The organism is Leptolyngbya sp. AN02str (assembly GCF_050565595.1).
In the GTDB taxonomy this organism is placed as follows: domain Bacteria; phylum Cyanobacteriota; class Cyanobacteriia; order Elainellales; family Elainellaceae; genus Kaiparowitsia.
This window is the reverse complement of record NZ_JBNXVR010000003.1, coordinates 172,128-229,798: the sequence shown is the minus strand read 5'-3', so window position 1 is coordinate 229,798 and position 57,671 is coordinate 172,128. Positions and strand designations below refer to the sequence as shown.

Annotated in this window: 54 protein-coding genes (2 of these 54 cut by a window edge); 27 read left to right on the top strand and 27 right to left on the bottom strand. The window is 51.7% G+C overall.

The window, feature by feature from the left end; all coding sequences use genetic code 11:
• A protein-coding gene (locus tag ACQ4M4_RS03970; RefSeq protein WP_430683168.1) for a nucleoside deaminase crosses the window boundary here: on the bottom strand, positions 1 to 54 show its 5' end (the start). Its footprint begins 420 nt before the window's first position; the window shows 54 of its 474 coding nt (coding positions 1-54); the start codon lies at positions 52 to 54; its stop codon lies off the left edge, out of view.
• Between the two features lie 289 nt (positions 55 to 343).
• Between ACQ4M4_RS03970 and ACQ4M4_RS03965 the strand changes: the two genes are divergently transcribed.
• Positions 344 to 1,177 carry a dienelactone hydrolase family protein gene (locus tag ACQ4M4_RS03965; protein ID WP_430683167.1) on the top strand — a complete coding sequence of 278 codons (834 nt, stop codon included), beginning with the start codon at positions 344 to 346 and terminating at the stop codon, positions 1,175 to 1,177.
• A gap of 359 nt (positions 1,178 to 1,536) precedes the next feature.
• Here the strand turns inward: ACQ4M4_RS03965 and ribD are convergent, their stop codons facing one another.
• The 4 genes from ribD to trpS all read right to left on the bottom strand — a co-directional run bounded on the left by ribD (position 1,537) and on the right by trpS (position 6,109).
• Positions 1,537 to 2,646, bottom strand: a complete 1,110-nt coding sequence (gene ribD / locus ACQ4M4_RS03960) for a bifunctional diaminohydroxyphosphoribosylaminopyrimidine deaminase/5-amino-6-(5-phosphoribosylamino)uracil reductase RibD (protein WP_430683166.1) — start codon at positions 2,644 to 2,646, stop codon at positions 1,537 to 1,539.
• Positions 2,647 to 2,717: 71 nt separating this feature from the next.
• Complete coding sequence (locus tag ACQ4M4_RS03955) at positions 2,718 to 3,701, bottom strand: M48 family metallopeptidase (RefSeq protein WP_430683165.1); 984 nt, start codon at positions 3,699 to 3,701, stop codon at positions 2,718 to 2,720.
• Between the two features lie 297 nt (positions 3,702 to 3,998).
• Positions 3,999 to 4,967 (bottom strand): methylenetetrahydrofolate reductase, encoded by a 969-nt coding sequence (locus tag ACQ4M4_RS03950; protein WP_430683164.1) that lies wholly within the window; start codon positions 4,965 to 4,967, stop codon positions 3,999 to 4,001.
• Between the two features lie 131 nt (positions 4,968 to 5,098).
• Positions 5,099 to 6,109, bottom strand: coding sequence for a tryptophan--tRNA ligase (trpS, locus tag ACQ4M4_RS03945; protein ID WP_430683163.1), 1,011 nt, complete (start codon positions 6,107 to 6,109; stop codon positions 5,099 to 5,101).
• 371 nt (positions 6,110 to 6,480) lie between these two features.
• Between trpS and ACQ4M4_RS03940 the strand changes: the two genes are divergently transcribed.
• Positions 6,481 to 6,783 (top strand): hypothetical protein, encoded by a 303-nt coding sequence (locus tag ACQ4M4_RS03940; protein WP_430683162.1) that lies wholly within the window; start codon positions 6,481 to 6,483, stop codon positions 6,781 to 6,783.
• Positions 6,784 to 6,968: 185 nt separating this feature from the next.
• Here the strand turns inward: ACQ4M4_RS03940 and ACQ4M4_RS03935 are convergent, their stop codons facing one another.
• A complete protein-coding gene (locus ACQ4M4_RS03935) occupies positions 6,969 to 7,229 on the bottom strand; it encodes a hypothetical protein (protein WP_430683161.1) in 261 nt (86 codons plus the stop codon).
• Positions 7,230 to 7,408: 179 nt separating this feature from the next.
• Between ACQ4M4_RS03935 and ACQ4M4_RS03930 the strand changes: the two genes are divergently transcribed.
• Entirely contained in the window at positions 7,409 to 8,161 is a 753-nt protein-coding gene (locus ACQ4M4_RS03930; protein WP_430683160.1) for a DUF429 domain-containing protein, read from the top strand.
• Between the two features lie 256 nt (positions 8,162 to 8,417).
• Here ACQ4M4_RS03930 and psb29 read toward each other — a convergent pair whose 3' ends face one another.
• Complete coding sequence (psb29, locus tag ACQ4M4_RS03925) at positions 8,418 to 9,131, bottom strand: photosystem II biogenesis protein Psp29 (RefSeq protein ID WP_430683159.1); 714 nt, start codon at positions 9,129 to 9,131, stop codon at positions 8,418 to 8,420.
• A 135-nt stretch (positions 9,132 to 9,266) separates the two neighbouring features.
• Positions 9,267 to 9,626, bottom strand: a complete 360-nt coding sequence (locus ACQ4M4_RS03920; RefSeq protein ID WP_430683158.1) for an STAS domain-containing protein — start codon at positions 9,624 to 9,626, stop codon at positions 9,267 to 9,269.
• A gap of 455 nt (positions 9,627 to 10,081) precedes the next feature.
• Between ACQ4M4_RS03920 and ACQ4M4_RS03915 the strand changes: the two genes are divergently transcribed.
• From ACQ4M4_RS03915 to ACQ4M4_RS03900, 4 genes are all read left to right on the top strand, one after another.
• Positions 10,082 to 10,603, top strand: a complete 522-nt coding sequence (locus ACQ4M4_RS03915; RefSeq protein ID WP_430683157.1) for a peptidase C15 — start codon at positions 10,082 to 10,084, stop codon at positions 10,601 to 10,603.
• Between the two features lie 191 nt (positions 10,604 to 10,794).
• Positions 10,795 to 12,234 carry a DUF3370 domain-containing protein gene (locus ACQ4M4_RS03910; RefSeq protein WP_430683156.1) on the top strand — a complete coding sequence of 480 codons (1,440 nt, stop codon included), beginning with the start codon at positions 10,795 to 10,797 and terminating at the stop codon, positions 12,232 to 12,234.
• Positions 12,235 to 13,663: 1,429 nt separating this feature from the next.
• Positions 13,664 to 14,143, top strand: coding sequence for a Dps family protein (locus ACQ4M4_RS03905; protein WP_430683155.1), 480 nt, complete (start codon positions 13,664 to 13,666; stop codon positions 14,141 to 14,143).
• Between the two features lie 718 nt (positions 14,144 to 14,861).
• Positions 14,862 to 17,321 carry an HAD-IC family P-type ATPase gene (locus ACQ4M4_RS03900; RefSeq protein WP_430683154.1) on the top strand — a complete coding sequence of 820 codons (2,460 nt, stop codon included), beginning with the start codon at positions 14,862 to 14,864 and terminating at the stop codon, positions 17,319 to 17,321.
• A gap of 92 nt (positions 17,322 to 17,413) precedes the next feature.
• Here ACQ4M4_RS03900 and ACQ4M4_RS03895 read toward each other — a convergent pair whose 3' ends face one another.
• The gene (locus ACQ4M4_RS03895) at positions 17,414 to 18,463 is read right to left on the bottom strand and encodes a mannose-1-phosphate guanylyltransferase (protein ID WP_430683153.1); all 1,050 of its coding nucleotides are present in this window, start codon (positions 18,461 to 18,463) and stop codon (positions 17,414 to 17,416) included.
• Between the two features lie 811 nt (positions 18,464 to 19,274).
• On the opposite strand from ACQ4M4_RS03895, the gene ACQ4M4_RS03890 reads away from it, so the two are divergent.
• From ACQ4M4_RS03890 to ACQ4M4_RS03875, 4 genes are all read left to right on the top strand, one after another.
• Complete coding sequence (locus tag ACQ4M4_RS03890; protein ID WP_430683152.1) at positions 19,275 to 20,564, top strand: LCP family protein; 1,290 nt, start codon at positions 19,275 to 19,277, stop codon at positions 20,562 to 20,564.
• A 124-nt stretch (positions 20,565 to 20,688) separates the two neighbouring features.
• A complete protein-coding gene (locus ACQ4M4_RS03885) occupies positions 20,689 to 21,210 on the top strand; it encodes a pentapeptide repeat-containing protein (protein ID WP_430683151.1) in 522 nt (173 codons plus the stop codon).
• Between the two features lie 131 nt (positions 21,211 to 21,341).
• Positions 21,342 to 21,569: a DNA-directed RNA polymerase subunit omega gene (locus ACQ4M4_RS03880; protein WP_430683150.1), complete on the top strand. Its 228-nt coding sequence runs from the start codon at positions 21,342 to 21,344 to the stop codon at positions 21,567 to 21,569.
• 38 nt (positions 21,570 to 21,607) lie between these two features.
• Positions 21,608 to 22,375: a hypothetical protein gene (locus ACQ4M4_RS03875; RefSeq protein WP_430683149.1), complete on the top strand. Its 768-nt coding sequence runs from the start codon at positions 21,608 to 21,610 to the stop codon at positions 22,373 to 22,375.
• Between the two features lie 464 nt (positions 22,376 to 22,839).
• On the opposite strand, the gene ACQ4M4_RS03870 is transcribed toward ACQ4M4_RS03875, so the two are convergent.
• From ACQ4M4_RS03870 to ACQ4M4_RS03830, 9 genes are all read right to left on the bottom strand, one after another.
• A complete protein-coding gene (locus ACQ4M4_RS03870) occupies positions 22,840 to 22,962 on the bottom strand; it encodes a photosystem II reaction center protein J (protein ID WP_430683148.1) in 123 nt (40 codons plus the stop codon).
• Between the two features lie 97 nt (positions 22,963 to 23,059).
• A complete protein-coding gene (locus ACQ4M4_RS03865) occupies positions 23,060 to 23,185 on the bottom strand; it encodes a photosystem II reaction center protein L (RefSeq protein WP_430683147.1) in 126 nt (41 codons plus the stop codon).
• Between the two features lie 9 nt (positions 23,186 to 23,194).
• Positions 23,195 to 23,329, bottom strand: a complete 135-nt coding sequence (psbF, locus tag ACQ4M4_RS03860; protein WP_430683146.1) for a cytochrome b559 subunit beta — start codon at positions 23,327 to 23,329, stop codon at positions 23,195 to 23,197.
• Between the two features lie 6 nt (positions 23,330 to 23,335).
• On the bottom strand, positions 23,336 to 23,581 hold the full coding sequence (gene psbE, locus ACQ4M4_RS03855) for a cytochrome b559 subunit alpha (protein WP_430683145.1): 246 nt from the start codon (positions 23,579 to 23,581) through the stop codon (positions 23,336 to 23,338).
• 125 nt (positions 23,582 to 23,706) lie between these two features.
• Positions 23,707 to 24,717 (bottom strand): photosynthesis system II assembly factor Ycf48, encoded by a 1,011-nt coding sequence (locus ACQ4M4_RS03850; protein ID WP_430683144.1) that lies wholly within the window; start codon positions 24,715 to 24,717, stop codon positions 23,707 to 23,709.
• An 83-nt stretch (positions 24,718 to 24,800) separates the two neighbouring features.
• A complete protein-coding gene (locus tag ACQ4M4_RS03845; RefSeq protein ID WP_430683143.1) occupies positions 24,801 to 25,136 on the bottom strand; it encodes a rubredoxin in 336 nt (111 codons plus the stop codon).
• A gap of 69 nt (positions 25,137 to 25,205) precedes the next feature.
• Entirely contained in the window at positions 25,206 to 25,688 is a 483-nt protein-coding gene (lspA, locus tag ACQ4M4_RS03840) for a signal peptidase II (protein WP_430683142.1), read from the bottom strand.
• Positions 25,689 to 25,767: 79 nt separating this feature from the next.
• Positions 25,768 to 26,499 (bottom strand): biotin transporter BioY, encoded by a 732-nt coding sequence (locus tag ACQ4M4_RS03835; protein WP_430683141.1) that lies wholly within the window; start codon positions 26,497 to 26,499, stop codon positions 25,768 to 25,770.
• 127 nt (positions 26,500 to 26,626) lie between these two features.
• Positions 26,627 to 27,583, bottom strand: coding sequence for a ribonuclease Z (locus ACQ4M4_RS03830; RefSeq protein WP_430683140.1), 957 nt, complete (start codon positions 27,581 to 27,583; stop codon positions 26,627 to 26,629).
• Between the two features lie 688 nt (positions 27,584 to 28,271).
• Here ACQ4M4_RS03830 and ACQ4M4_RS03825 point away from each other — a divergent pair.
• Positions 28,272 to 29,465: a SpoIID/LytB domain-containing protein gene (locus ACQ4M4_RS03825; RefSeq protein ID WP_430683139.1), complete on the top strand. Its 1,194-nt coding sequence runs from the start codon at positions 28,272 to 28,274 to the stop codon at positions 29,463 to 29,465.
• Positions 29,466 to 29,761: 296 nt separating this feature from the next.
• Here the strand turns inward: ACQ4M4_RS03825 and ACQ4M4_RS03820 are convergent, their stop codons facing one another.
• Complete coding sequence (locus tag ACQ4M4_RS03820) at positions 29,762 to 30,925, bottom strand: cysteine desulfurase family protein (protein ID WP_430683138.1); 1,164 nt, start codon at positions 30,923 to 30,925, stop codon at positions 29,762 to 29,764.
• 608 nt (positions 30,926 to 31,533) lie between these two features.
• Here ACQ4M4_RS03820 and ACQ4M4_RS03815 point away from each other — a divergent pair.
• Positions 31,534 to 34,650 carry a toll/interleukin-1 receptor domain-containing protein gene (locus ACQ4M4_RS03815; protein ID WP_430683137.1) on the top strand — a complete coding sequence of 1,039 codons (3,117 nt, stop codon included), beginning with the start codon at positions 31,534 to 31,536 and terminating at the stop codon, positions 34,648 to 34,650.
• A 204-nt stretch (positions 34,651 to 34,854) separates the two neighbouring features.
• Here ACQ4M4_RS03815 and ACQ4M4_RS03810 read toward each other — a convergent pair whose 3' ends face one another.
• The 3 genes from ACQ4M4_RS03810 to ACQ4M4_RS03800 all read right to left on the bottom strand — a co-directional run bounded on the left by ACQ4M4_RS03810 (position 34,855) and on the right by ACQ4M4_RS03800 (position 37,899).
• Positions 34,855 to 35,916: an LOG family protein gene (locus ACQ4M4_RS03810; RefSeq protein WP_430683136.1), complete on the bottom strand. Its 1,062-nt coding sequence runs from the start codon at positions 35,914 to 35,916 to the stop codon at positions 34,855 to 34,857.
• A gap of 110 nt (positions 35,917 to 36,026) precedes the next feature.
• A complete protein-coding gene (gene trxA, locus ACQ4M4_RS03805; protein ID WP_430683135.1) occupies positions 36,027 to 36,350 on the bottom strand; it encodes a thioredoxin in 324 nt (107 codons plus the stop codon).
• Between the two features lie 385 nt (positions 36,351 to 36,735).
• Positions 36,736 to 37,899, bottom strand: a complete 1,164-nt coding sequence (locus ACQ4M4_RS03800; protein ID WP_430683134.1) for a GuaB3 family IMP dehydrogenase-related protein — start codon at positions 37,897 to 37,899, stop codon at positions 36,736 to 36,738.
• A 701-nt stretch (positions 37,900 to 38,600) separates the two neighbouring features.
• Between ACQ4M4_RS03800 and apcA the strand changes: the two genes are divergently transcribed.
• The 4 genes from apcA (at position 38,601) to ACQ4M4_RS03780 (ending at position 41,879) form a co-directional block, all read left to right on the top strand.
• Positions 38,601 to 39,086 (top strand): allophycocyanin subunit alpha, encoded by a 486-nt coding sequence (apcA, locus tag ACQ4M4_RS03795; protein WP_430683133.1) that lies wholly within the window; start codon positions 38,601 to 38,603, stop codon positions 39,084 to 39,086.
• A gap of 67 nt (positions 39,087 to 39,153) precedes the next feature.
• On the top strand, positions 39,154 to 39,639 hold the full coding sequence (gene apcB / locus ACQ4M4_RS03790) for an allophycocyanin subunit beta (protein WP_430683132.1): 486 nt from the start codon (positions 39,154 to 39,156) through the stop codon (positions 39,637 to 39,639).
• A gap of 278 nt (positions 39,640 to 39,917) precedes the next feature.
• Positions 39,918 to 40,121 carry a phycobilisome linker polypeptide gene (locus ACQ4M4_RS03785; protein ID WP_430683131.1) on the top strand — a complete coding sequence of 68 codons (204 nt, stop codon included), beginning with the start codon at positions 39,918 to 39,920 and terminating at the stop codon, positions 40,119 to 40,121.
• A 447-nt stretch (positions 40,122 to 40,568) separates the two neighbouring features.
• A complete protein-coding gene (locus tag ACQ4M4_RS03780) occupies positions 40,569 to 41,879 on the top strand; it encodes an FtsW/RodA/SpoVE family cell cycle protein (protein ID WP_430683130.1) in 1,311 nt (436 codons plus the stop codon).
• Positions 41,880 to 41,964: 85 nt separating this feature from the next.
• On the opposite strand, the gene ACQ4M4_RS03775 is transcribed toward ACQ4M4_RS03780, so the two are convergent.
• Complete coding sequence (locus ACQ4M4_RS03775; RefSeq protein ID WP_430683129.1) at positions 41,965 to 42,774, bottom strand: DUF4230 domain-containing protein; 810 nt, start codon at positions 42,772 to 42,774, stop codon at positions 41,965 to 41,967.
• Between the two features lie 309 nt (positions 42,775 to 43,083).
• Here ACQ4M4_RS03775 and ACQ4M4_RS03770 point away from each other — a divergent pair, with 309 nt between their 5' ends.
• From ACQ4M4_RS03770 to ACQ4M4_RS03755, 4 genes are all read left to right on the top strand, one after another.
• Positions 43,084 to 43,425 carry an NAD(P)H-quinone oxidoreductase subunit M gene (locus ACQ4M4_RS03770; protein ID WP_430683128.1) on the top strand — a complete coding sequence of 114 codons (342 nt, stop codon included), beginning with the start codon at positions 43,084 to 43,086 and terminating at the stop codon, positions 43,423 to 43,425.
• A gap of 98 nt (positions 43,426 to 43,523) precedes the next feature.
• Positions 43,524 to 46,079, top strand: a complete 2,556-nt coding sequence (locus ACQ4M4_RS03765) for a PP2C family protein-serine/threonine phosphatase (RefSeq protein WP_430683127.1) — start codon at positions 43,524 to 43,526, stop codon at positions 46,077 to 46,079.
• An 85-nt stretch (positions 46,080 to 46,164) separates the two neighbouring features.
• Positions 46,165 to 47,775 carry a CHAT domain-containing protein gene (locus ACQ4M4_RS03760; protein WP_430683126.1) on the top strand — a complete coding sequence of 537 codons (1,611 nt, stop codon included), beginning with the start codon at positions 46,165 to 46,167 and terminating at the stop codon, positions 47,773 to 47,775.
• Between the two features lie 131 nt (positions 47,776 to 47,906).
• Positions 47,907 to 48,575 carry a hypothetical protein gene (locus ACQ4M4_RS03755; RefSeq protein ID WP_430683125.1) on the top strand — a complete coding sequence of 223 codons (669 nt, stop codon included), beginning with the start codon at positions 47,907 to 47,909 and terminating at the stop codon, positions 48,573 to 48,575.
• Positions 48,576 to 48,599: 24 nt separating this feature from the next.
• Here the strand turns inward: ACQ4M4_RS03755 and ACQ4M4_RS03750 are convergent, their stop codons facing one another.
• The 3 genes from ACQ4M4_RS03750 to def all read right to left on the bottom strand — a co-directional run bounded on the left by ACQ4M4_RS03750 (position 48,600) and on the right by def (position 50,981).
• On the bottom strand, positions 48,600 to 49,949 hold the full coding sequence (locus tag ACQ4M4_RS03750) for a PrsW family glutamic-type intramembrane protease (RefSeq protein WP_430683124.1): 1,350 nt from the start codon (positions 49,947 to 49,949) through the stop codon (positions 48,600 to 48,602).
• A gap of 102 nt (positions 49,950 to 50,051) precedes the next feature.
• On the bottom strand, positions 50,052 to 50,306 hold the full coding sequence (locus tag ACQ4M4_RS03745) for a hypothetical protein (RefSeq protein ID WP_430683123.1): 255 nt from the start codon (positions 50,304 to 50,306) through the stop codon (positions 50,052 to 50,054).
• A 111-nt stretch (positions 50,307 to 50,417) separates the two neighbouring features.
• A complete protein-coding gene (def, locus tag ACQ4M4_RS03740; protein WP_430683122.1) occupies positions 50,418 to 50,981 on the bottom strand; it encodes a peptide deformylase in 564 nt (187 codons plus the stop codon).
• A gap of 386 nt (positions 50,982 to 51,367) precedes the next feature.
• Between def and ACQ4M4_RS03735 the strand changes: the two genes are divergently transcribed.
• On the top strand, positions 51,368 to 52,270 hold the full coding sequence (locus ACQ4M4_RS03735; RefSeq protein ID WP_430683121.1) for a cell division protein FtsX: 903 nt from the start codon (positions 51,368 to 51,370) through the stop codon (positions 52,268 to 52,270).
• A gap of 58 nt (positions 52,271 to 52,328) precedes the next feature.
• On the opposite strand, the gene aat is transcribed toward ACQ4M4_RS03735, so the two are convergent.
• Complete coding sequence (aat, locus tag ACQ4M4_RS03730; protein ID WP_430683120.1) at positions 52,329 to 52,916, bottom strand: leucyl/phenylalanyl-tRNA--protein transferase; 588 nt, start codon at positions 52,914 to 52,916, stop codon at positions 52,329 to 52,331.
• Between the two features lie 292 nt (positions 52,917 to 53,208).
• On the opposite strand from aat, the gene ACQ4M4_RS03725 reads away from it, so the two are divergent.
• The 5 genes from ACQ4M4_RS03725 to ACQ4M4_RS03705 form a co-directional block, all read left to right on the top strand.
• Complete coding sequence (locus ACQ4M4_RS03725; RefSeq protein ID WP_430683119.1) at positions 53,209 to 53,535, top strand: hypothetical protein; 327 nt, start codon at positions 53,209 to 53,211, stop codon at positions 53,533 to 53,535.
• A gap of 191 nt (positions 53,536 to 53,726) precedes the next feature.
• Entirely contained in the window at positions 53,727 to 54,482 is a 756-nt protein-coding gene (locus ACQ4M4_RS03720; protein WP_430683118.1) for a winged helix-turn-helix domain-containing protein, read from the top strand.
• 280 nt (positions 54,483 to 54,762) lie between these two features.
• Entirely contained in the window at positions 54,763 to 56,172 is a 1,410-nt protein-coding gene (locus ACQ4M4_RS03715; protein ID WP_430683117.1) for an ATP-binding protein, read from the top strand.
• Between the two features lie 131 nt (positions 56,173 to 56,303).
• On the top strand, positions 56,304 to 57,062 hold the full coding sequence (locus tag ACQ4M4_RS03710; RefSeq protein ID WP_430683116.1) for a pseudouridine synthase: 759 nt from the start codon (positions 56,304 to 56,306) through the stop codon (positions 57,060 to 57,062).
• Between the two features lie 118 nt (positions 57,063 to 57,180).
• A protein-coding gene (locus tag ACQ4M4_RS03705) for a helix-turn-helix domain-containing protein (RefSeq protein WP_430683115.1) crosses the window boundary here: on the top strand, positions 57,181 to 57,671 show its 5' portion. Its footprint extends 319 nt past the window's final position; the window shows 491 of its 810 coding nt (coding positions 1-491); its start codon is at positions 57,181 to 57,183; its stop codon lies off the right edge, out of view.

Sequence of the window (57,671 nt, the reverse complement as noted above, 5' to 3'; positions counted from 1 at the left end):
CTGTTGAGATAGGGCGATCGCACGCTGCATCAATTGAGTATCCCGGTCGGTCATATAGTTTTATCCTTTGGCAATCATCTAGTTCAATTCATGATCAAGCGTACCGATGTGCGTGTAAACGTTAAATCTACGGCGAGAGAGATAATTTCGGCATGGTTACCAAACGGAAATCTACTCTGGGAGGGATGACCGATCTTTACATTTCTTCATGTAATTTAAAGCATAGGACTTACGCAGTTGACGGATGGTTGGAGCGCTAAGCGCTCCAACCATCCGTCAACCCCCTGTTTTTCGAGTGAAGTCCGTAAGTCCTCAAGTAAAACGTTTGTGGAGGAGTCCATTGATGGCGATCAATCGGTTTGGACGGCGGGAGCTTATTGCTGGCACATTGGCCGCAGGGTTTGCCATGGCTGTGCGTCCCATTGCCGCAGCAACCATTACAACGAGCGCCGATGGGCTCATGGCTGGCGAGGTGCGTATTCCCGTTGCCGATGGCGAGATCCCGGCCTATCGGGCCATGCCTGCATCGGGCAGCAGCTTCCCAGTTGTGTTGGTCATTCAAGAAATTTTTGGGGTGCACGAGCACATTCAAGATGTGTGCCGTCGCTTTGCCAGCCTGGGCTATATGGCGATCGCCCCCGAAATGTTCTATCGCCAGGGAGACGTGTCTCAACTCTCTAGCATTGATGAAATTCGCCCAATTGTTGCCCAGGTACCCGACACTCAAGTGATGTCTGACCTGGATGCAGCCGTGCTTTGGGCCAAGGCCAACGGCGGAGACACCGAACGTTTGGGCATCACCGGGTTTTGCTGGGGAGGCCGCATCACCTGGCTTTATACCGCGCACAATCCTGCGGTGAAAGCGGGTGTGGCCTGGTATGGTCGCCTAGTGGGGGATGCAACCCCTTTACAGCCTGTTTACCCGGTTGATATCGCGATGCATCTTAAAGCTCCGGTGTTGGGCCTGTATGGAGGAATGGACGATGGCATTCCCCTGTCTACAGTTGAGCAAATGGAAACTGCGATCGCCGAAGCTGATGGTGCTTCCGAGTTTGTGATCTATCCCGATGCGCCCCACGCATTCCATGCTGACTATCGCCCCAGCTACCGCGAAGAAGCCGCCAAAGATGGATGGGAACGTTTGCAAGCCTGGTTCCGCCAAAACGGAGTCGCCTAACTCCCATCCGTTTCGGTTCAGGGCTTTTTAGCTGATCCAAGACCACGTTGATGCCACAACCCAAGACCTCAGCCTGCCTTTGTGCAGCCCAAGTCGTTACACAGACAGATTGTTAGGACTTACGCATTTGTGTTGTGAATGGAGTGCGAAGCATCCCATTCACAACACAAACACACCAGATTTAGTGGACTTGTGGAAGCCCTAACTTTAATAAAAGGCGGAGCAAAGAGGCAGGTTAGAGTCCTGCAGATGGAGCGTGAACAGTAAATTTTGCTGCGCTGTTTCTGCGGAAGAGTGGAAATGGCGCATTTTTTAAGAAGGGGCACTTTCAATCAGCCGCCTTGCAAAACTTGGCTAGGCTATTCGGCATCCGTCTTCCAGGTGGGCTGGTGCAGGTAGCCTTCGATCAGCAAGTCGGTCGCCACCGATCGCCACGATACCTGTTCCAATTGCAAAGCGTCCGTCATTTTGGCAAACCCCAAATCACCAACGGGAGACGGGGCCATCGCTCCACCAATAATTTTGGGCGCAACAAAGGCCATCACTTTTTGCACACATCCATCGGCGATCGCCCGTGCCGCCAGAGTGCCGCCACATTCCCACAACACCGACAGACAACCCCGACCATATAAATGGGCGATCGCCAGCGCAGGCGTTAGCTCTGGCAGTTCCACCACCTCAACCCCGTGCGATCGCAGCTTGTCCTGCACTGTGGGTTGGGTTCCCGCCACGGTAAACACCAGCGTGGGCACATCCGTCACATTCCACAAATGGGCTTCCAGGGGTAAATCCAGGCTGCGGCTCATCACCACTCGTAGGGGATTGTGGCCTGCCCCATGGCTCGTCAACTGGGGATTGTCGCGGCGCACGGTATTTCCCCCCACAATCACCGCATCCACCCCAGCCCGCACCTCATGCACCACTCGCCGCGAATCGGGCGTGGTGACCCAGGCACTATGGCCCGTAGTGGCGGCAATTTTGCCATCCAGCGTCATCGCATATTTCAAAATGCCCAGCGGCCTTCGATGCTCCATGCGATAGACAAAGGCTTCGTTGAGCTGTTGGCACGCCGCGGCTTCTACCCCCACGGTCACGGCAATTCCCGCTGCTTCCAACGTGGCAATGCCACCACCCGCCACTTTGGGATTGGGGTCAACCATGCCCACCACCACGCGCGACACGCCAGCCTCTACCAATGTTTTGGAGCAGGGTGGTGTGCGTCCGTAGTGATTGCAAGGCTCCAAATTAACGTAGACGGTGGCCCCTTCAGCGCGATCGCCCGCCGCCCGTAGAGCAAACACCTCGGCATGGGGTTCGCCCGCCTTGGGGTGAAAACCCTCGCCCACCACTTCGCCATGCTGCACCACAACCGCCCCTACCATCGGATTAGGAGCTGTGTAGCCTCGCGCCTGTTTGGCCAACTCCAGACAGCGTCTCATCATGGCTCGGTCAAAGTCTGGGTTGGGCATAGCGGTCAACGGTGAAGGCAAGTGGCAAAGGTTCAGGTTGTGCGTTTCAGAACATATTTTGGGAAACCGACCTAGAGATTGTTGCGCGATCGCTTGATGCGGTCAATCTCGCGCTGGAGATCTTCCATCTCCCGCCGCAGGCGTTCCACATCGGTTTCCTGCGGCTCGTCGGCAGAAGTCGCATCCACATGAACTGCACCCGCGCCCGTGCGAGGATAATTCCCAGCTTTGATTTGGCGAAACTCGTCGGAGTTGGCCCACGCTTGCAAAAAGCTAACCCGCTCTACCGTAAAGGGGTGGGTTTGAAACACACCTGATGACAGGTTGTTGTATAGGAAAAACTTGTAGACCTGGTTCATGCCATCTTGATCCAGATCTTGATAGCGCTGCGATTGGCGAATAAACTCTTGCAAACTCATTTCGTGGGCATAGCGGGTGCTGCCCCCGGCCAAGTGCATCATGTTTTGCAGCACGGGGTCTAGCTCATCCATCACCAGCAAAGCAGCGCGATCGGCAGAAAGTTCGGCCTTTCGCAGCCATTCGTAAAAGGCCAAAATCATGCCTGTGCTCACCAGCATACTCAGGCCAAAGGTCATTTCTGCCAGCCCCGAAGCAACGCTAATTGCCCAGGTGGCCATTTGCGATAGGGTATTGTGGCCACATTTGAGATGGCCCAACTCATGCGCCATGACAGCTCGCAGCTCGCGATCGCCACTCATATCCAGCAGCCCCGTACTTAGCACCACCGAAGGCCGATCTTGACCAATGGCATAGGCATTCACAACCGGGGTTTGCGAGACAAACAACGAAGGCTCTGGTGAAATATCCAAATCCTGCAAACACTGCCGAAAAATTTGGTAGATCGACGAGTATTGGCGCGGCCCCACTTCAATGCTGTTGCCCATCAAAAACACGTAGCGGGGGCGCTCAGACGTGAACTCCACAAAGCGGCGAGCCACCAGATCAAACCCTGGCACACTGCGCAGCGCCTGTTCGGCCTGCGCATCCAGCGGATGGCGAAACGCATCAGCAGAAATTCCAGGATAGGATGGCATAGAAGCAAGGGGGCTAAAGAACAGAACAGCGAACACAAGAGTTCCTGCTCTTTTTATTTTTAGCCTGGATTAGTATTTTTAGTCTGGATTAACGCCAGTTTCGGTTAAGAGCTTTTCTGAGGTTTGTGCGACGCGCAAACCTCAGAAGTGCCTATTTTTGCGTGTGCGTCGCGCACGCAAAAATAGGCACTTCAGCTTATTCAAAACTCAGGTTGGATTAGATTTTCTGCACGCATGACTTTTTTGCAGGATGAATCATCCTGATTCAGGCAAAGCATCTCAGACGATTTAGCAACTTTATTGTTGCGTCTGGATAACGCGTTGTGCCGATGCTGGAACCGTTTGGCTTTGGAGAGTAGAGAAGCCTGCTTTTTGCAAAATTTGGGGAATGAGATCTTCGCGCTTTACCGCCATTAGATGCACTCCCTGGCACAGTTGGCGCGCCATGGTTACTTGCTCAGCAGCGATCGCAACACCCTCTTCCAACGGGTTTTCGGCGGCCGCCAGTCGATCAATCACCTGCTGCGAAATCTGCACTCCTGGCACATTTTTGTTGATGAACTGAGCATTTTTAGCCGACTTCAGCAAAAAGATGCCTGCCAGCACAGGCTTATTGCAGCCTGCCGCAATCTGATCCATAAACTTTTCCAGCCGATCAAAATCACAAATAAGCTGACTTTGAAAGAACTGCGCTCCTGCTTCTAGCTTGCGCTCAAACCGCTTTTGCAAGCCCGACCAACTGGGTGATTGGGGATCAATCGCCGCTCCGGGAAATAGCGACGTTGGGCAATCAGGCAAGGGGTTATCGTTAAAATCGAGCCCTCGGTTCAGTTTGTTGATCAGCCGCAACAGCCGCACCGATTCCAAATCAAACACAGGTTTTGCATCTTTATGGTCTCCTGCAACAACGGGGTCTCCCGTCAAGGCCAACACGTTGCGCAAGCCTAGCGCCTGTGCTCCCATCAAGTCAGCCTGGAGGCCAATCCGGTTGCGATCGCGACACGCCAACTGAAACACAGGCTCAATGCCGTTTTGCTGCAACAGCACCGACGCCGCCAGAGACGACATGCGCAACACCGCACGGCTGCTATCGGTTACATTCACCGCATGCACCCAGTCGCGCAGTTGAGTCCCCATATCCAACATATGGGCTGGGTCACCCCCCTTGGGGGGCATCACCTCAGCGGTAATCAAAAATTCTCCCGCTTGGGCGGCAGCCTGTAGCCGCGATACCGAATGGGAAGATGGAAGAGACGAGTTAACCATGCCAACCGCAGCCATGTGCGCGTAAAGTTCGAATCTACGAATCTAATAGAATACCAGTCTGCGCACAGCAACCGCGAGGCTCGTTCGAGGGAACCCGATCTTGGTTCAGCGACCAAACGCCCGACATTGGCTTAACTTGGCAGCAAATAACCGAGTGCCTTTTTGACCTTGGCTAAGGTTGGGTTGGCGATCGCCTCTGCCTTTTCCTTGCCTTGCTTCAGCACCGAATCCAGATAGCCCGGTTCATCCATAATCTCGTGATACTTGTCTTGAATGGGTTTGAGCGCACCGATCATGGTTTCGGTTAGTAGCGGCTTGAATTGGCCCCAACCCATATCTTGACACTCCGTCGCTACCACCTCTTTGGTTTGGCCCGACAAAATCATGTACAAAGTCAGTAGATTGTTGCATTCAGGGCGATCGGCATCATCAAACCATAAACCGCGAGGCGAGTCCGTTTTGCAACGTTTAATCTTGTGCGCAATCTGATCCGGCGTATCGAGCAAGTTAATGCGGCTTAAATCTGATGGATCGGATTTCGACATTTTCTTCGTCCCGTCTGTCAGGCTCATAACCCGCGCACCCTCTTTGCGAATCATTGGATCAGGCAGCTTCAGCACTGGTTGCTCCTCACTCCCAAACTGGTAGTTCAGACGAGCAGCAATATCGCGCGTTAGTTCCAAATGCTGCTTTTGGTCTTCTCCAACGGGCACTTTATCAGGCTCGTACAGCAAAATATCTGCCGCTTGCAAAACGGGATAGCACAGCAGGCCAGCACCCACATTTTCGCCCTGCTTTACGGCTTTTTCCTTGAACTGGATCATGTCTTCCAGCCAATTAAGCGGCGTAATGCACATAAACAGCCATGCCAGCTCGGCATGAGCCGCCACATGGGACTGCACAAAGATTGTGGCGTGGTTCAAATCAATGCCGCAGGCGAGATACAGCGCAGCCACCCGCCGTGAGTTTTCGGCTAGCACGTTGGGGTCGTGCGGTACGGTAATGGCATGCAGATCCGCCATGAACAGGTAGCTGTCATAGGATTGCTGGATCTCGACCCAATTGCGGATGGCCCCAAGATAGTTGCCGAGGTGAAGTTCTCCGGTTGGCTGAATGCCGGAAAGAATACGCTGCTTGCCCATGCTGAACCCGCCGTACGTGAAATGTGCTAAGGCCTGTACTGGCCGTGTTACGAAATGCTACGTGCTGTTTTGATTATCTCTCTGAATCGTGCCAATTCAGCGCTTTTCAACGATAACGTGCTTTGGCCTTGGTTTTGGGCTGGTGCGATCGCCCAGGTCGTGCTTCAAATGTGTGGTTATTGGTTGTGGAAGGGGGGCGATGCCCCCCTTCCACAACCAATAACCACACATCTAGAACATCACCGTCTCTTGGCATACTCCAGCGATCGCATCAATGATCTCCTGGGAAATTTTCTATGGCTCAGCTTGCCGTCTCCTGCTTTAGTTCGCATAATTATATGTAAAGAAGTATTAACTTGCGAGAAATCCTCATGCCACAACTGACCAGTGCGGATCTGATGGAAACGCTTCAAACTTGCTTTGATCTCGCACGCAATCCAAAAACCCAAACCGACGCAAGCGAAATTTTTGCCGAGGTTCAACAGCAGCTGACTGATCATGATGCAGTGACCCAAGAATTGGTGAATCGGCTTTGGAAGGAGGTTGTTACGGCTCGTCGCTCTGCGGCCTTTTGGGAGCAAATTAGTGATGTAGAGCGCACCATGACCGAGCAACTCGCCGCAAACCACGTGCAGCTTCAGCAAAATTACTTGCGCCTGATGCAAGAGCAATAACGTTACGAAATCCAAGTTGCGAGTTGCACTCGCCCATACTTGCTGAGTCAGGTCTGCGTTAATGGATAGCCAATAATCTGTCACCCACCTTTGAAATGGCGATTGCCCATGGGCACCAAAAGCAAGTTGGGCTAGCGCTATGGATAGGCTGGTCGCTCAATCGGCATCGTGCAGGTAAACCACGCTTACTCAATCACCTCTGGGAGAAATTCACGAGCCTGATGGGGGCGAAACCGTGTTGGAGGCTGGTCGGGCGTATACAAAAACGAGATGAGCGTAATAAAAAGAACAACCAGCAACCAGGGAAACTCTTGATTGGGCGATCGCTTGGGTATTTGAGTGGAAAGATCCCGCTTAAAATCGCACGATAGGCACTGATACAACTTGTGGCTAGGCGAAACAATTGAGCACTTTCCGCATTTTGGGCATTCCACGATGTCTGGCATGGGTACACCTCCGCGAGCGTGGCAAAGCAAAGAGCGAGAGTGTGGCAAGGTCGAGAGCAGACACCTGACCACTCAACCTCCACCAAATACATCAATGCGATCGCCCTCAATTACGCAATAACCTGCAATTTCTGCGACGCAATTGTTACAAAGCTTACGTAGTTTGGTTACCATCTTTCATGCACTGTATTGGAATTGACCTTGGCTGGACAACGCAGCCAAGCGGAGTTTGTTGTTTGACGTTGCACGGCACAGAACTATATCTCACCGCACTCCATCGCCTAAGTACATTTACAGAGGTGCTAACGTGGATTGATACCCAGGCTCCTACGCATCAAGCAGGCATCATTGCTGTGGATGCGCCAACGCTGATTCCCAACGCGACAGGCATGCGCCTGTGCGATCGCCTAGCCCATCGGCACTTTGGTAAATACCACGCTGGCTGCTATCCGGCCAATCAAGGGCTGGCGTTTGCGCCCCACACCGTTGGTTTTGGCCTTAGTTTAGAGGATCGCGGCTTTGTGCACGCTCCTCATATTCAGCCACAACAGCCCGGACGCTACCAAATCGAGGTGTTTCCTCACCCCGCATCAATTCGTCTGTTCCAGCTCCAGCAGATTTTGAAATATAAGAAGGGGGCGATCGCCCAACGGAAAGAACAGCTCACGCTGTTGCGCCACTACCTTCTTGAAACATTACCCACTCTAGAACCCGCCATTAACTGGGCCGATTCGCCCATGGCAACATTGCCGCCGATTCCCCAACGGGGCACAGACTTAAAAGCTGTAGAAGATCAGCTCGATGCTCTCATTTGCGCCTATGTAGCGGCTCATTGGTGGTACTGGGGCACCGATCGCAATACAGTGTTGGGCGATCGCACCACCGGATACATCATCGTTCCTGATCCATTTCTAGTCGCTGCCCCTCATTGACCTACCTCGTAAGGGTTAAATAACCAACCATCATGCAATATAACCACCCAAAACCCTGTGTCGCCCTACAACGGGCGACACAGGGTTTTAGAGCCTGGTTTTTAATGGGGTCGAGGTGCTTACACGCTTCATCCTGGAGACCAGGACTGTCTCAGTCAAAATGGCGATCGCTACAACTTGGAAAAAACAGCCCAGTTTCCAAACACTTCAGAGCTAGAAACTAGGCTATTTGATGAATCAGGCTTTTGGAAACGATCTATTGAGACGACTCAGCAGTCGTGGGCGGATTTTCAGCGGCTTCTTTAGCCTTTTGGCGCTCTTCCTTTTTCTTCCGATCAGCTTCCAACATATCCTTCATCACAGCTTGAGCCTGCACCACCTTATCAAGATTGCTGCGATACACATCCAAATCTTTTTGGGTTTTCTCAGCAGAAACCTTGAGAGCCTCGCTCAGCGTTTTCACCGCTTCGTTGCGCCGCTGTTCGTCGGTCAACAAATCGGCGTTTACCGTTCCCAACAGGGTGTATAGACCCACGGCAAACAAACGGCTGTACTTGAATCGTTCATTGTTGGCGATCGCCCGCAACACCGCAAACAATCCCTCTCCGCTCGTCTCGGATAGCTTGCTAAGCTGCTCCATCAACTCATCAGTGGAAAGCTGTGCCGCATCAGCCTTAACCGCCTCGGCATCACGACGATACTGAGCAGCATCGCCACCCACCGACTGACACAAAGCCTGAAAGATAGAATCCTTATCGGCTTCGGGGCGATATCCCTGCATCAAATTGTCGAATGCAGTGACCACACCTAACGCATAGATAGAGTCGTAGCTAAAGTCTACATTCACTGACAAGAGGTGCATTTCAACCATCAACTCCTCAACCACCCGGCGGTAAATGGAGTTGACGGGGCGTGTGTGCAGCGTGTAGAACGCTTTTTTCGTGTCCGATACAGTCCTAACGTCGCTCACGGGAAAATCTTAAATATTCGTAATTCCATTCATCTATAGTAGCCCGTTAGCAGACCGAACCTATGATTTATCCCAGCAAAAGTTAAGCCAACTGGGCTTAAATCACAGCATCAGTCCCAAAAAACACCACTGGGCCTAGGTTACAATCTCCCGAGGAACCCCCTCCAGCGCAGCCTCTTCTGTATCAAAAATTTCAAATACGGAGTCCATCATGGTGACTTCAAACACCAGCTTGGCTTCAGGATGCACATTGCAAATTCGAAAACTGCCCTGCACCTTGTCTGCATCGCGCATCCCTGCCACGAGCGATGTCAAACCCGAGCTGTCAATAAAGTTGACTTGACCCAAGTTGACCACAATATGGGGGCTTACCCGCGAAATACATTCCTGGAGCTTTAAGCGAAATTGCCATGCGGTTGTAATGTCTAGCCGTCCGGTAGGGGTCAAAACGATGACCGTCTTACCATCTTGAGTGACTTCTTTTCTCTGCTCCATATGGATGAATGACTCCCTTTTGGGCTGTGATCAACAAATGAACAAACCAATACAGATAAAACCGGGACAGACACGATCAGAATTGACGCACGTTGCCCAAAATTCTAAAGGCTTTGAATAATTTTTGTTGGCTGGGCCTAAACAAATTTATTCAACTGCGTAACTCTTTGGGAGATGAACCGTTCATGATGCCTATCATCCCATGAACAACAAATTACGATATTTGTTGCGTACCCTTGAATCCGCATCGCTACACAAGTAGATTTGGTTGTGGGTTGATGGTCTGTTTGGTCTCATCAGTCAGTATGCCCAAACTCGGCCAAAACCATCCAAGCTGCTGGAATTCTTGTTTTGTTCAGGGTCGATTCAAGCTCACAGGATCTCACCGCACTGGATAACAATCTGGATAGCAATGCAGCTTTTAAGTTCACCGTTTTTGCTGAGAAGCAAAATCTATGAGTAAAACGCTACTGCTCACGTCGTTTACCACCTGGAAAGAGGCTCAACCCTCCAATGCATCGGATGACTTACTGCTGGAGGTGCTAAATGTGCACAGCCGGGTAGGGCTACACACGTTGCGACGGCTTCCGGTTGATTTTGATATAGCTCCACAGCAGGCGATCGCCCACATCTCCTGCGCTCAACCCGACGTGCTCATTTGCTGCGGCATGGCCGAAACCCGCACTCTACTTACAGTTGAGTCAACTGCAGCTAGGGGCGATCGCATTCTCAAAACGTCGGTGGATTTGGATTGGTTAATTCACGACTTGAGAATGACCGAAATTAGCCACAATGCCGGAGATTTTGTCTGCAATCACTTCTACTTTGATTTGTTGGATCATGCACAGTCTCATGCTCGAACGATGCAGTGTGTGTTTGTGCATGTGCCCATTCTGACCGCCCACAATCGAGTGCCTATCCTGCAAGATTTTGGCCGAATGGTGGAGCGGTTGCGCTGGGGCAAGCCAATCGCGTGAAGATAGGTTACAAGCTAACTCATCCAATCTTAGGACTGACTCACTGCGTCCGAAAAACCAGAGGGTTGACTGGTGTGTGGAGCGTTCAGCACTCCACACACCAGTCAACAGCGTAAGCCCTGCCCGTGACAGATAGGAGCTTTTGGTTTTGAATGTTGGGTTGTGAGCAGAATTGGTAGGGAGTCAAGCAAATGGCAGGCAAGCAATCCCAGCAACGCATGATGCACCCCGTGCGATGGCTGGACTCGGTGGTTGCTGGTGCAGCAGCAGGAATACTAGCCCTGGGCGGTTGGGTTACGGTTGCCACGGCTCAGTCGGCACCATCGTCTGCTGAAGTGGTGCGATCGCAGTCTGTGCGGCCATTACCGGGTGATTTAGATACCGTTCCCGTGTTCAACAGCAACAGTCCTGAGCGGATTGGCACTGAAGGAATTTTGCTATCCACCTTTCCGGCAACCGGCAAGGCTAATCCATCCGCGCATTTGGAATATGCCTTTTCGGGTCGGTTTGATGTGTTTGCCCATCACGTGTATCGCGCCGATGATCCCGCCGATCTCACCAGCATGTATGTGGGCATTGTGCTGCACAATCCGGGCTCAGCGCCCATACGGGTCGATGTGTTGGAAGCAGCCAGCTACTTGAGCCAGCCCGATGCGCCATTCATCACCCTACCGGGCAGAGTTGAAAATGAAGAGGGCACCGTATTTGCAGGACCTGGAAGTCGGGCCATGAGCGATGTTCTGCGCGGTCGTCGTGGAGCAGACTTACCGCCTGTCTTTGAGATTCCGCCGGGGGGCTATTACCTATTACTCAACGCTCCTATTCCTGTTGCAGAGTTGGAGCCGCCGCTGAATGGCCGTTCGACACTGATGCGGCTGCGTAGTAACGGTGAGCTTTATGCAGCAAGCTTAGCCCTGTATGCCCGCCCAGAGGGTGCTGGTGAACGCGCCCCAACACTGGACGAATGGCTAGCCCTACTGCAAACGGGCACCCTAGCAGAACCGCGCGATCGCCCACCGACTCCACTCGATGCCACCAACAACTTTGCCTATGGCCGAGTTGCTGGCGTTTCCGTCGGTTCTCGTTGGCAAGGCCGCATCACCGATGACCCAGCCAATCCAGCTCAAGAGTTTCTCACCATTCCTGCGGCAGGTGAGGCCATCTCTTTTCCCCTTAGCGCGTTAGTGCGAGGTCGCATGGGGACTGACCAGGTACAAACCGCAGAACTGGCTGTGCGCTACCCGGATACGGCTTACCAGGCCCACGGCAACTATGCCATTCAGTACGACTTATCCATTCCCCTACAAAACCAATCTGAAACCATCCAAAGCGTTGCGATCGCCATTGAAACGCCGATTAAAGAGGATGTACTTGCCGCAGATGGGCTGCGATTTTTCGTTGAGGAACAGCCTCAAACCTTCTTCCGAGGAACGGTACAAATTCGCTATCTAAGCGACGCAGGATTCCCTCAAACCCGGTATTACCATTTGGTGCAGCGGCGCGGACAAGTTGGCGAGACCTTAGCCGTGCTCACCCTCCCACCCGGAACCCGGCGTCTGGTGCGAATTTCGTTCCTGTATCCACCCGATGCAACTCCTCCACAAGTGCTAACGATTCAAACGCAAAATTAAATTTCTGAAAATGTCTTGCGCAGAGCAAGCGATCGCCACACTTCATACAACCTAGTGCACATAGTGCACTTTGGATAATGGTTCGTTGACAAAGCCAACGAACCATAGTTTTTGCATCCGTCCCGATCGAGAGGCTCTGAGACAACATCACAACTCCAGAATCTCAAAAGGATGTTCGGTATCGTGCTATCTCCGCATCAAAGCGACATTGAACCTTCAGATCTCAACATATTTGCAGGTTTTACGCAGTTGAATAATTTTTCGGGTGAAGTGCGTAAGTCCTAATAATTTTGATGTAACGAATCATAAAAACCACTCCATAACCAAGCACGATTTCTATGATTTTAGTAACATAGAATACAGAACAAACTTGTGTGATATCGATGATCGCTGTCCGCACTCATGTTGCCTCTCGTCCATGCCGTACTGGTGCATGAAAGGGGATGAGCCAAGATAAGCTGCGTTGTGTGTGTACCGCTTTGTTCTGCTCAATCTCAAAGTGTCCAGTTACCCATGTTTCGTTGCACTGGGCGATCGCACGCGTTTGCATTTCGCTTCAACTCGATAATGCACCAACACGGTGATTCGCCTAGAACGTTCGCTACAGCCACCTGTTTGAGGTATTTCTATGTCTCCTGAAATTATTGATGGTCTCACTGTTGTTGCGATCGTAGCGATCGCCAGCTCTATTTTGTGCCCCGTGTTGGCTTACATACTCCCCGATCGATCGGCCAATCGAGCCTAAGTCATCCCGTGCCCATGAAGTTCCCCTCTTCTGTTCGTGTTGGTGATTGGTGTTGAAGGTGCATTTGGCCCCATTGGCAAGGCTGAAAAACTCTTGCATCACTACTTATAAAGAGCTGGATGCTAGCATCCAGCTCTTTTTTAACGTCAGAGCTTTTCTGAGGTTTGCGCGACGCGCGAACCTCAGAAAAGCCCTGCGAGCCTTGCCGCCTAACCAAATGCACGAACCGTGCGATCGCCATCCAGCTTAGAAACGCTCAACCTTCACCGCAACGGCTTACTGCCTAGCCAATCACCTCACACGACCAGGCAACAGCAAGCGCAGCAAAGCGAACCATATGATCAAATCACCAAAGTTGCAACTCATACTCATAACGAGTATGATTAAGAGGACAATTCAATCAACCTCATTCCTCTATCAGCCAAGCAAGAGCCGCGCAATGACAACCAAGCTGCCCTTTGCAAAGCCGAGTTAAGTCCAGAGAAGGATTCCCATTTCTCACTTGCGATTGGTTCGCTGCCTCCGAGGTTGCTGATATTACTGGATATATCAGTATTTTGGCGGGAAGCAAACGACCTGAATTCACCTTGCGTTTATCCAATCGCGTTTTGAGAAATCCTGATGTTTTGAGAAATCCCCGATGAAGGGAACTGTTTCGACGTATAGAACGACAAAGATATCCTTATGACCACAACTCTACAAACCCGTCAATCTGAAATCGTTAAGATGCTCAACCGCCAGCAGGCCAATGCTTTGGTAGCCTATCTTAACTACAAGAAATATCACTGGTTCACATTTGGCCCCTTATTCCGCGACTTGCATCTCCTGTTTGAGGAGCATGGCAACGAAATCTTTGCCATGCTCGATGAACTGGCAGAACGTAGCCTTATGTTGGATGGCAAGCCTGTTGCCAACCCCGACGATTACCTATCTGTTGCAACGGTTACACCCTCAACAGGTGACCTATCAGTGCGCGAAATGGTAGAAGAGGCGATCGCCACACACGACCTCATCATTGACGAGATGCACCAAGACGCTGAGCTTGCCGCCAATCAAGGCGATATTGGAACCGACGATGTTCTTACTCGCCTCGTGCAAGTTCACCAAAAGCATCGCTGGTTTTTGAAGGAGATCCTTCGAAAAGGCGATGGACTGATTGCTTAATCACAGCAATCTGAACAAACTCCATCTGTCCCCAGCAATGGGGACTTTTTTAATGCCCAAATGAATCGACAGATGGGCAATTTCCGATAGCGGAACTGCAAAGCTTAGATCTCCGGCATAGAACATCTCACAGCAGAGTCACACAACGTTTCATATCTCCCAAAAGCCATGCGTGCAGGCTGTTGAATGATCGGGTATGGGCAAGCGTGAGATCTGCGATCGCGCTACCCCGTTTAGCCAATAGCTCAAAACCTAGTGCCCATGCTCACCAGACCGGGTGAATTTCCTCATCCTGTCACATGAGATACAAAACACCTGACCGGATACCCTAAGCAGGCGAGGTCGTTCTCCTATGTCGCCGCCTACATTAAGAAGTGGAAGTTGACTCCTGATTAGCCTAACAAGGCAGCCGGTAGGAGCGAGGGGGGCTTGCTCCTACCATTTTTTCTTTCCACTCAGGCTCAACAGCGCAACCAGCTGCCAGCCAGCACGGCATCCTTCCAACTCCTCAGAATTTCGCATCCTTGGTTGAAACCAGGCAAAGCATTATTGCTAAACTAAACGTCAGTTCGATCGCCCAATTTTTCATGCGCACGATGCACGAGAAATTGGGTCTTTTGCAGGCTGTACACCGCAACAATTTGCAAAAGGCTTCCTCACCGAACTCGCGCTAAACTAGCGGCAAATCAACGGCAAATCAACGGTTCGATAGCCCTCCATGAGTGATGCCAATGCTCGCGATTTCGCATCGCTGAAAGGATTGTCCACAGAAGATGTGGGATATCGCCGCAGTCAAGGACAAGGCAATAACGTTTCGCTTCAAAACAGCCGCTCCTACCTCCAAATCTTTCAAGAAAACCTATTTACCTTTATCAACGCAGTCTTCATTGTGATTAGCGTTGTGCTGTTTGCGCTCCAGCGGCCTGGCGATGCCCTATTGGTGGTCATCGTCATTTTTGGCGGCATCATCATCAACATCTATCAAGAGATTTGGGCTAAGCATAAGCTCGATCAAATCGCGCTGCTCAGCCGACCCAAAGCCACCGTGCGGCGCAATGGCATCGAGCAGGACATTGATCCCACCGAGATTGTACTGGGCGACATTTTGGTGCTGCGACCCGGCGATCAAATCTTGGTGGATGGCCATATTGTGGGCCAGGGCCACGTCGAAGTCGATGAGTCTCTTCTTACAGGAGAGTCGGATTTAATCTTTAAGGCGGATGGGGCTCCAGTTTTTTCAGGCAGTTTTTGTGCCAGCGGTATGGCCTGTTATGAGGCGCACAAAGTTGGCAAGGAAACGGTTGCTTACCAACTCATGGCTGGAGCAAGGGCGTTTCGCCAAGCATTGACGCCATTGCAACGTGAGATCAACGTGGTGATCCGCGTGTTTATGTTGATTGCTTGCTTCTTATGGATTCTGATTGCAATTAGTTTTCTCAGTCGCTCCTATTCTTTTAATGATGTGGTGCAACGAGCGGCGGTCGTGGCGGGTCTGGTTCCGGCGGGGCTGCTATTGGCCATTACTCTGGCCTATGGGCTTGGGGCAGTTCGCATGCTGGGGCAGGATGTGCTGATTCAGCAGGCTAATGCAGTTGAGTCTCTTAGCCATGTTGATGTGCTGTGTTTGGACAAAACCGGCACGTTAACGACCAATCAACTGACGCTGGATGAAATTTATCCGTTGGCGTTGGGCGTTGAGCAGGTGCGATCGCTCTTGGGAGATGTGGCGGCGAATGCGACAGCAGGCAATCGAACGACCGAGGCGATCGCGCAGGTATGTTTTGGGCAACAACGCCGAGTGCTGGCCGAAATGCCCTTCTCATCAGCACGAAAGTGGAGTGCGATCGCTCTGGCGGATGCAACGTTGCCTGGGGTCTATGTGCTGGGCGCACCGGAAGTATTGGCCGAAACCATGCAGATGCCTCTGGATGTGATGCACCAGGTTGAGGAGTTTGCAGCTCAGGGGTTACGTGTGGTGCTGTTTGCCTACAGTCCAAATATTCATGCGCTAAAGGGGACAGACCTGACATTGCCAGCTGATTTGAGTGCGATCGCGCTCCTGTGCTTTGGCGATCGCTTAAGAGCCGAAGCCTATGAAACTTTGCAGGGATTTGCCCAAGCCGAGATCGAGGTCAAAATCATTTCGGGAGATAACCCGCAAACCGTTCGCACACTGGCTCAGCAGGTTGGCCTTGACCACAACGTGTCTGTCATTTCGGGACAAGAGTTAGCCACATTGGATGAGGCCCAATTTGCTCGCGCAGCACAGACAGGGCGCATTTTCGGACGCATTACCCCTCAACAAAAGGCACAGCTAATTCTGTCCCTTCGGAATGCCGGACGCTACGTAGCTATGATTGGCGATGGGGTCAATGACATTTTGGCACTCAAGCAGGCAAACTTGGCGATTGCCATGGAGAGCGGCAGCAAGGCAACCCGTGGAGTTGCCGATATTGTGCTGCTCAAGGATTCCTTTGCGGCCTTACCCCATGCGTTTTTGGAAGGCCAGCGCATCCGCAGCGGCATTCAAGACATTATGAAACTGTTTATGGTGCGAGTGTTTTGCATTACGCTACTGATTTTTGCAACCGCCATCGTCACCGATAGCTTCCCATTAGAAAACAAGCAAAGTGCGATCGTCACCCTGGTAGGCGTTGGCTTACCCACAATATTTATCCCAGTGTGGGCCAAACCTGTGGCCACCTCAGCGCGCAGTATGGTGCGGTCAATGCTGCATTTTGTCATCCCAGCCACCCTTAGCCTTACGTTGATTTCGCTGCTGGTATATCTATTATTTTTGGTGAGTGTGGTACTGGATCTTCCACCTCAGCTCAATTTGTCGCAGGTCGACTATTCCACACCACGCAGCGCCCTGGTCACGATTCTCATTTTGGGAGAGCTGTGTTTAATCCTATTTCTCAAGCCGCCTACTAGGGCCTGGGTCGGTGGGGAACCGTTCAGCGGCGACTGGCGCTACACCCTTATGGCTCTAGTGCTATTGGGAGTTTACATCCTCATTATTGCGGTGCCACCGTTACGCGACTTTTTTGAACTCACCCGCCTTAGCCGCAATAGCTACCTCTTTATTGGACTGGTCGCAGTGGAATGGTGCCTGATTCTGCGCTTCATTTGGCGATCGCGCTTTTTGGACAAATTTTTGGGCGTCGATCTCACCTAGCCCCAAAAATCAGATCAGCAACCGAATTCAAACGGCATGGAAGCTTCAGGTTAAGAAGCTTCCATGCCGTCGGATGATCAAGGATTTGCTTGTTACAGCAGGGTCGTTAGTTCAGGGTTGTCCTGGATTTGCTTCAACACTTGCTTAATCTCCTGCGTCCGGTCTTTGCGCACCACCAATGTCACCGAGCGATCGCGCACAATCACCACATCCTCTAGCCCAATCGTCACAATCACATCATCGGGATCGGATGAGTACAGGAGCGCACCCTGGGTACCCAATCCAATATGGCGAGCCAGTTCTACATTGGACTGATCCCCCTTCAACAATCGCTCGATTGCATTCCAATCTCCCAAGTCATCCCATGAAAAGTGAGCTGGCATCACACAGGCGCGACTGGTCTTCTCCATCAGCGCATAGTCAATACTCTGCTTCGGAATTTTGGGATAAATCGATGGGCCTTCTTTTTGCAGGGGCTCCAGAATATAGGGAGCATGGGCTTGCAGCTCTTGCAGCACCGTTCCCGCCTGAAAGATAAACATCCCACTATTCCAGCTATAGCGACCGCTGGCCAAAAACGATTCAGCCGTCTCACGATCGGGCTTTTCGGTAAAGCGGCTCACGGTATAGGCCGGCAACTCCAAAAAAGAACCGAGCGCTTCCCCTTGCTCAATATAGCCATAGCCCGTAGAGGGAAAGGTAGGAGCAATGCCTAATGTGGCGATCGCCCCCCGTTCGCGTGCGAGATCACTAGCAGCCCGCAAGGTTTGATGAAAACCCGCCAGGTCGCCAATCCAGTGATCGGCTGGGAAAAAGCCAACAATGGCATCGTCGCCATAGCGCTGCGCAATCTCTAACGTAGCCCACGCAACAGCCGGAGCAGTATCGCGTCCCTCCACCTCAACCAGCAAATTGGCTTCGGGCAAGTCGGGCAACTGTTCACGCACCCCATCGGCCAAATGAAACGCCGTAATCACCCACAGTCCCTCCCAGCCGCCTGCCAGATCGAGGAGACGATCGGCAGTTGCCTGCAACAGGCTTCTGCCACTCCCATCCAAGCTTAAAAATTGCTTCGGGCGACTTTTTCGGCTGAGCGGCCAAAAGCGCTCACCTTTTCCACCGGCCAGAATGACTGGAATCATGGCTTTACCTGTTTTACCCAACGTCTCCGCCTTATCCTACAAAAGGATTCCCGCAACCTGGATGAGACTCAACAGTCCCTTCACTGCATCTTTAATCATTGCGCCTAAAGGGTAATGTTCTAGACATGTGGATGTGTGTGGTAGAAGGGCGGCTCCACTGCCCTACCACACACATCCACAACTGTGAAACACAACCGCCTAAAGCACCCCGGAATTTGAGTCTGAGACCCTTTTGTGCCGCTAAAACAACCAACCAAACCAAATAGCTTTTCCAAAAATGCCAGGATTTCAGTTGTCCAAATGGAATATATCGTTAGATAAACAAAATTGCGCGATTGGCCGATCAAGCTTCTGTCTATCAGGACAGGTGTTCAGCACAGTGAAGGTGATAGATTGAATCATGCACAGATGGGTGGGAGAAAAAGTCTAAGCGATACCATCTGATGAGATAAGGTTTGATAGATTTTTGGTTGGCCTATGCAACTTCCCCAAAAAATGACATAAAAGTACATGGTTATATAAACTTGTATACATCGGATATTAGGAGTGCACCTGTCTAGCCATTGCTAAATTGCCTTGGCACGAGTCGCTTTGGATTGAGTTAGCTATAGACGCACAAGAGGTGTGAAACGGAGTGGTACGGTTAGATTCTGATTCTGAACTGCGAGAGGGTAATTCTGTTGAGACGAAAGCAGCAGCGTCTTGCCCATCTGAAATACAGCCTAATGCTACTCACGCTTCGCATCGAGTAACGTCTGCTGAATATACTGATTGCGAAAGTTTGCTTTATTCCCGTTCTAAAACTAAGTTAGTGCCGTTGTGGCGTCGCCGCTGGGTTTTGGGTCTGGCATTTGCGGTAACCGCTGGTGTTTCGGCTACGCTGGGTCTGGCGCTGACCATGCTGATGCCCAGCCCTGCAGCGAAAGAATTGGCTCCTCAATCGAATAAGCGTGCGATCGCCAGCATGATTAGCAATACGCTAGGCTATCGCATTACTCGCCCGGTCAATATTTTGGTGATGGGCATTGATTTGGTGCCTGGGGCAGAAGAGAACTCATCCCAAGTTTTCAACGGACGTACGGACACAATGCTGCTTGTGCATATTGATCCTGTACGAGAAAGCGCGAGCATTCTATCCATTCCCCGCGATACTCAGGTCAGTGTACCCGGCGTGGGATACACCAAAGTCAACCATGCAAACTCTGAAGGTGGGCCAGGCCTAGCAGCTCGAACGATTACCGAAAACCTGGATGGGGTTACGGTTGACCGTTATATTCGCGTTAGCACTCAAGCCTTTCGAGAGCTCGTAGACCTGCTGGGTGGCGTTGAGGTAAATGTACCTTTCCGCATGAGGTACACCGACAACACTCAGAAACTCAACATCGACCTACAGCCAGGTGTACAAATTTTGAGCGGAGCGCAGGCTGAACAGTTTGCCCGATTTCGGAGTGATGCCTATGGCGATGTAGGCCGGGTTCAACGTCAGCAGCAATTGCTTAGTGCCCTAAAAGAACGTGTGGCAACACCAGCAGTTGTGCCCAAAATTCCGCAAGCTATCCAAATCTTGCAGCGCTACATTGACACCAACCTATCTGCTGATGAGATGTTGGCGCTCGTTGATTTTGGCTTGAGCTTAAATCGCGAGTCATTTCGCATGGTGATGCTTCCAGGGCGGTTTAGCACACCTCAAGAATCTCGGGTTAGCTACTGGATTATGGATCCTGAAGGACGCGATCGCGTTCTTCGGGATTACTTCAGCCTCAATACAACTGTTTTGGCAACGGAGCCGCGCACCTTTAACGAGTTGCGCATCGCCATTCAAAACGCAACCGACGAACCTCACCTGAGCCGCGAAGTAGCACGCTATTTGCGGAGCCAAGGGTTTGAGAATGTTTACGTCGTGCAAGATTGGGATAACGTAGAGGCCGAAACCCAAATCATTGTGCAACGGGGCGATTTACGTGGAGCAGAAACACTGGAATCTATTGTGGGGGTTGGGCAAGTTGTGCCAGCCTCTACCGGAATTTTGGACTCTGACCTGACTTTGCGAGTGGGGAACGACTGGTTTAATCGGGTAGACGATCGCGTCAACGAACTCTAGGTTCTTCTGGTCTTTATACCCTTCGGCTGAAGTGTCCTTCAAGCCCCATTTTTGAACCGACACCGACCAAAGAGTGTCAGGATAGAGGTAGCCCCTTGTGTGTGATCTCTACCGTTTTCTGGTTATGACAAAGCTTTCCTTGAGCAACCTATGGTTGCGTCGATTGCTGGGTCTAGGCTTAGCCATTGGCTTGGCATGCCTGTGGCTTGCCATTGGTGCAACCCCGGCACAGGCCGTCGTCGACACGGTGAATTACAACAATGCCAGCTTGCTCCATGCCGATTTTTCGCATCAAGATTTGACGGGCAAATCATTTGTTGCGGCAGAACTGCGAGAGGCCAACTTTCGGGGGGCCAATTTGCACAATGCGATGCTGACCAAGGCAGTCTTGTTGGATTCCGATTTTGAAGGCGCAGATTTGAGCGGGGCATTGGTCGATCGCGTTTTTTGGGTGGGGGCGAACCTAACGAATGCCATTTTGACGGAAGCGACTCTTACCCGTACCAGCTTTGAGAACGTGACGATTACTGGGGCCGACTTTACCGACGCAATCCTCGATCGCTACGAGATTTCTAAATTGTGCGATCGCGCTGAAGGCACCAACCCAGTCACAGGAGTATCAACCTACGATAGCTTGGGCTGTTAACGCATCCGTCCTTGCCATCATCCCATCGACGCACCCAACAAAATCACACCTCAACCGTTGAACATCCTTGAGGATTGGTAAACTGAATAGAATGCTGTTTTTACAGCACCTGTATTACTAGGAGTTTTTGCATGTTGAAGCGGTCTTCTTTGGAGTCAAGCCATTTGATGCGACGAGCCGAAGAGTTAATTAATGCAGCATCAAATCGCTACCGCATTACCGTGCAAGTCGCTAACCGGGCTCAACGTCGCCGCTACGAAGAATTTGATAGCTTGGATGACCCCAAAATGAAGCCGGTCATTCGCGCCATCATTGAAATGTCGGATGAGTTAACCCAACCCGAAATTATTGGCGAGTAGGCCGACAGGCACCCCTTGCATAATCCCATCGCAGTATTTTGGATGAGCTAGCCTTGAAGCGTGAGGTGAATCGGGTGGTGAAAACGGGCAAGCGGCTGATGTCTGCAAAGCTGACGACAACAGAACGGCAACAGATAGGCCAGAACAAGGCAGCATCGTTGCAGCTTTATGCTGCGATCGCAGTTGGTACATGGCTAGGGTTCGCATGGCTGCCTGCCCAACTCAACCTATCGATAGGGCCATATACTCCTACATTGGGGCTTTCTAGCGCAGCGTTAGCTCAGTCGTACGTTCGAAATGTTGATGAAGTCACAACGCTTGTATACGAACAGTTTCCCGAATTGTTAGAGGCCCCGAACGAGCAACAGGCCACCGATCAAAACCTACGGGCAACGTTCATTTACCGAATGGTGCGCTATCACATCCTGAGAGCGCGATCGCCCATTCATCGGCTGGATTGGAAACTAACATTAGCTGATTATTTGGGCATTAATGAAACGATTTTGCCCGAGTATTACGACCGAATTGGTAACTATACAGTCGAGGACTTGGAACAGGACCAAGCGGCGATCGCCGCTCTCAGTCGTCCACAACGCGAGGCGCTTATTACTACGTTAGTGACAATTTACAACCCCACGACTTCCGAGCAGTTGTCATCGCCTCGTCCTGCCGCACCTACTTCAGATCCTCTTCAGTCAACTGAGCAACCGCCTCCATCCTCTTCGCCACTGCCACCTGGTATGGGGTCTACTCAAGTGCTCCCTCAAGAGCCGCGCCCGGGAGATGCCCAACTTTTGCTTCCCTAAGATCTCGCTTTAACCAAAGTAGGACTTACGCATTTCATTCGAAAAACCAGGAGGTTGAATGATCTTTGGAGCGTTCAGCGCTCCAAAGATCATTCAACTGCGTAAAGTCCTGCAAAGGTTTTATTAATCCACTAGCTTGCGTCATGCCAGTGATAGGGGTTAGATTCATGAGCCGTGTATGGAATTCGTTTGTGCGAACAGTGATACACGGCTTTATGGTTTTGTTGAGCTTGAAGGGTTCCCATCAATGCCGAGGTTTACTTGAGGCCGCGCCGCACCAGAACTGGGGGAGCGACTTGGAGTAATAAACTGTCATTGGCGATCGCGCTCATATCCAAACAAACTCGAATCCAGACAAAAAATTAGGGGACAACAATTGCCCCCTAAATCACCAATGTTTTGGACTTAATCTTCTAGCTGGTTATATCAGCAGCAGCTTGACGAAACTCAATGCTGTGACCCGCTTAGATAGAAGACCCCAAACCAGCATAAGCGCCATAAAAGAACAAGCCAACAATTCCAATTACGCCCAAACCAGCAATGGTTGCGACAACCCAAAGGGGAATTCTTCCGCTTCCAGACAACATGATCGCGCTCCTAACTTAACAACACAGCAAGAACAAAGATATACCAAGAATTTCCTATGGAAAAAGCTTCTCTGCCAACTTCATGAACTAAGCAGTATTAGTTAAAGAAGTAGCTGGAGAACAAAATTCCAACCGTAAAAATGAGCAACAAACCGAGGTACAGCGATGTCCGGTTTAGCTCGACAGGCTGCTTATTGGGGTTTTTGGTAGAACGAATCGGCATGGCGGCCTCCTAACGTTGAATAAACTGCATTGCCGCGATCGCCCCCAAGAAGAAGATCGTGGGAACTGCAAGAGTATGCACTGCCAACCAACGGACAGTAAAAATAGGATAGGAAATGGGTTGATTTGGAGAATTGCTGGTCATATCAAACTACTTCAAGAATTGGTCAATTTGCTGCTTAGAATCAAGACGATCGGTCACGATGGGAACTTCTTGGCGCTGCTGCGAGAAGTACTCGTTAGGACGAGGTGTTCCAAACACGTCGTATGCCAAACCAGTGCTCACAAATAGCCAACCTGCAATGAACAATGCAGGGATCGTAATGCTGTGAATCACCCAATAGCGAATGCTAGTAATAATGTCTGAAAATGGGCGTTCTCCAGTAGTACCTGCCATTCAGATTCCTCCAGTTACAAAAACTTACTTCCCTTTAATCTAATGATACGAGAGCAGGGAAAGACTCACAAGCAACGTCTCAGGATCAGTTTAAAGATGAGAAATTGCACAACCAACCCGCGCCGTTAAGCCGCATCAGAGCCGACATAACGCAGCAGCGTTCCACCTTGTCCCAAGATGAAGCCTTGCTCAGAATTCACAAAGACAATCTTGTAGAAGTTTGAAGGAGTATCCTCAACGGCCCGATCCTTTTGCCAGGAGGCACCCCCATCAGAGCTGTAGAGCAAGTTACCGCTACCGCCAGACACCCAAACCTCGTTCGGTGTGCGGTAAGCCAAATCAAGCAAGCCCCAGCTGGTCGAGAACTCTGGCGTTACGGGTTCAGTCCACTCGTCGGGGTTTTCTGGATTTTCAAACTGCACGAGGCCACCGCGAGCCAAAATCCACAGATGCCCATCGGGGCTAAAGCCCATACTCTGCAAACGCCGAGAGCTATTGCGATTATGCTGAACCCACGCTTCTTGTCCGGGTTCCCAGGTCGAATAAAAGTTACCCCGTGCAGACACTGCAACATAACGCCCATCAGGCGATCGCGCCAAATTTCTGACCACACCGACCGCCTGTTGCACCATAGCCTGCCAAGACTTGCCACCATCCCGAGTTTGGTAAATTGCACCAATATCGGTTGTCATTTCTGCGGCACTCGGCCCCAACGCCAAAACAGTGTTGGGCGAACCAGGAAGCTGATCACTTAAGGGAATGCGCGCCCAAGAGCGGCCACCATCGGTAGTATGCAGCAGAATGCTGGGCTGTCCAGCAATCCATCCTTCATCTCCCGAAAAGCTAACCGAGGTAAAGGTGTAGGGCTGAGCATCGTCGAGCGAAATGACGCGAGATTCCCAGGTTGCACCACCATCATTTGTCTCTAGCAGGGTGGTGTTTTTTCCCACTAGCCAGCCATGATTCGAATCTGCCGAGAAGGCAATGTCGGAAAGAGTTGCATCGGTAGGAAGCGGTACAACCTCCCAGGGATTGAAGCTAGTAGCAGGGAGAAATGCTTTTGTGCAACCGCTTGCAAAAAACACCGCAACCAAGATGACAACGATTCGCTTGAGTGAATTCAGAAATGTGTACATTCGCGTTTAATCAATGTGGCAATGTCAGCAGCGATCGCCTAAGCATTCCATAAATTACGAAAAATTAGGAAATCTTAGGCAACTTACTGTAAGCCGTACAGGCTTAAGAAAAATAGAACCCCCAGGGCCAACACCCCAAAGATTAGAAGATTCTTGCGACCGGGAGTCATGCTATTGAACCCAAAGCCATAGCCCAAGTTTTCCTTGAAGCCAGATGGGTTGCCAACAGGGCCAATGTTGCTAAATCGAGGCCGACGAGCGCCACAAACAGGGCATCGCCAATCCTCTGGCAATTCCTCAAATGGAGTCCCAGCCGGAATTTGGTTGGAATTGTCTCCTTTTTGAGGTTCGTAGACATAGCCACAGGCTGCACATTCGTACCGGTCTAGGACATTTGGTTCGACCGCTTCCGTACTCATCGCTGTAGGGCCAATAAAATTGATGAGAAATGATGTAAATGATTATGACATGTTCTGGGAATGGCGTATCTATTTGTTTCTGCCATTACCATTTGTTGGCGCAGGTCTGCGAAATGTTGCGATGAGCAGACATACAATTCCAACATTGATGAACACATCGGCAAAGTTGAAGATGGGGAAGTTAATGAGGCGAAAGTCTAAGAAATCGACGACTTCGCCCGCCATGAAACGATCGATACCGTTGCCAAGTGCGCCTGCCAAGATGAATCCGTAGCCATACTGCTCCCAACGGTTCAAGCCATTCACAAACACGGCCAGCGCGACCAATCCAGCGCTAACCGCCAGCGATAGCCAGCGTAACCATTCGCCGCTTTCGCTAAATAGGCTAAAGGCAGCTCCTTTGTTTGTGACAAATGTGAGATGAAACACGCCTGGCAGCAGCGGCAAACTGTCCATCAGTTCAAAGTTTTGAACGACGATGAATTTCGTGAGTTGATCAACAGCAAGCCCGGCGATCGCAGTCACCCACAGCAGGCGATTCCTTAAGTTCATAAATGCAACAGACCATTACACGATGGAGGTTGGGGCGAGCGGAGTCGAGCGTACACCCATCCCGTATGGGACAACTCATCTAGTAAAACATGAGATGCCGCATGATGAACGAAATGACCGTGACTGCACACACAATGGTGAGTTGCCCAGGAATGGGGTTGATGGAGTAAGCTTGCACCAAACTCCAAAGCGGTTGAACTGGAGCTTGCAGCCATTTGAACGAGTGTGCGATCGCCAAGTAGGCTAGGCCAATCCCATGCACCGTCAGCAATCCAGCTAAGCAGCTAAACGCTAAAGACTCCAACCTGGGCCGCATCCGAAACGCCAACACACCACAAACCCAAGCCGCTGGCACAAATCCCAATAGATACCCAAACCCCGGACGGTAAATATAAGACAGGCCACCCCCCTGAGAAAAAATGTTAAGCCATAGCAGCCCCAGCATCAGGTAAGCAATTTGAGCCATGGCTGCTGCATTTTTGCCCCCAACACACGCAATTAGCAACACAGCGCCAATCTGGTAGCTGACGCCCAGTGAGTGAGCCTGCAACCCGCTCTGAGCCCAAGCCCATGGAGGGTTCATCACAAATGCCTCAAGAAATGTGCCGCCAATGGTGAGCACAAGACCAACCAACGCCCACAACAAATCAGTAGAGGCAATCATGGGAGCACGACGCAATCGAAAGTGAGATGGGAAATGATGAGGTGGCAATGGAAATGAAAGAGGAGGAATGGGCCAAGTCATGAGTTGTCGCAACCGGGCGATCGCTCCAGCCAGAGACACCCAACGATAACGCAAAACGAGAAACATTTAGCCGATCGCGTAATACTCCCTTTGCAATTTTTTGGTTTGGGATTTGCAATCCTTGGAGCAAGCTCGTCTTGGTTCTGCGGCTTTGTGACTAGGCCGGGAGGGCGATCGCCCACTGCGGTTCAACTCACGATGCCGAGGCAAACGCCTCAACAGCACGTCGCGAAATTTCATGGGTATAAAAGTCGTGCGCCATTACAGTATTGGGGAAAATTGCTTGCGCCTCCTTCAGCAAATCCGCAAACTCGATTGCATTTCCAGGAGCATAGCGAGGACTAAAGTGGGTCATGATCAGCTTTTTCACCCCTGCATTTAATGCAACTTGGGCAGCCATGGTTGAGGTAGAGTGCAGCCGCTGGTAAGCCAGCTCCGCATCTTGATGGGCAAAGGTTGCCTCATGCACCAACACATCCGCATTGCGTGCCAGCTCCACCGCATTGTCGCAATAAATGGTGTCCGTACAATACACAAAGCTACGGCCAATCTGAGTTTCTCCACACAGGTCAGCCCCATTAATCACGCGACCATCGGGTAAGGTCACCACTTCCATGCGCTTTAGGCGACCATACAGCGGTCCAGACGGAATTCCCATCTGCATAGCCTGCTCCACATTAAAGCGTCCGGGCTTATCTTTTTCAGAAATGCGATAGCCGAACGCAGGGACCCGATGAGTCAGCGGCGTGCAATGAACTGAAAATTCGCTGTCTTCGAAGACTAATCCCGGTTGCACCGTATGCACTTTGACCGGATAGGAAAAGTGGGTTTGCGAGTAGCGACCACATGCCCGCAAATATTCTTCTAGCTTGGGTGGGCCGTAGATATCGATTCGGGATGGGTTGCCAGCCAAGCCACAACTCGCCAACAAACCCATGAGCCCATACACATGATCGCCATGCATATGGGTTACAAAGATGCGGGTGATTTGGCTAATCTTGACATCGCTGCGCAAAATTTGATGCTGAGTGCCTTCGCCACAGTCAAACAGCCAAACTTCGGCTCGCTGAGGCAGCCGCACCGCAATGCTAGACACGTTGCGCGATCGCGTTGGCACCCCCGAACTTGTTCCCAAAAACGTAATCTGCAAGATGAGTTATCCACGTCTTGTTCACCACTCCCATATGGTGCCACACGACGCGAATCAACCGCAGCGCTTTCCCCGTCATCCGGTTCAATATGACTTCACATCCCACCCTACCCCAAGGCACATCTCGGTATGCGTGATGTGGAAGATTAGGACGAGGCCAATTAGCAGACCCACCTTGGAACAAAAGGGAACGCGATCGCTGTCATCAACTTTCAGCTCAACCAAATCCCAACATCAAAATTCAATTCAACAGAAATAAACGACAATCGATTGGTTGAACTTCTGGCTGAAACCTCATCCTTAAGGTCTCCCACTCCCAAAACATTCAAAACTCCAGCTCCCGTAACCAGCATCCATCCATCCAAACCAAAATGGTGCGATGTTCTGTCCCCTTGGCGATCGCCCATGATGACCATTGGAGAGAGGTGCGATCGCACCTTTTCCTAGATCAAGCATCAGATAAAGCACTTAAACTTCAGAGTCGTTTTATAAAGACTCTGCGATCTCGCCGGATGACAAGTAACCACAACAGAAGGAGTATATTAATTTAAGTTTTGTGTGAGTTTCTGTTGAACGTTTACTGGTTTTACACACCAGCTCAGTCCGCGAATGAGCCCGCGCATGTCTCCAGGTTTCGAAAGGCATCGCATTTCCAAAACCCTCTATTAGCAGGTCATGTGAGGTACGAGTGAGTATCCCCTTCAGCAATTCCAACTTCGTCAGCACCATGCAAAAGCTGGTTCAACAGAGCAAGCGCTCCTGGTGGCTAACCTTCTTGTTTTGGTTCATCGCATTGGCACCCGCCCAAGCAGCAGAACAACTCATCCTCCGCGTTGCTATTGAAGAGAATGTGAGCCAAGTCCAGGTCGGCAGCTCATCAAATGCCCTTCTCAAAAACGCAGATGGGCAAGTCCTCACCGAGCTAGAGAGCGGCGGATTTGAAGCATCGGCGGCAAATGGCCAAGTTGCCATTGGTCAGTGGCAAGAAGACGGAATCTGGATTGAACCCAAAACTGCCGATGGATTCGTGTGGATTGGCGACAAATGGTACCGGGGTCGTGTCTTTGTGGTGCCCACCAGCGGTGGCCTCACCGCAGTCAACTACGTGGATCTAGAGGAATACCTATACAGCGTTGTGGCAAGTGAAGTACCCACCAGCTGGCCATTAGAATCGCTCAAGGCCCAGGCGGTAGCGGCTCGCTCCTACGCCCTGTATCAACGGCAAAGCAGCGCCAACACCGTTTTTGATGTGGGAGATACAACCCGTTGGCAGGTTTACAAAGGCATTGAAGTTGAAACAGCGAGCACCCAGGCCGCTGTACAAGAAACCCGCGGACAAGTGCTAACCCACAACGGGCAAATCATCAACGCAGTATTTCACTCATCATCGGGCGGACATACCGAGAATGTAGAGGATGTGTGGGTCAGCCCACTGCCTTATCTACGGGCAGTGCCTGACTATGACCAAAATGCACCCGTCTTTCAATGGAACGAATCTTTCTCTGCTGAGCAAATGCGAGCCCGCATTACTGGAGTTGGCAATATTATTGCCTTTGAGCCAGAGCGACTCACTCCCCGAGGTCGTGTTGTGTCCATGCGGATAATTGGAGACGAAGGCGAACGCCGACTGAGTGGAGATGAGATTCGCCGTGCCTTGAACCTTCGTAGCTCGCTGTTTACGGTTCAGCCGCAAAGTGGGCAGGTCGCCAGTGCGAATGGTGCCGCACCTTCAGGCTTTGTGGTGACCGGTGGGGGCTTTGGCCATGGAATCGGCATGAGCCAATATGGAGCCTTTGGAATGGCTTCTCAAGGGGCCGATTATCGCCAAATTTTGGCTCACTATTACCAGGGCTCAACCCTAGCTCGCATGCGAGTAGAGTAGTCATCCTGTCTACAGTTCTGTAGGCGAAATCAGAACGAACAACGCGATGTCGGCCGCACACTCTGTACGGCCGACATCGTGTTTAGCCTAAATTTGATTTTCCCCTAGCTCCAGATGGGTAGGGCTAGAGTAACGTCAGTTTCGGTTAAGGGCTTTTCTGAAGTTTGCGCGGCGCGCAAACTTCAGAAAAGCCCATTTTTGCGTGCGCAACGCGCACGCAAAAATGGGCACTTCAGCTTATCCAAAACTCAGGTTAGAGTAGGGCGACATCACAGAGGCTGTTTCGCCTGACCGAGTTAAACGGACAGAAGGCAAGTTGATGATAGGCGAGCCAACACTTGCTTGAGCACGGTTGCAGCCCAATCAACATCATCGGCGGTGGTATGGTGGCCCAGAGTAAGGCGGATGCCGCCGGTTGCGAGGCGATCGCCCAGTCCCATAGCAAGTAGAGTTGGGCTAGGCACCGTTTTGCCGCTATTACAGGCAGAACCAGAGCTAATGCCAATTCCAGCCATATTCATATGGCGCACCAGCGTTTTGCCCGTGAACTGTTGACCATCGCAGCAGCGCAAGCAAAAACTGACGTGATGAGGCAAGCGATGCACGCGATCGCCCGTGACAATAAGCTCTGGGACATCGGCCAGTTGCTCAAACAAGCGATCGCGCAACAGCCGCAGCCGCTCAGATTCGGTCACCAGCTCTTGGGCGGCCAGTTCCGCCGCAATGCCAAATCCAGCGATCGCCGGAACCGCCTGAGTCCCTGACCGCAACCGTTGCTCTTGGCCGCCTCCTTCCAACAGCGATCGCAGCTTGACCCCAGGCCGAACATACAACGCGCCTGCCCCCTGCGGCCCATATAGCTTGTGGCTAGACAGCGACAGCAAATCCACTGGCAACTGCTGCATGGTTAGGGGTAAACGGCCTGCAACCTGCACCGCATCGGTATGAAACAAAATATGATGCTCCCGGGCGATCGCCCCCAAGTCCTCAATGGGTTGCACTGTTCCCACCTCGCTCTGGCCATAAATCACCGAAATGAGCACCGTATTTGCCTGAATGGCGCGCTGCAAATCCATCGGGTCAACTCGACCTGTCGCATCAACCGCCAACCGAGTCACCTGCCATCCCAGTTCTTGCAGCCACTTGGCAGGCTCTGAAACCGCCGAGTGCTCAACGCTTGAAATAATAAGATGCTGAGGCTGGCGATACAGCCGCGCCACGCCCATGATCGCCAAGTTATCCGCCTCGGTTCCACCCGATGTAAAGATGATTGATTCCGGCTCAGCCTGAATCAATGACGCAACCTGCGATCGCGCCCGCTCCACAGCGATCGCCGCTCGCTCACCCCACTGATGTAAGCTCGATGGATTGCCCCATTGCTGCACCATGACCTCCTGCATCAAGGCGATCGCTTCGGCCCGTGGTGGAGTCGTGGCACTGTAGTCCAAATAAATTTGCATAATTCCATTCTGAAGCCCCATCCCAGCATAGAACGTTCATATCCGTTTGGCATGAACCCTACGTCGCGGCACTTCAAATTGTTGTTCACCCCTTCCAGGAGACCCCATCCATCAAAACTGTTGGAAATCCAAGCCCGTTCTATCACATTGCATCTCAGCGAATTCATCCTGCCAAGAACTTGTTGAGAGGTGGTATTGTGCTCGCACATTCCGTTTTTACTGGGCTGACATCTCCCATCTCATCAGACGACTAATCGGCCATTCATCCGCTGATAACAGTTCATCAGCCTTTCGTAAAAAACGTCAGCTCTAAATAAGCCAAAATACTTATCTTTGCGATCGCAATGTGCCCACAAAAATGAGCTTTTCGGAGGGTCATCCAGCGCGTAACCCTTAAAAAGCCCTTAACCAAAACTGACCGTTAAAACGTTGTTGCAGAAAAATTCACCTTCTGATACTGGGCTGTAACGACAGAGGATGTAACATACAAGTCAATACTGAGTAGCCTTCGCTCAGGACTCCATCTAGGGTGCATCGCGTGAACGCATTAAACATAGTATTGAACCCACTTAGGCATGAGCCAATTCGATGAGGGGGGAGTAAATACAATGACCCAATCATCGGAATCAGTTGCTCAGGGTGAGCAAAATATTACTGGACTTCAGATTGCTGACCTCATTTATTTACCCGAGGCCGAGCAACGTGTCATTAAATGGATGATGCGGCGCAAGTCGGTCGGTCTGACCGAGGTGGCCAACCATGCCAAGTTGACCGAAGCAGAAGCCCTTGCGCTGATGCAGCAAATGCTGGAAAAAAAGTATGTGCGCTGTGAGCCACAGCCTGATGGCTCACAACTCTACTGCCTTCGGCTCGCACACAAGTCTCATCGCCAAATGCCCACTGACATTTGGCAAATTCTTAACGAGCCCAGCCAAACGGCCAATGTCTTTATTTCCTACTCTCGCCGCAATAAAGCCTTTGTCAAAACTCTGGCCAACACGCTAAAAAAGCGAGGGCGCGAAGTTTGGGTTGATTGGGATAGCATCCCCTTTGGAACCGATTGGTGGGAAGAAATTAAGCGCGGCATCGAAGTTGCAGACACCTTCATTATGGTGCTGAGCCCTGACTCTGTTGCTTCAGAGGTGTGCGGTCGCGAGCTAGAGCATGCGATTCAGCACAACAAGCGGCTCCTCCCGCTAGTGTGTCAAGATGTACAGCCGCAGGATGTACACGCTGAGCTTTCAAAAATTAATTGGGTTTTTCTGCGTCCCACGGATGATTTTGACATTGGGCTACGTCAGCTACTCAATGCGCTAGATATAGACTTGCCCTATGTGCGAACCCATACTCGGCTGCTGGTCCGAGCCAATGAGTGGCATAACAAGCAGCGTGATGAAAGTTTGCTGCTGCGGGGTAGCGAACTGGAAGATGCTCGTCGCTGGCTGGCACAAAGTTGTAGCAAGCAGCCTCAAATTTTGCAGTTACAAAAGGAGTACATCTGGGCTTCCAGTAATGCAGAGCTAGGGCGGCAGCAGGCAACCCTTGAAGAAGAGATGCGATCGCAGCGTTTGCGGCAAGCTTGGTTACGTTTAGCCGCCATTGCAACCAGCTTTGCCGTGATTCTGGGCTTGGGTTCATTTGGGCTGTATCGCCAAGCAGAACACCATCGACAAGGAGCCGAAACGCTGCGCGCCACCGCCGAACGACAGCGCATTGCGGCCCTCGCCGAAGCCTCCAACGCACTGTTCAAATCCGATCAACGGTTTGAGGCGCTGCTTGAAGCAGTAGAAGCGGGCGTTTTGTTCCAGCAAGCGAGTTGGGCTAAACAAGAAATCGGCCTCCAGCAGCAGGTAACCGACGTGCTGCGTCAAGCCCTCTTTTGGCTTCAAGAAACAAATCATCTAGACGGGCATTTGGGCAGGGTATGGGATACCGCTTTTAGCCCGGATGGTCGTTTCATTGCATCTGCCAGTGCCGACCGAACCGTTCGGCTGTGGGATGTGGACGGGCGGCTGCGGACAACCCTAAATCACGAAACGACTCCCATTAGGGCACTCAGCGTTGCCCCCGATGGCCAAACCGTTGTAACTGCGGGAGAGGACGGCACCGTCTGGCTGTGGGCAGTTCGAGGAGACCTGATTCGTAAGTTTGACGCCCATCCTGGCGTGATTCATCGAATTCGGTTTACCCCCGATGGCAACGGGCTGGTTACTGCTGGGGCCGACGGCACACTCAAGATCTGGCAACTCCATGGAACCCTCGTCACAACACAGATGGCCCATCAAGGCAGCGTGAAGGATCTCCACATTCGCCCAGATGGACAACAGATCGTTTCGGCTGGCGAAGATGGCATGGTTCGGCTCTGGTCGAGCAGCGGACAGGCCGTGCATGCGTTTCCTGTCCCATCTGCGGCCCTGACCAGTGTGCAATTTAGCCCCGATGGGCAACGGTTGCTATTGGGTGAAGCCAATGGTACGGTGCAGCTTTGGAATGTGGATGGCACGTTCATCTATTCGCTGGCGGCTCATGAGACTCCTGTACATGATGTGGAGTTTCACCCGGATGGTCAGTCGTTTGCGACTAGTAGTGCCGACCATACCATTCATCGCTGGCGGCTCGATGGGACCCCCATGGGTACCCTAGTTGGCCATACGGCTTCGGTCACTCGCTTGAGTTTTAGCCCCGATGGCAAGCAGCTTGTTTCGGGTGGGAGCGATCGCTCTGTGCGAGTTTGGCAATTAGAGCAAACGTTTGTGCCCGTCTTGCAGGCGAGCCGAGCCCCATTTCAGGCATTAGTCTACATAGCCGATAGTCAGCAATTGATCACAGCAAGCAGCGATCGCATTCTACGATTTTGGGATGCGCGCGGAACATTCATCCGTCAACTGGATACCCTACCGTCTCTTGTTCAAGCTGTGAGTGCAGACCCAGCTGGCAATTTTTGGGTAACGGGTAGCCAAGATGGAACTTTCTCCATTTGGCAACCGGATGGAATCCTCATTCGCCAAGTAACGGCCCACTCCGCCCCGATTACCGCGATCGCCATTCATCCCCGTCAGCCTATCCTCGCATCGGCCAGCTTAGATGGTTCCGTTACCCTATGGTCCATTGAAACCGGAGAAACGTTGCGCACGATTGAGGCGCATTCGGGCGGTGTCCTTAGCCTTGCCTTTAGCCCCGATGGGCGATCGCTCGTATCTAGCGGACGCGACCAATCTGCCATGCTTTGGAGTATGGATGGCCAGCTGCACCACACCTTACGGGGGCATTATGGCTGGGTGCATAGCGTCACCTTTAGCCCAGATGGTCAAACAATAGCGACTGCAAGCGAAGACAATCTTGTGAAGCTTTGGGCTCCAGATGGTCGTTTATTGCACACCCTGACTGGACATACAGACCAAGTCAATCACGTGCAGTTTCACAGCAATGGTCAGGTAGTCGCAACCGCTAGCCAGGATGGTACCGTCAAGCTTTGGAGTACGAATGGGGAATTGATGACCACGTTGCGAGGCCATACCGCTGGGGTAAACACGCTGCAATTTAACGAAGATGGCTCACAACTGGCGACAGCAGGAGCGGATCAGCGTGTGATTTTGTGGGATACCGCAAACTTGTATGACTTAGATCGGCTCTTGGCTCAAGGATGCGATCGCCTCAATCACTACCTCACCACCAACCTCCAGCTCACACCCGAAGAGCGCCAGCTCTGCCAAGGCCTGCCATAACGTCATCAGGGCTTACCCGTGGATGTTGTGAATGGGGTGCGAAGCGCCCTATCCACAACATCCACACCTAGGTCGAATGGGCTGGCGTCAGTTCTAGTCATGTAGGTTGAACGATCAGCCTGCATCCGTGTCAGAAAAACCGACTGAAGCCAGCATGAAGATTCCTAATTTGCACACTCACGATGGCTTAAAACGAGAATCACCTTACTTTTGTTCTGGGTGAGTTGTTTCAGGCGTATCCGCTTCCAACAACTTATTAATGACCCGAATCATTTGGTACAGCAGGCCTAAATCTCGCTGGTTAAACTCTAGTACCAAGCGAGGCAAGTGAGCAATCTCAGGCTCATTCTCCTGTGGCAGGGCCTTACTCTTCACAATTCGGCCTTGCACCAGCATTTCGCTAAAGTTATCGTTCAAGTACTCCAAATCGGCATCCGACAAATCGCAGTTCAGCCGAAGCACCAACTGTTTACCCACATAGCGGCTAGAGTGATACACCCGGTAAAAGCTGGCGATCGCCTCACAAGCAACATCCACCCGATCAGTAATCGTATACAAGTTCAGATCAGCCGAGTGAATCAAGCCTTGCTTAAGCAGCTGTCCACGAATATACGCCTCCCAGGTTTGCCAATAGTCACCACCCGGCGCATCCACCAACACCAGCGGCACCAGAGCCGACTTCCCCGTTTGCATCAGCGTCAAACACTCAAACGCCTCATCCAGCGTGCCAAACCCACCCGGAAATAGCGCTAGCGCATCACTTTCCCGCAAAAAGAACAATTTGCGCGTAAAAAAGTATTTAAAGTTGACCAGCTTTCGCTCATCTTCAATAAACGGGTTCGAACCCTGCTCAAACGGTAGCCGAATGTTCAAGCCAAAGGATTGTCCTGGGCCGGCTCCCTCGTTGCCAGCCTGCATCACTCCAGGGCCACCGCCCGTAATCACCATAAACCCTTGCTGCGTCACGCACCGGGCAAAGTCTACCGCCATTTGATAAACCTTTTCGGTAGGCGCAATTCGAGCCGAGCCAAAAATTGAAATCTTACGAACATGGCGATAAGGATAAAACATCCGAAACGCCTGCTCCATATCCTGCAACGCGGAGCCCAAAATCTTCCAATCCAGCCGATCGGCCTCCACCTCAGCCATTTGCACCAGCGTCATCAATGCTTGCTGAATTAGCGCTCCATGCTTCATGTTGGGCAGCTCATCCAAAAGTGCACTGACTTCGGTTCGTAAAGACTCAAGCGAAGAAGAATTGACCACTATCACCGCTCCGATCTAGCAAAACCATTCTAAGTGATTCAAGAGCAATAGAAAAAGCCTTGATCGATTGCAACAATCAAGGCTCTTATGCAGTAAGACCCATGGAAGGCCTATAGATGCTTTTCAAGCGTGCTAGCTAGGGTCGACTTGGGAACAGCACCAACAACCATGTCAACTCGCTGACCACCCTTAAAAATCATGAGCGTTGGGATGCTTCGAATCCCATACTGACTAGCGATACTCGGATTCTCGTCCGTATTAACTTTAACAACTTTAACCTGACCTACATACTGGTCGGCGATCTCGTCTACAACAGGTGCCACCATCCGACAAGGGCCACACCAAGGAGCCCAAAAGTCAACCAGAACTGGAACGTCGCTTTCCAAAACTTCTTGCTTAAAGGTAGAATCCGTAACCGACAAGGCTGCTGACATGCCTCAAAATCCTTACCGTACATTGTTCCTAGCAATCTTACCACAGCCAAAACACCGCTTGCGTTGACCGCATTGTTTAGAAACTCAAGATGAGCAGAAATTCTTGTTCATCCAGGCTCGTCAGGAATAGAGGCATCAGTATTTTCAGCCTCTAGGCCATAGCTTGCGATCTGTTTAAAGTATTGTTGACTTGGCCGGACTGAATTTAGAAGGCTGGGGATAAATGAAGAACCGCCTGAACAAAGTCCAGGCGGAGTGTGGTGTGAGGAGTGAACGGAAACTTACGTCTCCGCTTCTCTCTTATTGTAAAGGACTAAAATTAGTTTTCGAGGGAAAGGCTGTCAAGCGACGGAAAATTTATCACACCGTAACTTGACAGTCCATCCTACTTACCCATGCCTAACTGTTGAGCTTTTTGGTAGACCTTCCCTTCGGTGAGCAAGGATGGAGCAACAATCACTTCAACCTGCTGCATTTCGCGAATATCCTTTGCCCCCAAGGTGCCCATGCTGGTTTGCAGAGCGCCCAAGAAGTTGTGAGTACCATCGTCGAGCTTTGCAGGGCCTTTCAAGATTTCTTGTAACGTCCCTGTGGTGCCCACCCGAATGCGAGTTCCCCGGGGCAGAACCGGACTAGGGGTAGCCATACCCCAGTGATATCCACGTCCAGGAGCCTCGGCAGCTCTGGCAAATGGAGAACCAATCATCACCGCGTCTGCACCGCAGGCAATACATTTGCAAATGTCTCCTCCCGTGACCAAGCCTCCATCGGCAATGATGGGCACGTAGGTTCCTGTTTCTTGGTAAAACTCATCGCGGGCAGCCGCACAATCAGCGACGGCAGTTGCCTGCGGCACACCCACACCTAGCACACCCCGAGAGGTACAGGCTGCACCAGGACCAATGCCAACCAGAATACCAGCGGCTCCTGCTTTCATGAGGTTGAGTGTAACTTCATAGGTCACGCAGTTGCCCAAAATGACGGGAATGGGCATGCGCTGACAAAACTCCGCCAGATCAAGGGGCGATATCGCTTCGGGGGAAAGGTGAGCAGTAGAGACAACAGTAGCTTGCACAAAGAACAGATCGGCTCCTGCCTTGGCTACCGTCTCACCAAAGCGCGCAGCACCTGCCGGAGTGGCGCTTACAGCTGCAATACCGCCTTGGCTCTTAATTTCTTGAACGCGGCGCTCAATCAGCTCTGGCTTGATGGGCTCTGCATAGAGCTGCTGCATCAAGGGCACAAATTCGTGTTTATCTACAGAGGCGATCTTATCCAGAATTGGATTCGGATCTTCATAGCGAGTCTGAATTCCCTCAAGGTTCAGAACTCCCAAAGCTCCCATTTGAGACAACAAGACAGCCATGCGAACATCGACCACGCCATCCATGGCACTGGCGATAATCGGAATTTCGCGCTTCACGCCGCCAATTTCCCACGAGGTATCTGCCAATGATGGATCAAGGGTACGCTGTCCAGGAACGAGCGCAATTTCATCAATCCCGTATGCTCTGCGGGCAGCTTTGCCCCTGCCAATTTGAATGTTCACGCTTCTACGTTGTTAAGACCCAATAAAGTTAGACTATCAAATTCATGACATCTCTGTAACATCTGGAACAGAAGATTCGTCATTCGTTTGGCATGTGACCATCGACCCCTGACTGAAAAGGAGATTCTGCCGTTATTTCGTCCAACTCAGTCCAAGCATTTGGCGTAAGGGCGATCGCCATCTCATCACAATTCCCAATCTTTCCCAAAACGAAGATAAGGACCAAGACTGGCCTCGTTGATATTTTGCAATTTGCAACTTTATGCCAAACTATCGAGTTCATGCTTGAGCAGCTTCAGTTTTTTGGGCGATCGCACCACATCCATACCGAACGAAACTGCATCAATTACGCATACGCAACATCTAGCCGCAAAAATTGATGAACTAGTGTGTTGGCCTTCTCAAACCAAAGCTCTATCCCCATCCCAAGATGAGTTTCAAGGTTACGAAATGTTACACCTAAACTAAGAATGGCTGCACAATGCCGCAGAATATTTGCGGAAGGTAGCTGAGCCACAATACTCATGTGCCATTAGTAACGTCACCGTTTCTAGGGGTACTGCTCAGAGTTTCTGGTTCTCACAGCTAGCTGTGAGCCTGTTATTCTGTCTCAAAAGCTCTGGCTAGCGGCTCAGCGTTCGAATCCGAATGCCAGTTTTAAGTACATCTGGTTACATTTTGCTTTTTGGAGGAATCCATCGATGAGTATTGTCACGAAGTCAATCGTGAATGCCGATGCTGAGGCTCGCTATCTCAGCCCAGGTGAATTGGATCGCATCAAGAGCTTCGTTACCTCTGGTGAGCGCCGTCTGCGGATTGCTCAAATCCTGACCGACTCTCGCGAGCGGATCGTGAAGCAAGCTGGCGACCAACTGTTCCAAAAGCGCCCTGACGTTGTTTCTCCTGGCGGCAACGCATACGGTGAAGAAATGACGGCTACCTGCCTGCGCGACCTCGACTATTACCTCCGCCTCGTGACCTACGGTGTGGTTGCTGGTGACATCACCCCCATCGAAGAAATCGGAATCGTTGGCGTACGTGAAATGTACAAGTCTCTGGGCACCCCCATTGAAGGCGTTGCAGAAGGTGTACGCGCCATGAAGAGCGTTGCGACCTCTCTCATGTCTGGAGAAGACGCTGCTGAAGCAGGCTCCTACTTTGACTACGTGATCGGTGCGATGCAGTAAGGTCGAATCCTAATTCGCCTCAATGCTCGTTTAACGGATTAAAGATCGATTTTAAGGAAGCAAGACCATGCAAGACGCAATTACTGCCGTTATTAACGCTTCGGACGTTCAGGGTAAGTACTTGGATTCCGCAGCTCTCGACAAGCTCAAGGGCTACTTCTCCACTGGTGAACTGCGCGTTCGTGCAGCAACCAGCATTGGTGCAAACTCTGCTGCCATCGTAAAAGAAGCTGTGGCCAAGTCCCTGCTATACTCTGATATCACCCGTCCCGGCGGCAACATGTACACCACCCGTCGTTATGCAGCTTGCATTCGCGACTTGGATTATTACCTCCGCTATGCAACCTATGCTATGTTGGCAGGCGATCCTTCCATTCTGGATGAGCGCGTGCTGAATGGTTTGAAAGAAACCTACAACTCGCTGGGTGTGCCCATTGCAGCTACCGTTCAAGCCATCCAAGCCATGAAAGAAGTGACCGCCAGCTTGGTGGGCGCTGATGCTGGCAAGGAAATGGGCGTTTACTTCGACTATATTTCTTCTGGTTTGAGCTAGGCTACGTGTTGATTGAGTAGGTAACAGTGGCCGTTGTGACCTTTGTTACTTAGCGTTCGATACGATTTTTGACTGGGAAGCCTGGAGTAAGCTTCAGATGGTTGTTTGGTGATGCACCGATCTTCATGAAGTGATTCACTAAGTTTCGATTTGAGATTTACTTTAGGTTCCCAGCTTTTGATATTTCCTTTGTGTTGATTGAGCAAGGAAAAAACCTTTTTTCGAAGGTCTTCACGATTTTTTGTATATTGCTTCCCGTCCTGTCAGGAGAGTAACCCATGCGGATGTTCAAGATTACGGCCTGTGTACCAAGCCAAACCCGTATTCGCACTCAGCGTGAGCTGCAAAACACCTTCTTCACGAAGCTTGTTCCATACGACAGCTGGTTTCGTGAGCAGCAGCGTATTCAAAAGATGGGTGGCAAGATTGTAAAGGTGGAATTGGCAACCGGGAAGCCCGGAGCAAACGCTGGCCTCCTGTAGGCTTATCGCTTCAATGCGTGAACTGCTTGACGTTATTTAGGGACAGTTTACGAATACAAGTGAGCGGATTAGACGTCTTTATAAGATTTACGATTCGGAAGAGGCAAAATTGCCTCTTCTTTGCTTTTTAAAGGTCGTAGAGCATGAGCACAAAGCACATCTGTCATGGGGCGGTGAGGTTGTGTTTTCCAGGTTTAAAGCAGCATCAGGCGGTGAGTAGGGGCAGTTAATAGAAGCGGTGAGCAGGAGTTGGTTTCGGCTCTGATGATTTTATGAAATCGTGAAGCCAGATATTCAGATTTGCGCTTAAATGAGGAACTTACGTTAGTGTTGAGGCACGTTTAGGTAGCTAGGGTGATGGCTGCTTTGAAGCTGAGGAAACTTTAAATGGGCATTGGGTGATGTTATACACATGTGCGGAATAGATATGTGCGGATGCACAACGCGATGCTTGACCGTTTCCAAAAGCGATCGCCACAAGTTTCCACAATTATTCATTCTAGAAAAGCTAGTGCTGTGAAAGTTCGCGACTTGTTCCCGTTATTGGACAGTTCCGCGCGGGACTGGGTATTTGAAGCTCGACTGCTGCGATGGCTAACTTTTTTATGGCTATTTGTGGGGTTAGTGGCTTTATTTTCAGCCTCCTATGCGATCGCCGATGCCGACTTTGGCGATGGACTCTACTACGTCGAGCGGCAGTTGCTGTGGATGCTCGCCGGGTTAGTCTGCTTTAGCATTTTGGTGAACTCACCCCTGAAGTTTATTTTGGGAGTTTCAGACTGGCTGATGTTGCTAGTGCTGGGGCTCATTTTGCTAACCCTGGTGCCAGGATTGGGAACAACCGTCAACGGGGCCACTCGATGGTTGGCCATTGGCCCCCTCCCTATCTTGCAGCCCTCGGAGCTGATCAAACCGTTTTTGGTATTGCAGAGTGCACGCGTATTTGGCCATTGGACACGGCTGCGGCCAGAGACTCGCCTCACCTGGCTAGGAATTTTTACACTGTTACTCGTCAGCATTTTGTTGCAGCCCAACCTAAGCACCGCCGCACTGTGCGGCATGTTGCTGTGGCTCATGGCACTGGCATCGGGCATTCCCCTCACGCAATTGGGAGGGACCGCCCTAGCAGGGTTGCTCGCAGCCCTGATTAGTGTAGGGCTGCGCGAGTACCAACGGGCACGAATTATGTCTTTTTTGAATCCGTGGGCTGACCCTACAGAAAATGGCTACCAACTCATCCAAAGCTTGTTAGCCGTAGGTTCGGGTGGTGTGTTTGGACAAGGCTTTGGCATGTCGCAGCAAAAGCTGTTCTATTTGCCGATTCAATTCACCGACTTTATCTTTTCGGTGTTTGCCGAAGAATTTGGATTGGTTGGGGGTGTGCTGTTGTTAACGCTGTTGATCGCGTTTGCCGCAGTGGGGTTGCGGGTAGCATTGAAGGCACAGCAAGGGGTACACCAACTGGTGGCAATTGGAGTGGTTACGCTATTGGTGGGGCAGTCGTTGCTCAACATTGGGGTCGCCACTGGGGCGCTGCCAACCACAGGCTTACCCCTTCCTATGTTTAGCTATGGCGGCAGTTCTATGATTGCCAGCCTGGTTTCGGCGGCTTTGCTGATTCGGGTGGCGAGGGAAAGTGCCGGAACCAATAAGGTGTTACCGTTGCGCGATCGCACAATTCCTACCCGTACGGCTCAACGCAATGCCCTTCCGCCCGCTCGCCCAAACAAACAAAGGGGCGATCGCTCTCCCATTTAACCTCAGTTTTGGATACGCCGAAGCCCATGTTGATATGTGCAATACGCATATCAGCATGGGCTTTCACTAACGGGATGGAGAATCCCTAACCCAAGCCCGGTTCCGCTGCGTTTGGAACGCTTGGCTGGGGATTGGGTGGAGATTCGAGAGAAGCGGGTAATTCAATCAGACCCGGAGGCCCAGGTTCGGCAGTATTCGTACACTCTGCCGACTGAGACGGGTTTGCTTCAACCACAACGTTAGCCTGACCTGCGGTTGTCAAAAGTTGTCGTACGGCCAATTCGGCCCGCTGATTTGCCTGCTGTAAGATGCCATCGGCACAGGCCGCTTGTACCACCGTTGCTAAAGTTTGCTGTTGGGCAAGCTGGTGCAGTTCGGGAGCGACATCTGGCCCCAACCCCAAAAAGCCCCGATCGTAGTCATAAACTCGCGAGCGGTTGACATCAATTTTGCTATCCAAAATTTTGGCGGCCGGCAGCCGCAGCACTAGGCGATCGCCCACACGCTCAACATCATTGCGAGTGAGCTGAGCCAAATCTACCCCGGCACGGACTTCGCCATGAGCAATGTACAGCAGCGTTGTTGTGCCAATGGTATAGCCAGCCAGGGTGCGATCGCGCTTAGCAGGAACAACCGCCTGCATGGTATACACTGCGGTCGTTAGCTCGCTCGCTCCCCGCACCTGTTGAATGATCAAAGCTTGAATATCGACCTCAGGTTTGGGCTGGGCCAAAATAACCATTTGTCCCAACCGCACCCAAAACGTTTCGCCACCTTGCCATAACCCCACCCCAACGGCCAGTCCCGCCGTCATGAACCCACCCATCGCCAAAAGCGAAACCTTACGCAAAAAGTTTGCGACTGGAGTGTTGCGATTAGAGTCCAGGCTAGTCATGGGAAAAATCCACCAGGCACATGCAAGGTTAACAGCATTCCATCCCCAGAGTAGCGCGATCGCCCACCCAACCGCTTCCAGTGTCGACTCGCAAAATTCTGGAGTTCACGATTCCAACCAACGTACCCAAAACTAAGCGGATGCTCAGCACCTCAAGGCTAGCTCTATCGTACGAACTGGCGTACTAGAGTCGCTACAGTCATTCTCATCATATCTATCAAGATTCCCCATACTCGGCGCGCATTTGGTTTCCGCAAAACTTGTAGAATAGCCATAAATGCCTAGCAAGAGTGAGCTTAAGCTATGTCCATGTACAAGTCCACAACGCGCCATATTCGGGTGTTTGCCGCCACAATTGAAGACAACGAATTGGTTCCCAGCACTAGCCAGCTCACACTGGACATTGACCCCGACAACGAGCTGAACTGGACAGATGATGCCATTCAGTTGGTCTATCGAAAGTTTGAAGCGTTGGTTGACGCCTACGAAGGGGCAGAATTGGCCGATTACACCATTCGCCGGATTGGCTCAGACTTGGAACACTATGTGCGATCGCTCCTACAAGAAGGCGTGGTGAGCTACAACCTACAGGCTCGGGTGCGCAATTTCAGCCTGGGTATGCCTCGTACCTCCGAAGATATCAACGTCTAGCTTTCGCTTCTGTCCGGTTGAGCGATTCTAATTTTGAAGGTCTAAGCTATTCTGATAAAGCCGCTATTCATATTTTTGGCGTGCCAATAGCTTGACAGATGCTGTATTGCCCCAACCACACGTGCCAAACCCTCAATGCTGAGACCAGTCGCGTTTGCCAGTCGTGCCAAACCGTGTTGCCTAAGCGTTATCTGTGGGGCATTGGGGACGGCGTTGCAGCGGCCACACCGGGCGCGTTGTTGGGCAATCGTTATCTTTGCAAGGGCGATGGCATCTTTTTAGATACGATGCCGGGCTACTATCCAGGGGCATCAGCAGAAATTCTGTCAGACGCATTTCTGCCCTACCTTAGATTGGTGCCCTACCGGCTGCATGTTCCCCAAATTTATGACATTACCGCAACAGAATCGCCCAAGGGTCCCCTATCCATTGTGTTGCTAGAACATGGGGCGCTGTGGGTTGAGCCGCAGCCCCAGGGCGATGCCACATCCGACCATTCTCTATGGGTTCAACCTTTGCCCGCGATCGCGGATTTGTGGTCTACGGCATCCCCCCTGCGTCAGCTCAATTGGCTTTGGCAATTAGCCCACCTTTGGCAGCCATTTAGCTTGGAGCGCGTGGCCTCTACCCTACTTAAACCAGACCTTGTTCGGGTTGAGGACTCGCTGATTCGGCTGCTGCAGCTAGAAATGGATTCTAGCCAAACGGCACCAAATTTGGCCGATTTGGGCCAGGTGTGGCAGCAATGGCTACCCGGGGCTCGGCCTGAAATTGCGCCCTTGCTTCAGCAAACCATACAAGCGCTGCGCCTTGGACAAATTTCGAGCGCTGAGCAGCTGATTGCACAGCTCGACCAGCACATGGATGCGGTGACTCTGGGCTTAGCTCAAAAGGTGGCGATCGCGACTGCCACCGACCAAGGGCCTAGCCGTTCTCGAAATGAAGATGCCTGTTCTCCTGACAGCGGCACGGTCGAAACCTATGAGCTTCTAACACCAGATGCCAAGCTGCCGTTGGTGATTGTGTGCGATGGAATTGGGGGGCACGAAGGAGGCAATGTGGCCTCTCATCTAGCGATCGCCGCCTTTCAGCAGCAAATGCAACCCCTTCCCATTCAAAGCCTAAGTCCTACGGCCCTGTTTCAAGCGCTAGAGTCGGCTACAGGCGTTGCGAATGATCAAATTAGCCAGCGCAACGACAGCGAACAACGCCATGATCGCAAACGCATGGGCACCACCCTGGTGATGAGCCTCGTGCGCAACCATGAGCTGTACCTTACCCATGTTGGCGATAGCCGTGCTTACTGGATTACCCGTCGGGGCTGCCATCAAATCACATTGGATGACGACGTTGCAACTCGCGAAGTTCGCTTGGGCTATAGCTTCTATCGCGAAGCCCTGCAGCATCCCAGTTCGGGATCGTTGGTACAGGCATTGGGCATGGGCAGCTCAAACCTGTTGCACCCAACGGTGCAGCGATTTGTATTGGATGATGACGGCATTGTGCTGCTGTGCTCGGATGGGCTTAGCGACAACGATCGCGTCGAAGAATATTGGGATACCGAAATTTTGCCCCTCTTGGATGGCAAAACGGATATTGCGACCGTTTGCCAGCGGTTGGTCAATCTAGCCAATACTCAAAATGGCCACGACAATGTGACGATTGGTTTGCTGCATTATCAGGTTTCCCATTTGTCTGAATCTCAGCCGTGGCCTCAAGCTGCCAAAACCAGCAATCAACCGCCCATCCAAGCATGGCCCCAGCCCACAGCTCCATCGATCCCGGCTCCAGCAGAAATTGCCGTTGCCACGCCAACGAGCCCTCCGCAAGGGAGGACACAACAGGTTGCTCCCCGCTCTACAGCAGCTTCGGTGCGATCGCCCCAGTCTCGTATTCTGCCAGGATTGCTGACCTTGCTTGCCGTTGTCGGGCTAGGCGGGTTGCTGATATACGGCCTGTTGCAAAACCAAACGGGTTGGCTGGCCGAACGATTGGGGCGATCGCCTGAACCTAGCCCCACACCAACCCCTTCTCCCTCCACCCCAGCCCTACAGCCCGGTGTACTCATTGAAATTGGGCGCACCGCCACCGAGCCATTGGTTCTACTTAGCCAACCCACAAACGGGGTACCTGCGGTTCCCAACGGTTCTACAAATCTTGGTGAAGCAACAAATGTCACTGGATCTACCGCGACTCCAGCCGCAACACCCGCTCCCGCTCCCGCTGCCTCTAGCGTCGAGCCGACAGCCACCGCCTCTTTGGTGATTCCACCCGGCAGCGTTTTGCAATTGGTCAACCAACAGGGAGCCAGCCCCGATCGCTGGTTACAGGTTAGGGTTTGCTCTGTTGGCACCGATGCTCAACCTGCCGTTGGGCAACCACCTGATGCCAACGGATCGGGCAACGTCACCCCGCCACCCTCTACTGAAACGGCCTCTACGACTCCACTCACCCAGGCGATCGCCCCGACAAATGAACCGCTCGTCATCGTCCAAACCGGACAAGTTGGGTGGGTGGCCGAACCCAACATCGCCCCTCTATGGCGCTTTAACCTCACCCTCACCCCCGAGCAGCAAGGGGTTTGCGCCACTGCCCCCATCCCCTCCGAGGCACCCCCCAGTTCTGCGAGTCCCGCCGCGCAACCTCTCGGTTAGCAAGACCCTGTAAAGGAGATCGGGATACCAGATAGACTAAATAGACAGGTTTGTTTCACGCACCCATCAGCAGCCGTTCCTTTGCATGTCTGACCATCCCTACCCCTGCTTAAGACTGGCTATCGATCGATTAACGGTTACTGCAGAACCAGGCCATTTTGCGATTTGGGTATTGGATGCACCGCTTCAAGCGGGGTATGTGCATCACGATTGCGTGTGGAATCAGGATTTAACCGATGCCTGGAATGCATGGCAAGAAATGTTTTCGCTACAGCCCGTCGTCAGCAGCACTCCCGTTCAGCCGTTAATTTTGGCATCGAGTGGAGAGCAGGGCACCCCAACGAGCTACACGGCACGGTTGATGCAGCATTTGGGAGTGAGCTTATGGCAATGGCTGTTTGATGGCCCCATTTTAAGTAGTTACGAACAAAGCCGAGGCGTAGCGCGAGGCCAAAACAAATCGCTACGGCTCCGACTAGAAGTGCGCCACCCCGACCTGATTTCCCTACCATGGGAAATTATGCAGCCCCAGGCTGGGATGCAAGCCATTGGGCTCAGCCAAAGTTTGCTGTTTAGCCGCACGACCAATGAAGTGGAATCGCTAGGCGAACAGCGAGACGAGCATGCGCTCAAAATCTTGCTGGTGCAAGGGGTCGATAGTCAAATTGACAGCACCCTGCCTTCGAGTGAATTTGCGCTCAAGCTGCATCAAGAAGCAGAGGCGATCGCTCAGGTGTTGCGCAATGCAAGTGACTCCAAGATTAGCAACAGCTTTTTGCCGCCAGTGCCCTGCGAGGTCAACGTGTTGGTGCAGCCCACCCCTGCCGACCTCACCGCCCATTTAGAAACCAAGCACTATAACGTGTTGTTCTACTCTGGCCATGGCATGCCAGGGCCAGATGGCGGCATGCTATATCTGCGGCCCGATGCCACGCTCAACGGCACTGAGCTGGCTCAAGTGCTCAAGCGCTGTCAGGTGCGCTTGGCCGTGTTTAACGCGTGCTGGGGAGCCCAACCCCATGCCCAAGACCAGCAGCCAATGCCCCGCAGCAGCCTCGCCGAGGTTCTGATTCACCATGGCGTGCCTGCGGTGTTGGGCATGCGCGATGTGATTGCCGACCACGAAGCCCATAGTTTTATCGAAATGCTAGCCAAGGCGCTGCTGGAGCGATCGCCCATTGATGAGGCCGTCGCCATTGCCCGTCAGCATTTACTAACGTTGTATCGCTTCAACAACGTGGCATGGACGCTGCCAGTCCTTTATATGCATCCCGAATTTAATGGAGAACTGGTTAAACCGTTGACAGACGGAGTGACCGAAATCCCAGAAAATCCCTCTAGCTGGATGGACCCGCAAGTGCCTCCAGCCATGTTGCGATCGGTGGATGCACCGGGCCAGGTCTGGCGCGTTTATGGCGGAATGATGCGCATTGGTAGCTTGGATGGCAATGATCTCGTTTTGCGCGGGTCTGGGGTTTCTCGCCGTCACGCCGAGATTTTCTATCGGGACTCGATGCAAGGCTCCAACACGTCTGGCTATTTTTTGCGGGATGATTCTCGCTATGGCACGTTGCTCTTAGGTACCGATAACCGCTGGTATCGAGTTCACAAACAGGAGGTTCCCCTGCTGTCCCCGACGAGGCTATGTTTTGGCGTTCACAAAGTGGAGTTTTGGCTGGATAACGCGACTGGATAAGGGGTAGCAGCGATCGCCCAAATCCCCAGCCCTGCTTTTTTTGCTGGTTAATACCAAATCATAGCTAGGCTCAAAAATAAATCGGAAAATTTTCAGCCAATTGCGGAACTGCCACAGAGCAATCTGTAGGTATGGATATCGAAACTTACTCTACCGGCGCATTTCTGGAGACTGTTTATATTATGGCAAGTGATTCCCTCCGCCCTTCATTCAAACCGTTTCAGACCGAAGCTGAACTTGAACTGCTACAGCTGATTTTGAATCAGCGCGAGTTGCCTTATCCTTGGAGTCCATCAAACGCAGCAAGCACTCAATATTTCGAGGCTTTGGAGCAAGAATTGGCCGAAGATGGGTGGGATGAGGAAATATTTGCTCCCTACGTGCAAAATCTTGCTGTACAGCTCGATAATGCTTGGACAACCCTACAACCCCAAGTGGCACCCAATCGCATTTCTACAGCATTGTTCGAGCGGTTTGCGGCGCAGGTTCCTCAAGCGTTGCTCGATGCCATTGCTCAGCGGGCTCATGAGGTTGCAGCACAGCAGCGATCGCTCTCGGAGCAGTTGGTTTCCTGTGTGCAGAGCGTGCTAACGGGCTGGAATGAAGATGACCTCGTTGTGTTGGCTCGGCCCTTTGCCTATGCCATGCGCAGCGGAAACGATGCCCAATCTCTAGAGGGAGCGCTGAAATCGGTGCGCTGTGCTGAATGGAGCGAACTCTCCGAAATTGAGCAAGTCCGCCTGAGCCTCGTTGTTGCTCGTTATGCCCTTGCCCAAGCCTCTGCCGAAGACGCTGAGTAGATTGTCCAATGCGTGCGATCGCGTCTAATTCAGACGGGTTGCAAAGTTGCTCGATCGAGTTGGAGAAATGGCTCGCGCTTTTAGAATCGCCGCCATCAGCAAGGCATAAGACAGGGAGCCAATTCCTGCCAAAAGCGCCAAGTGAACCATGCCACTCACATTCCACAAAGCATGTAACCCAGCGGCAATTCCATAGCCAATGAGTAGTGTTTGCCAGCGTTGACTTCGCTTCAGCATACACAGCCCAATGCAATAGCCCAAGTAACCGCTGTACGCCATATGTCCGGCAATCGAACCCAAAATCCGGGGGATGAGGAGCTGGAGTCCTGAAAGTTGTCCGATCTCGATTCCGCCATCACTGCTCAAGGTACTCACAAAATCGGGAACGTAAAAGCCCAATGTTTCCACTAGCGTAAATCCAACCGCCGAGGCTGTCCCCAACAAAATGCCATCCAGCGGTTCCCAAATCCCCAGTTTTTCTCGCCAGGGCGATCGCAACACTAAGCCCAGCAGTAAAACCACCAAAACGGGGAGCGCTTTGAATAACTCCTCCATTAACCCCGTGCCGATAAACATGGACACCAACACCCGCAATAACGTGGATGGCTGATCGTTCGGCAAGCTCCCCGGCAGCAGGGTTTGAAATACATACAAAAAACCATCAAGCACCGGGCTTAGCACCAGCAAGGCCGTGGAGGCCATCACCATCACTAGTAGCCACCAAGGCTTAGCTTTACCACACAATTGATAGACAAAAAAGTAAGCCCCTGCTGCCAGATAACCGGCCAGCAGCGTGTTGAACCATAGCGTATTGCCAACCGAAACAAACAGCAGGACCACGCAGGTCACGGTGATAATGCCTGGAATGAGGTAGGCTTTGCGGATAAATTCACGTCCACTTGATAGCAGCGGAAACAGCTGGCTGATGGACACGCTTTCTCCACCGGCCTGAGCCAAGAGCGATGAAGCCGAACGAGACCATCGCGATCGCCCAGCATCTGACCGGGTTGCCGTTCCAGCCAACTCCTGCTCAACCACAACCTGCTCAAACACAAACTGAGGCCCACGCTGGCCTAAAGCAATGCGATCGCCCGGTCGCAACACCTGCGGCTCATAGATTCGCACGCCATTAATATAGGTTCCATTTGTGCTGCCCAAATCCCAAAGCTGCCAGCCTAAGCCTTCCCCCAAGGGACGCAGTCGGGCATGGTACCGCGAAACCCCCTTGTACGGCGGAGATTCCAGCAAAATTTGGCAGTCAAACTCGCGCCCAATCAGGACTTCGCTGCAATTGGACAATGGGTATACGGCGGACGCTAGATGCATTGGAGCGACCTGTCGTAACGCAGCATCTCCAGCAGCCGACTCCTTCATGCATGTTCCTCGTATACCAAACGCCAGAGTGAACAGGGCAACGCCTGCCGATGCAGCCAATATGAAGCCTCAGCGGGCGCTCATCACTCAATCGTCAGCGGTTTACCGTTGATTTGCGCGGGTATCTTGCACGGCTGCATAGAACGTGCCAATCGTCGCTGGAATGCTCAACGCCAAAATTCCTGCGGTAACAGGGGTACCCAAATCTGGCGCACCCGACGATAGCTCAAAAACACAACCGACAGCGGCGATCGCTGCAACACAGCACACTAACAACAACAATCCACTCTTTGGAGTCACTCGCTTACCTTCCTCAACACCGACCTCAACGGTATGGGTGGCTTCAGACCACACCATAACTCATGAGTTGCAGAATATCCTAGCGCGATCGCCCACCCCTTTTCGCACAGCCCAACGGCTGGAATCAGCAATAGGCCAACAGGCTACCGTGAACCGATCAATTCAGGATTAGGAAATTGGCTTCACAGTCTGGGATGAGAACCCATGCTTCGATAGCTCCTGGTTGAGCGCCAGCGAGTTATCAACCCGGTCCACAAACATTACACCATTGAGGTGATCCATTTCGTGCTGAATCACCCGCGCTAGCAGATCGGACGCCACTAACTTTTGGGGGCGTCCCATTTCATCTTTATAAGTTACTTCAATGGTTTCGGGGCGGCTCACATCCAAGAAAACGCCAGGAATGCTCAAGCACCCTTCTTGCATATCGCAGCGCTGCTCACTTTGGCTAGTAATGACCGGGTTGATCAAAATGTAAGGAGGAGCGGTGGGATCTTCCAACTCAATATCGACCACCAGCAACTGCTTATTCACGCCCACCTGAGGCGCGGCCAAACCAATGCCATCTTCGCTATACATGGTTTGCAGCATGTGCCGAGCCAGCAGCCGAATTTCGTCATCAATTTTGGTGATGCGCTTAGCGGGCTGACGCAGCACGCGATCGCCCAGATAGTGCAACTTCAGCGGAGGATTTTTGAGTTTTTTCTTTTCAACCAGGATTTGAGCTGTCATGGGAGGAATTGGGCAGCGCTACTAGAAGGTCAATTTTTCTGCTGTTTCCATTTTAACCCCAGTTCTCGCGAACCGTGGTTTGGCTTTGCAGCCAGGAATGTAGAGTTTGCATGCCTGATCGCATCCTGGCAGCAGCATCGCAGATTCTTGCCAGCCAGCTCCGAGCGTTTGCCACAGTTCACGCTCCTAATTGGCCAAGCCCCTGAGGCTGCAATCTTAGATGTCTATGACAAAAGTGATTCATCTTGTCAGATATGGTGTATCTTGGCTTCACGTTTGTTGAATCATGCCAAATATAGGATTTGGATTTGTTTCAGACTAAATTGGGCAGCGATCGCTCCAGGGTTGTGTCTTCCTTCCACCATCCATCCTGAACCACGTCAACTATGCTGAGATTTTTCACCAAATCGGACTATCTGCTGCGTGAAACCTTTTTGGGGCTCAAGCGAGGCGGATGGATGAACTGGGCAGCCATTAGCACAGTGACGGTGCTGCTGTTTTTATTTGGCATTAGCCTACAGGCTTCGTGGCAGCTCGAAGGATTGCTCAATCAGTTTGGCAGCCAGCTCGAAATTTCGGTGTTTCTAAAAACTGGAGTGGAGGCAACCACCCTACAGCCCGCGATCGCTAGCCTCCCCGACGTTACCGACGTGCGCACCATCTCCAAAGAACAGGCGTGGAACAATTTGGTTCAGGAAATGGGAGTCGCCGATATTCAAGGCGCGACACAGCAGCTCAACGGCAATCCGCTGGTGGATGAAATGAAGGTAAAAGCTCGCGCGTCGGAGCAAGTTGCCTCACTGGCTCAGCAAATTCGCCAGCTACCCGAAGTGGACGAGGTGCTGTATGTGGATGAAGCCGTGCAGCGAATCGCCCAGCTGAATCACGGACTCAACTGGGTCAGCATTTGGGTCACGTCAATTCTCACCCTAACGGCGATCGCCGTAATTACCACCACCATTCGCCTGATTGTGATGGCGCGTCGCCGCGAAATTGAAGTGATGCAGCTCGTTGGTGCCACCTCGGTCTGGATTTACCTACCCTTCATTTTGCAAGGCATTACCTTTGGCATGATTGGTGCGCTGGTATCGTGGGGCATGATCACCGGGCTTCAGGGCTTTATTAGCAAACTACTGGCCGAGCAAGCCGACTTTATTCAATTCATTGCTCAGGGACTGATTCTGAGTCCACAAAAGCTAATTTTGCTGCCGCTCAGTTTGCTAGGGTTGGGCTGCTCGGTTGGGCTAATGGGCAGTTTGTTTGCGGTGCGCCGAGTCGCTCTGCGGTAAGGGCGATCGCCTCATCCACAGTCACATCTCCAGTCACATCCAAAGCCACCTTGTCCACCTAATCCAACCGACAGCGACGGCGCAGCGCAAACCGAAGCAAGCCGTGATACTCGTCTTTGCCAATGTTGTATGCGCCAAACCGAGATAGGTGCTCGTTCATGAGCTGCGCATCAAATAGGACGAATTGGCGCGATCGCAAATGTTCTACCAGCTTCACCATCGCCACCTTAGAACCATCGGGAATGCGATAGAACATGGACTCGCCAATAAACGCGCCCCCAATCACCACGCCCAAAATACCGCCAGCCAACTCATCGCCCTGCCATGTTTCAAAACTGTGGGCATAGCCAGCCAAGTGCAACTCCCAATAGACCTGTTTCAGCTCATCCGAGATCCAGGTGGTGTCACGATCGGCGCAGCCATCCACCACAGCCCGAAAGGCGCGATTTACCTGAACCGAAAACCGCTGCTGATTGAGCACTCGCCGCAGCGACTTGGGATAGCGAAATCGCTCATCCAGTGGAATTAGGGTTCGTTCGCGACTGGAATACCACTGCAACTGGCCATCTAGGCCATCTGCCATTAAAAAATACCCTTGGGCATAGCCTTGAATAATGGCAGAAATGTCATACTGAACGTTATTCACAGACGTTTTTCGCGTTACGAAACTGAACTTAGGCCCAACCGAACAAACCCAACAGATGCTCCGCTCAATGGCAGATTGACTGTGCTGTTTCCAGTGTGCGGTTTCAGATGTCCTCTCTCAACCCTAAATTTTCAGACCAGGTTCAGGCATGTACCAAGCCTAAATCTCGAACGGTCATCCTAACAAATCCTTCAAATTTTGTTGATTTTTCATCAAATCTGCACCGTTCTCACTCAATCTAGTATCTATCGTCATTTTTTTGTTGATATTGCATGTTTTCGAGGTGTATCCGATGGCTGATCCCATTCCATCTATTACCCTTCCTCCCATTGAAAACCCTCACTTTGAAGGTCAGTGGTTAGAGCAAGCTCTACACCAATGGCTCGATCAAGAATATATTCCAGAACAGGTGAATGCCGAGATTGCGCATCGCGCAGCGCAGGTCTACATTCGTCAACGGCTGGAAGGCGAACATGATGTCGGTTCTCTTGTCATTGCGATTGTGACGGAGATGCAAGCTTACGATTTTTCGAAGAGCTTTTTTAGTGAGTTTGCGATCGCCAATGCCGTGAGCGATCTACTACTGTGCCGCCTTGGCATCGAGCCCTGCTGTCGTTAAGCAGCATGCAGCGCATAAGACAGGGTAACTCAATCTTGCAGTTTGTTGCCTTTGCAGTTTTTTAACCAGCCGTAACAACCGAAATCTAAAAAAGAAACCAAAGGTTATCCCAAAAGGCTGGTGCCTGAGCCCGCATTTGATAAGATCAGGCTGGATTCACCGCTGTATCGTCCACAAGGTAGTTGACCTTTATGCTGGCTTTAGAAGTCTCGCGATCGTCTCAAGCTGATCAAAAGCTAGGCCGCGTTCTTGTTGTAGAAGACGAAGAATTAATTCGCGACACTGTCGCTTTAGCGCTGAGTGAAGAGGGCTACGACGTTCTAGTCGCTGAAGATGGACGAAGCGCACTCGATTTGATCAGCAAAATTGATGACGCAGAGCATCCCAACGGCTTCGGTGTTGATCTGATTATTTTGGATCTGATGTTGCCCTATGTGAATGGGCTAGACCTGTGCCGCCTGATTCGGCACCAAGGTAACAGTGTTCCTATTTTGATGCTGAGCGCGAAGGGTAGTGAGACCGATCGCGTGGTTGGATTGGAAGTTGGAGCCGATGACTACCTGACAAAGCCATTTGGGATGAGAGAGTTGGTGGCTCGCTGTCGGGCACTGTTGCGTCGGCACCGCCACACCCAACCTCAAAATTTGGATTCAGTTTTGCGGTTTCAAGATATTGTCCTGTATCCCCAAGAGTGCCGGGTAACGGTACGGGGCGAAGAAATTAATCTCTCACCCAAAGAGTTCCGCATTTTGGAATTGTTTATGAGCCATCCTCGGCGGGTTTGGTCACGCGATCAGCTCATTGAGCGAATTTGGGGACCCGACTTTATGGGTGATAGCAAAACAGTGGATGTTCATATTCGTTGGTTGCGCGAAAAGCTAGAACTCGATCCCAGCCATCCTGAATATTTAACAACGGTGCGTGGCTTTGGGTATCGCTTTGGCTAGCTCTAATTTTGCCAGGCAGCATGGGTCACTTGAAAAGCAGTTGTACTAGCAACTTTAGACTGAGCTAAGACTTACGCCCGTCATCCGAAAAACCAGGGGGGTTGAATAATGTTTGGAGTGCTAAGCACTCCAAACATTATTCAACTGCATAAGTCCTGTAAGAATTTGGTCATTCGAGCACGTTGCGCAAAACGGATTGAATTTGTACTGCGTGGGGTGTGAGGCACGGGTTAAGCTTGTTAGCATGTACAGTTTTCCCGTGTTTGAGTGAGCTGCGCCCTTGCTGTTATTGGGATTTGTTGCGGGATTATTCGTTGGACTGTTGTTGTTGGTTTGGCAGCGATCGCGCATGAATGCCAAGCTCAAGCGCGTGCTGCATGAAATGCGAGCCGCCGAAGAAAACTCCATGTTTTCTACGGGAACTCAGCTTGCCCTAGCGGTCTCTCAGCAACAGCGCATCCAGCAAGGGCTAGAACGCCAGTTGGAATGCTATCGACAAATTTTGAACACCGCGCCCATTGGTTTTGCTGAACTCGATGACGAGAATCGGCTGGTCTGGTGCAATGTAGAAGCGCGATCGCTCTTGGGCATCGTTCCAGCCGCCGATCCCAAGCCTCGCCTCTTGCTAGAGCTTGTACGCTCCTATGAACTCGATCAGCTTGTAGACCAAACGCGATCGGCTCAACAGCCATGCCAAATGGACTGGCTGTTCTATCCTGTTAGTCCCGATCCGTCTCAACTTTCTCGGCAACAGGCGCGAGCCCTGCGAGGCCATGGATTTCCCCTCATGTCTGACCATGTGGGTATTTTTCTCGAAAATCGGGATGAGCCAGTCCAGCTAAAGCAACAGCGCGATCGCTGGGCCTCCGATGTTGCTCATGAGCTTAAAACGCCGCTTACCTCGATTCGGCTGGTTGCAGAAACCCTGCATGGCCGAGTCGATACGAGCCTTCAGGGGTGGGTCAGCCGACTGATTAATGAAACCATTCGCCTGAGTAATCTCGTTCAAGACTTGTTGGACTTGGCGCAGCTCGATCAAGAAGCTTCGACGTGTCTTCAGCTACGAACTGTGAAGCTGGCAGATTTGGTTCAAGCGGCATGGACCAGTTTGGAGCCGCTCTCCCGCAAAAAGCAAATTGGAATTAGCTACGAGGGCGACGAAACTATCATTGTTGAAATGGATGAGCCTCGTATTTTTCGAGTTCTCATCAATTTGTTTGACAACAGCATCAAGTACAGCCCACCTTGGGGTACGGTGCAGGTTCGCTTTCGCTTAGAACCTCAGGCCAACCCAGCCAATGCCGTACTCGAAATCATTGACGCAGGGCCGGGTTTCCCAGAAAGCGCTTTGCCCCATGTGTTTGAGCGGTTTTACAAGGCAGATCCGTCGCGATCGCGCCAAGTAGCGCTTGAAAACCCTGCGGAAAACCTGCCTGGAACTGGAGGAGTAAAACCATTGCCCAGCTATTCCTCGGCCATTGTCGGCACTGCATCAAATTCCCACACAGATACCGAAACAGTCTCATCGGAAGTCCAGCGGCGTACTAGCACCGGCTTGGGATTGGCCATTGTGCGGCAAATTGTGGAAGCTCATCATGGCAGTGTGACTGCCAGCAATCATCCCGGAGCAGGTGCCTGCTTGCGCCTCACTTTGCCGATTCAGCAACCAAACCGCAAGCCCTCTTCCTAGCACTTGGTTTTAGCACCTTGGGGTTGATACTGTGATAGATAGGTGCTGAGTTGAAGATGGGCTCTTTACTCCAGATTCGTTTTACTCAGTTCACCCTAGTCTCCCACTCACTGTATGGAAATGTCGGGCTCATGGATGAGCGATTACAGAAAATTTTGGCTGGGTGGGGAGTTGCTTCCCGCAGACAAGCCGAACAGATGATTGTGCAAGGACGGGTCATGGTAAATGGCGCGATCGCCCAACTGGGACAAAAGGCCAATCCCCAATGCGATCGCATTTTGGTAGATGGCAAGCTCATTCAACCCGGCGATCGGCCCAACGACATTTATCTGCTGCTGCACAAGCCCAAAGGCGTCGTCTCCACCTGCCACGATCCCCAAGGTCGGCCTACCGTGCTGACCTATTTACCAAACGACCTCCAGCACGACACAGGCATTCACCCAGTCGGTAGGCTCGATACCGCCTCAACCGGGGCTCTTTTGCTCACCAATGATGGGGCAGTCACCTTTTGTCTCACCCATCCGTCCCATGCAGTTCCCAAAACCTATGAGGTTTGGATAGAAGGAAAACCCACCCCCGCCACTCTCAACCATTGGCGAACTGGAGTTTTGCTTGAGGGGCGGCGCACCCAGCCGGCCGAAGTGCGCATTCTGCAAACAACTCGCACTAAAACATTGCTAGACATTGTGCTGCGGGAAGGGCGAAATCGGCAAATTCGCAAAACAGCCGACCTGCTCGGTCATCCGGTCATTGCTTTACACCGTGTAGCCGTTGGGCCGATTCTGCTAGGCTCTTTGCCAGTCGGTCAGTATCGGTATTTAACGCAGAAAGAGATTGGTTTTTTGAAGACTCAAGCGGTAGGATTTTCTCAAGGGTTGAATCATGGCTAGGGCACGATAAAATCGGAGCATAGGCACTTGACTAGACTTTCGAGATTCCACCAAATGGCGAGGCGCGATCGCCCTTAAATTCAAACCAGCAACGGTGCGCACGAGGAGCTTGAAATTTGTGACAGATTCCATGAGCAAGGGGATCTCCCAACTCGAACAACTACAGGTCGAACAGCTCCAGCAAATTGGGGCTTATCTGTTTCAAGTACGCGAAGACATGGGTCTATCGCTGGAACAGATTGCGACTAAAACCATGATCTCCGGTCGCCTCCTCAACGCCATCGAAACCGGAAATCTCAAGCAGCTACCTGAGCCCGTTTATATTCGTGGCTTTATTAAGCGCTATGCCGAGGCTTTGGGTCTTAGCGGCGAAGAAATTTCTCAGGCATTTCCCGTTAACCCAGAAGTGCGCCCCGTCCCCTCTTCTTGGAAGGAGACGCCTGCGGCTCAGCTCCGGTACTTTCACCTTTGGTTGGGCTATGCAGCCGTGGTGACCGCTGCCGTCATTGGGTTGTCCTACCTATTCAACCGTTCAACAAGCGGTCCGCCCACCATCACCACAGCGCCGACCACCCCCGCCTCCGCACAGGCTAGTCCTAATGCTTTACC

Bases quoted from the DNA above. Each gene is read 5' to 3' on its own strand.
- ACQ4M4_RS03965 (WP_430683167.1), top strand. From the start codon at position 344: ATGGCGATCAATCGGTTTGGACGGCGGGAGCTTATTGCTGGCACATTG.
- ribD (WP_430683166.1), bottom strand. From the start codon at position 2,646: ATGCCCAACCCAGACTTTGACCGAGCCATGATGAGACGCTGTCTGGAG.
- ACQ4M4_RS03955 (WP_430683165.1), bottom strand. From the start codon at position 3,701: ATGCCATCCTATCCTGGAATTTCTGCTGATGCGTTTCGCCATCCGCTG.
- ACQ4M4_RS03950 (WP_430683164.1), bottom strand. From the start codon at position 4,967: ATGGTTAACTCGTCTCTTCCATCTTCCCATTCGGTATCGCGGCTACAG.
- trpS (WP_430683163.1), bottom strand. From the start codon at position 6,109: ATGGGCAAGCAGCGTATTCTTTCCGGCATTCAGCCAACCGGAGAACTT.
- ACQ4M4_RS03940 (WP_430683162.1), top strand. From the start codon at position 6,481: ATGCCACAACTGACCAGTGCGGATCTGATGGAAACGCTTCAAACTTGC.
- ACQ4M4_RS03935 (WP_430683161.1), bottom strand. From the start codon at position 7,229: ATGCCAGACATCGTGGAATGCCCAAAATGCGGAAAGTGCTCAATTGTT.
- ACQ4M4_RS03930 (WP_430683160.1), top strand. From the start codon at position 7,409: ATGCACTGTATTGGAATTGACCTTGGCTGGACAACGCAGCCAAGCGGA.
- ACQ4M4_RS03920 (WP_430683158.1), bottom strand. From the start codon at position 9,626: ATGGAGCAGAGAAAAGAAGTCACTCAAGATGGTAAGACGGTCATCGTT.
- ACQ4M4_RS03915 (WP_430683157.1), top strand. From the start codon at position 10,082: ATGAGTAAAACGCTACTGCTCACGTCGTTTACCACCTGGAAAGAGGCT.
- ACQ4M4_RS03910 (WP_430683156.1), top strand. From the start codon at position 10,795: ATGGCAGGCAAGCAATCCCAGCAACGCATGATGCACCCCGTGCGATGG.
- ACQ4M4_RS03905 (WP_430683155.1), top strand. From the start codon at position 13,664: ATGACCACAACTCTACAAACCCGTCAATCTGAAATCGTTAAGATGCTC.
- ACQ4M4_RS03900 (WP_430683154.1), top strand. From the start codon at position 14,862: ATGAGTGATGCCAATGCTCGCGATTTCGCATCGCTGAAAGGATTGTCC.
- ACQ4M4_RS03895 (WP_430683153.1), bottom strand. From the start codon at position 18,463: ATGATTCCAGTCATTCTGGCCGGTGGAAAAGGTGAGCGCTTTTGGCCG.
- ACQ4M4_RS03885 (WP_430683151.1), top strand. From the start codon at position 20,689: ATGACAAAGCTTTCCTTGAGCAACCTATGGTTGCGTCGATTGCTGGGT.
- ACQ4M4_RS03880 (WP_430683150.1), top strand. From the start codon at position 21,342: ATGTTGAAGCGGTCTTCTTTGGAGTCAAGCCATTTGATGCGACGAGCC.
- ACQ4M4_RS03870 (WP_430683148.1), bottom strand. From the start codon at position 22,962: ATGTTGTCTGGAAGCGGAAGAATTCCCCTTTGGGTTGTCGCAACCATT.
- ACQ4M4_RS03865 (WP_430683147.1), bottom strand. From the start codon at position 23,185: ATGCCGATTCGTTCTACCAAAAACCCCAATAAGCAGCCTGTCGAGCTA.
- psbF (WP_430683146.1), bottom strand. From the start codon at position 23,329: ATGACCAGCAATTCTCCAAATCAACCCATTTCCTATCCTATTTTTACT.
- psbE (WP_430683145.1), bottom strand. From the start codon at position 23,581: ATGGCAGGTACTACTGGAGAACGCCCATTTTCAGACATTATTACTAGC.
- ACQ4M4_RS03850 (WP_430683144.1), bottom strand. From the start codon at position 24,717: ATGTACACATTTCTGAATTCACTCAAGCGAATCGTTGTCATCTTGGTT.
- ACQ4M4_RS03845 (WP_430683143.1), bottom strand. From the start codon at position 25,136: ATGAGTACGGAAGCGGTCGAACCAAATGTCCTAGACCGGTACGAATGT.
- lspA (WP_430683142.1), bottom strand. From the start codon at position 25,688: ATGAACTTAAGGAATCGCCTGCTGTGGGTGACTGCGATCGCCGGGCTT.
- ACQ4M4_RS03835 (WP_430683141.1), bottom strand. From the start codon at position 26,499: ATGTTTCTCGTTTTGCGTTATCGTTGGGTGTCTCTGGCTGGAGCGATC.
- ACQ4M4_RS03820 (WP_430683138.1), bottom strand. From the start codon at position 30,925: ATGCAAATTTATTTGGACTACAGTGCCACGACTCCACCACGGGCCGAA.
- ACQ4M4_RS03815 (WP_430683137.1), top strand. From the start codon at position 31,534: ATGACCCAATCATCGGAATCAGTTGCTCAGGGTGAGCAAAATATTACT.
- trxA (WP_430683135.1), bottom strand. From the start codon at position 36,350: ATGTCAGCAGCCTTGTCGGTTACGGATTCTACCTTTAAGCAAGAAGTT.
- apcA (WP_430683133.1), top strand. From the start codon at position 38,601: ATGAGTATTGTCACGAAGTCAATCGTGAATGCCGATGCTGAGGCTCGC.
- apcB (WP_430683132.1), top strand. From the start codon at position 39,154: ATGCAAGACGCAATTACTGCCGTTATTAACGCTTCGGACGTTCAGGGT.
- ACQ4M4_RS03785 (WP_430683131.1), top strand. From the start codon at position 39,918: ATGCGGATGTTCAAGATTACGGCCTGTGTACCAAGCCAAACCCGTATT.
- ACQ4M4_RS03780 (WP_430683130.1), top strand. From the start codon at position 40,569: ATGCTTGACCGTTTCCAAAAGCGATCGCCACAAGTTTCCACAATTATT.
- ACQ4M4_RS03775 (WP_430683129.1), bottom strand. From the start codon at position 42,774: ATGACTAGCCTGGACTCTAATCGCAACACTCCAGTCGCAAACTTTTTG.
- ACQ4M4_RS03770 (WP_430683128.1), top strand. From the start codon at position 43,084: ATGTACAAGTCCACAACGCGCCATATTCGGGTGTTTGCCGCCACAATT.
- ACQ4M4_RS03765 (WP_430683127.1), top strand. From the start codon at position 43,524: ATGCTGTATTGCCCCAACCACACGTGCCAAACCCTCAATGCTGAGACC.
- ACQ4M4_RS03760 (WP_430683126.1), top strand. From the start codon at position 46,165: ATGTCTGACCATCCCTACCCCTGCTTAAGACTGGCTATCGATCGATTA.
- ACQ4M4_RS03755 (WP_430683125.1), top strand. From the start codon at position 47,907: ATGGATATCGAAACTTACTCTACCGGCGCATTTCTGGAGACTGTTTAT.
- ACQ4M4_RS03750 (WP_430683124.1), bottom strand. From the start codon at position 49,949: ATGAAGGAGTCGGCTGCTGGAGATGCTGCGTTACGACAGGTCGCTCCA.
- ACQ4M4_RS03745 (WP_430683123.1), bottom strand. From the start codon at position 50,306: ATGGTGTGGTCTGAAGCCACCCATACCGTTGAGGTCGGTGTTGAGGAA.
- def (WP_430683122.1), bottom strand. From the start codon at position 50,981: ATGACAGCTCAAATCCTGGTTGAAAAGAAAAAACTCAAAAATCCTCCG.
- ACQ4M4_RS03735 (WP_430683121.1), top strand. From the start codon at position 51,368: ATGCTGAGATTTTTCACCAAATCGGACTATCTGCTGCGTGAAACCTTT.
- ACQ4M4_RS03725 (WP_430683119.1), top strand. From the start codon at position 53,209: ATGGCTGATCCCATTCCATCTATTACCCTTCCTCCCATTGAAAACCCT.
- ACQ4M4_RS03720 (WP_430683118.1), top strand. From the start codon at position 53,727: ATGCTGGCTTTAGAAGTCTCGCGATCGTCTCAAGCTGATCAAAAGCTA.
- ACQ4M4_RS03710 (WP_430683116.1), top strand. From the start codon at position 56,304: ATGGATGAGCGATTACAGAAAATTTTGGCTGGGTGGGGAGTTGCTTCC.